This window comes from Aeromonas sp. QDB30, assembly GCF_027707645.1.
In the GTDB taxonomy this organism is placed as follows: domain Bacteria; phylum Pseudomonadota; class Gammaproteobacteria; order Enterobacterales; family Aeromonadaceae; genus Aeromonas; species Aeromonas caviae.
Genome location: NZ_JAPCIY010000012.1, coordinates 1 through 56,719 on the forward strand (window position 1 = coordinate 1; position 56,719 = coordinate 56,719).

A 56,719-nucleotide genomic window follows, 5' to 3' on the forward strand; every position below is an offset into this window, starting at 1 on the left:
AGGGCGTGCATCGAGAAGACAGATTATCCCATCCCGGCAGAACTGATGCCGTCAACCCCGTCCTGGTGAATAGATACATTGTGTCTGTCTTCCACCAGTTGTGGCGGGGTGCCGTCACCGTGGGAGATGACCGCATCCATCTGCACCCGGGCACCCAGCGGCAGGGCAGAGGCCGCGATCACGCTGCGGGCCGGCAGATAGGCGACGGCACGGGCAATGGCGGAGTCCGGGAAGAAGGTGGTGTAGACCTCGTTGACGGCGTCGAGATCCGCCAGATTGGTCAGATAGACGGTCACCTTGACGATGTCGTCGAAGGGCACGTCGATGCTCTCCAGCACGGTTTTGATATTGCGCAGACACTGGGTCGCCTGCTCGCGAATGCCACCGTCAACCAGGGCGCTGGAGGCGGGGTCGAGGGGCAGCTGGGCACCGATATTGTTGTAATGAGAGAAGGCGACGCTCTGGCTGGAGAGCGGATCCTGCGGGGCGTGGTCGCTGTTTCGGGAGATCTTGAGCAGCGGGCAGGGGGCCTGGGGGAAGGTGCCTTCCCCGTTGGAGAGCAGGGCGTCCATCTGCACCCTGGCGCCGAGCGGCAGACTGGCGACGGCGAGCACTGTGCGGGTCGGCAGCGAGTGGGGGAAGAATTCCCGATAGACGGCGTTGACGGCATCGAGGTCGGCGATGTCCGCGAGGAACAGGGTCACCTTCACCATGTCCTCCATGCCGTGGCCAATGCTCTGGACGATGGCCTGGATATTGGTGAGGCACTGTCTGGCCTGGGCCTGGATATCCCCTGCGACCAGTGCGCCCGTTTTCGGATCGACCGGGAGCTGGGCGGCAATATTGTTGTAGTGGGAGAAGGCCACGCTCTGGGTATAGGGCCCCAGATCCTGAGGCGCATTGGGGGTATTTCTGGCGGATTTGATGATGGTACCACTCATGGCGATACTCCTTTTTCGTTTTTGATGTAGGGTCCGGGCCGCATTGTTCTTCCCTGGCCGAATGCGGCACGCTGATGACTCGTGATATTGCGGCAACAGTTGCCCGTTCCCGCCGCAGGGCGACGGAGAAAAGGAGAACGATCATCACAGTGTCGAGCCCTGTTTCGATGCAGACAGCGCGTGCAACAGACAAGGGAGAGAAGTTGGCCTGGTGATTCAGACGGGAGAATTCTAGGGGGCGGTTATCCCGGGATGCAAACCGGGATCCTGTTTCTATGAGGTGGCTCAACAGAGTGAAATATATTCATTTTGCGATTCAATTCATGACGGACATGGCAAATAAAGGTGATGATGATCCCGCTTTACCATGAAAGTGGAACCAGATAGCGCCATATTGTCGCGCATCAGGGTTACAGCCTGTGAATCCTCCGTTAATACTTTTGGCGACATTGCAGCTTATTCTCCCGATTTTGCATAGCTATCTATTTATCGCTCTCTCGACGCCCTGTTCAGCGCCGCCAAAATATGCTGCGGTGAGCACACTGAAATAACATTCACCCTCTTTGCATGGCAACAGGTCATGACATAAATACGGGAGAAAGAGAGGGCGCTTTTTAGCCCCTGCTGCGGAGGCTGACATGGGCGGGTCGCCACATCGCCTATGCCATATCTTTTCAGCGGCGCGAACACAGCCCGCCAGCAGGGCTCATAAGCAAGGGGAGGGGGCCTTCCCCTTGCCGCCCCCCGATGCATATCACTCCTGTCATGACCTTTCCTGTGAGGGGGCCCCGGAGTTCGCCCTGCTTTGCCGCCCTGACGTATCCCGCACTCCTTGCGATGCAGCCGGCTCATCTTCACCGCACCATTCTTATTTGTGTTCTTTGTCATCAACTGCCGTTATTGCGACCTGGGTCGGGGTTTGGGTGGATTATTAACTGTATGATTAATAATGAAATCAGGGACCCTGCCGACGAGCAGCACGGATCGGCACTCATCTGCCCGGGAGTGGCACATGCGATCGCATCGCGATCCCCGTCATCTGACTTCGGAGGTTTTATGCTTGGATTCATTCTGGGTGACATGTACAGCCACACCAGCGGGTTTCGGCCACCCCCCCGCCTAGGCAAGCACTTCCCCCTCGCCCCCGACTATCAACTGCGCGGTCACACCGGCGCCGCCATCCTGACCATGGAGACCCTGCTCGATACCCCCTATCCCCAGAAGAAGTTCAGGGCCCTGATCTATGGCGCCTTTATCGAGCGCCAGCGTCGCCTCTTTGCCGAGCAGGTGGTCATTGGCCGGATGGAGGAGGGCCAGGACCTGGCGATCGCCATTGACCTCGCCTTTATCAGCACGGCGGTGCCCATCGGTCTGCTCGCCATCTCGGAGGAGATCGCGCTGCTGACCACCCCCCGTCCCACCCAGACCCATCCTCATCAGGAGGCCTTGAGCCAGGCGCTCGACTGCACCGCCATGCTGATGTTCTATGCCAAGGTCATTCGCCAGCGCAATGCGGTGCTTGAGCACATCGGCCACCAGTTCGGCTACAGACCGCAGGCCGGGTTGGTGGTCAGGGTGGGCCACGGCGGGGAAGATGACTATGCCGCCTTCATGGTCAATGTGATGACCTGCATCGCCCATTCGGGCTCCTTCAAGGAGGCGCTGGAGAATGGCGTCAGGATGGGCATACGCGATCCCGCCTTTTTCTGTATCGTCGGCGCCCTGGCCTCGACCCTGTGGGGAGTGCCCAAACCCTGGGCCCATGAGATCTCCCGTTTCATCCAGCGCCAGCACCCCCACTATCTCCAGATCCTGCTGCGGGGCGAAGCCAGGGTGGGCCGCAGACAGATCAACCTGGATCCTCCCAAACCGCCGCTCTGTGCACCGGTCAAGCGCCAGGTAAACCGCTTCCTGAAGTGGGCCTTCTAGGGCCATGGGAGTGCTCTCGAGGGGCGGGCCCATGGCGCCATCCCATCGGCCCGCCCCTCCTGAGGGTCATCACGGGGCTGTTATCTCACTGACCCCTGCTCCCCGGCTACCTTGCCCAAGAGGGGATGGCCAGAAAAGCCAACGGCTGCACGGGGGACAAGGGGCGGGTAGAAGGTGATCCACCTCGCCTTTTGATGTGAACGTCTTTTGATGTTTGGCGCCATACGCATACCATGCGCATCGTGTGTTCCTGTTGGGGGGAGGCGCTGCCTATTGCCCCCGTGGCTGGCCGCTGGTCCCGTCATGCCCTCGGGATGCACGACCCGGGGCCGCCACGGCAACCCCTTATCGCCATAGCCAACAGAACGGAGTATCAGGATGGCCATTGCCATTGAGCAGTCGGACAACACACTGAGGGTCAACAAGGATTGCTACGATCTGGGCCGCATCGTCGGCGTGCAGGTAAAAGCACTCGGCTGGATGGATCGGCTCAAGAAGACCTTGTTGCTGGGAGTGGTCACCTCCAGTGTGCTCTTTTACTTCACCCCTTCCTACGAGCAGGCGGGCAACTGGCTCATCGTGCTCTTCCTGCCCCTGGTGGGTTTTCTGTCTGGCGCCCTGATGGGGCTGCTCTCCAGCGCGAAATATGAGTTTTGCATCGAGTTTTCCCACGCCGACGAGACGGGCGTGCAGTGGATTACCGCCGCCAGGAGCCGGCATGTCGCCGATTATGAGACCTTCAAGGCGCAGGCGGCCAGGTTGAAAGAGCGGCTCGGGTAGGGAGCACAGAGTGACGGGTCTGCGCCATCTGGCGCCAGGCATAACAACAAGCCCGATCAGGTGCACCTGTTCGGGCTTGTTCCATTAGGGGGAGGGCGCTCGGGGAGCGGCTCAGGCGGGATAGAGGGCGCCCAGTACCGCCGGGCGGCTCGCGCCGGTCACCGCAGGCAGGTTGCCCGGCTTTCGCTGGATAAAGCGTTGTGCCAGCCAGGCAAAGGCGGCCCCTTCCACCCAGTCCGGTGCAAGGCCGAGCTGGGCGGTGCTGGTCAGATGCCAGTCGGGCAGCAGGGCAGCAAGCTCCGCCAGCAGCGGGGCGTTGTGGGCGCCGCCGCCGCAGACAAACAGCTCGGGCCGGGTTGGCGCGTCACTGTGGGCGGGCAACTGGCGGGCGATGCTGTGGCAGGTCAGGGATTGCAGGGTACGCTGCACATCTGCGGGGGCGTATGCGCTGCCGTCCAGCTCGCCGTCGAGCCAGTCGAGGGTGAACATCTCACGCCCCGTGCTCTTGGGGGCGGGGGCGGCGAAGTAGGGGTGAGCCAGCAACTGCTCCAGCAGCGCAGGGATAGGCTTGCCGCTGGCGGCCCACTGGCCACCGGCATCATAGCTGTCACCGTGTGGATGGTGGCGGCGATACCAGCCGTCGAGCAGGGTGTTGGCGGGGCCGGTATCGAAGCCATATACCCCTGAACCAGCCCCCCCGTCGGCCTGGCCGGGCAGCACCGAGATATTGGCAATGCCGCCGAGGTTCAGCACCACCCGAAGGGCGCCGGAACGGGCAAAGAGCGCCTGATGGAAGGCGGGCACCAGGGGCGCCCCCTGGCCGCCGAGGGCCATGTCCATGGTGCGAAAATCGGCCACCACATCGATGCCGGTCAGGGCCGCCAGCAGGGCCGCGTTGCCAATTTGCAGGGTAAAGCCGAGGGCAGGGCGGTGGCGTATGGTCTGGCCGTGACTGCCGATGGCGCGAATCTCCTTGGGAGTCAGCGCCGCCTTGGCGAGCAGGGCCTGGGTGGCGGCGGCAAATTCGCGGGCCACCAGGTTGTCGGCGACCCCCATGCGGTCGATTTCGTTCTCCCCCGGGGTGCAAAGCTCATGCAGGGTGCGAGCCGTATCGGCAGGCCAGGGATGGCAGAGGGCCGCCTCGACCCGCAGTGCATCCCCCTCGAGCTGCACCAGCACTGCGTCGATACCATCCATGCTGGTACCGGACATCAAGCCTATATAGCGTTCCGTCATGACAACCCCCTTTCAATGATGCAGAGGAACGGTCTGATACCGTGTTCCACCTTGGTCGACAGCGCTCAGCTGTCGTCACCGTTGCCCTTGTTTCTGGCCAGTTGCAGCTCGGGGCTGTCCAGCTTGGCCAGCTGGGGCATGGCCTGGGCCTTGAAGCTGGCCAGCGCCCGCCCGCTGAGAGACTCCGCCTGGGGCAGGTTGAGGGTGCGCGGGTTCTTGTGCACGCCGCCCACCACGAATTCATAGTGCAGGTGCGGCCCGGTGACCCGGCCGGTGCCACCGAGCAGGCCGATGGTCTGCCCCTGCTTCACTCGCTGCCCCTTGTTGACGGTGCGCTTGGAGAGGTGCAGGTACTTGGTCACGTAGTTGCCCGCGTGCTTGATGAAGACGTAGTTGCCGTTGAACTGGTTGTAGCCTGCGGCCACCACGCTGCCGCCGCCCGCCGCCATGATGGGGGTCCCCACCGGCGCCACGTAGTCGATGCCGTTGTGGGGACGCACCTTGCCGGTGACCGGGTGAAGGCGGCGCGGATTGAAGTTGGAGCTGATGTATTTGAAGTTGACCGGCGCGCGCAGGAAGCTCTTGCGCATCGCCTTGCCGTCCGGGGTGTAGTAGTTGCCATCCGTGTTCAGCACGGCGCGGTAGATGGCCCCCTGGTTGACGAACTCGGCGGCCAGGATGTCGCCGGAGGCAACCCGCTCGTCATCCTGGTATTTGTCCTGGTAGACCACCCGGAAGCTGTCCCCCGGCTGCAGGTCCTGGGCAAAGTCGATGTCCCAGCCGAAGATGGCGGCGAGATCCATGATCTGGTCTTCCGTCATGCCCGCTTCGACGGCGGCGCCCCAGAAGCTGGAGCGGATTTCCCCCTGGGCCACCTGTTCGCGGGTGTCGAGCTCGATCTTCACCGGCCTGGCCACGAAGCCGTCATCCCGGCGGTTCACCTTGAGCGCCTGCTCCAGGCTGTGGGGGTAATAGAGGCTGTGCAGCTCGCCGCCCTTGGTGAGCTTGAAGGTGAGCTCCTGACCGGGCTTGAGCAGGCGCAGGGTATCCGTGCCCTCGAGCTGGTCGATGAGGTGCAGATCCGTGGTACTGAGGCCCAGACGCTGGAAGATGACCCCCATGTTGTCGCCGCTGCGCACCTTCACCTGTCTGGTGACATAGCGCGGTTTGGGCGGGGTGACGGGCTCGGCCCGTGCCAGCTGCGCCTCCTCGTCGACCTGCTGCTCGACGGCCAGTTCGTTGTCGTTGACATCGACCCGGGTGGCGACTGCCTGTTCGCTCGGCCAGGCCGCCAGCATCATCACCATGATGCTCAGGATAAGCACCATCTTGCGGTGCCAGTGAGGGAGAGAGTTGAAGGCGTGCCAAAGGACCATGAGAAGCAGACAAAGTTGAACCCGGAAGAAGGTCGGAGTTTACCGCCTTTCCAATTGGCCCGCCATTCCAGTAATATGTCTGGCCCTGTGGAATCGTGATTGGAGAGTCAAAAAATGTCCCAGCTCGAGGTGGCGCTAGCCGAGATCAAGCGCGGAGCGGAAGAAATTCTGGTTGAAGAAGAACTGATCGCCAAGTTGAAGGAAGGGCGCCCCCTGCGCATCAAGCTGGGGATGGACCCGACCGCGCCGGACATCCACCTGGGTCATACCGTGATCCTCAACAAGCTGAAGACCTTCCAGGATCTGGGCCATGAAGTGATCCTGCTGATCGGTGACTTCACCGCCATGGTGGGTGACCCCTCCGGCAAGAACGCCACCCGTCCGCCGCTCTCCGAAGAGGCCATCAAGCACAACGCCCTCACCTATGCCGAGCAGGCGTTCAAGATCCTCGACCCGGCCAAGACCCGCATCGAGTACAACTCCACTTGGCTGAGTGAGCTGGGCGCGACCGGCATGATCAAGCTGGCGGCCAAGCAGACCGTGGCCCGCATGATGGAGCGCGACGACTTCAAGAAGCGCTACAGCAACGGCCAGTCCATCGCCATTCACGAATTCCTCTATCCGCTGCTGCAAGGCTATGACTCGGTCGCGCTGAAGGCGGACGTCGAGCTCGGCGGTACCGATCAGAAGTTCAACCTGCTGATGGGTCGCGAGCTGCAAAAAGATGCGGGCATGGCGACCCAGTGCGTGCTGATGATGCCGCTCTTGGTAGGCCTGGACGGTGTCAAGAAGATGTCCAAGTCCGCTGCCAACTACATCGGCGTGCACGATGCCCCGGGGGAGATGTTCGGCAAGATCATGTCCATCACCGACGATCTGATGTGGAACTACTACGAGCTGCTCTCCTTCCGTCCGCTCGCCGAGATTGAAGAGTTCAAGGCAGGCATTGCCGCCGGCACCCTCAACCCGCGCGACGTGAAGATCTGGCTGGCCAAAGAGATCATCGCCCGTTATCACTATGAAGCGGCGGCCGAAGCGGCCCACGAAGACTTCACCCAGCGCTTCTCCAAGAACGCCATTCCGGACGACATGCCGGAAGTCGAACTGGCACTGGAAGGGGAAGGGCTGGCCATCGCCAACCTGCTCAAAGACGCCGATCTGGTGGCCACCACCTCCGAAGCGCTGCGGATGATCAAGCAGGGCGCGGTGAAGGTGGATGGCGAGAAGCTGGACGATGGCAAGGCACTCATCGGTGCCGGCACCGCCGTCTACCAGGTCGGCAAGCGCAAGTTTGCCCGGGTGACCGTCAAGTAAGTCGTTTGCCCCTGGCGCTGCCATAAGAAAGGCCTCCCTTGCGGAGGCCTTTTTGTTGGCTCATTGCTGCAAAGAGGGATCAGCCCTCTGTTTTCAGGAAGTTGCGATATAGCATGTAGAGGTGGGCCGAGCTCCAGCTGAAGTTGCTGGCCCCCTGCATGGCGCCGGTCTCCGGGTTGTAGTTCTCGCGGATGGGGCCGCTGCCCGCCAGCCCCTCGGCGTTAGCAAACAGCTTGTTGACGAGCGTCTGGGCATCGCTGCGATAGCCGTAGTTCTCCAGCCCCTTCACCCCGAAGTAGAACTGATCCAGCCAGACCCTGCCGCGCCAGTAGATGTCGGGGTCGTAGGCCGGGTTGGTCAGCGCCGCCGTGCCCAGCGGCACCTTGGTGTTGAACTCCTGGGCATTGAGCATCACCTCGCGTACCCGCGCCGCCTTCTCCTGGTCCGCCACCTCGGCCCAGAGCGGGCTCCACCCTTCCGGGCCACGGCCGCGGGCGGTCAACAGCTTGCCGACGCAGCCGTTGGCGTCGGGCAGATCCCCCTGGGCTATCTGGCGGTCGTAATAGAAGCCGGAGGCCTCATCGAACAGGCAGCTGTTGATATAGCCGGCCAGCTGGCTGGCCCCTTCGCGGTAGCGGCTCGCCTCGTCCGGCTTGCCGAGCAGCTCGGCCATGTCGGCCAGGATGCGTTTCTCCTTGGCGAGGAAGGCGTTGAGCTCCACCGACTCCTGATCGATGGAGAAGCCGATGAGGCTGCCGTCGTTCTGATGGTTCTCGAAGAAGAAGACGTTCCAGTCCTGGCGCGCCCTGGCCAGGTCGCCGCCATAAGTCTTGTCGGCATAGCGCTTGAGCTGATCCGGCTCGATAAAGCCGAAGCGGGCGGCATTGTCCATGCCGGACTCCCAGCCCGCGCCGTGCTGGGCGCCGATATCCATGTCGGCGTAGCCACCGACGCTCAACACCTGCTGGTAGAGCGCCATGCCGGCGCAGCCATACCAGCCATCCCCCTCATTGGTACAGCTCGACAGATCCAGCCCGGCCGGTACCCCCGTCGGGTACTGCACCTTGAAGGTGATGTTGCCGAACTCGTCGTTGTGCTCGACGTGGCGGGTGGCGCCATATTCGATGATGCCGTTGCGGTTGTTGTCCCGCGCCCGATACCACCAGTCGTGATAGGCCTGGATCTTCGGATACATCTCGGCGATGAAGGCCTTGTCCTGGGTGGCGCTGTAGATCTCCCAGATGGCCCAGGCGGAGAGGGGTGGCTTGGTGTCGCGCTCGTTCCAGTTGCCGCCGTCGCCACCGCGATCGGCGAGCTTGTTGTAGAAGACGGCGTCGATCACCATGCCGGCATCCTGTGGCCGGACCGGGTCATCGGCCTGGATCTGGTAGTCATACATGGCGCGCACGTTGTTCTTGGCTACCTCTGGGTTGAAGTGGGCCATGGCATAGGCGTGCTTCCAGCTGTCCCAGGCCCAGACCCCGTCGAACCAGCGGGCGGTGTTGGAGGGGATCACCCCGTCGTGCAGGATGGCGCCGGCTGGGGAACGCCAGTTGCCATTGAGGGTCTCCATCGCCTTGACCGCGATGCGCCGCTCCGATTCCGGGATCCCCTGATTGGAGAGGCCGCGCGCCAGGTAATCCTCCCAGCGGCGGATGGAGTCATCGAAATGGCTGGCGGGGTCGGCCAGCAGCGCCTGGCGGCTCTGCTCGAAGCGACTCGCCTCATCGCTGGAGTGCACATAGCTCTGCAGGGTGTAGATATCCTGCTGCCCCTTGGCGGCCAGGGTGAGGCTGGCCTCGCTCACGTAGCCGAGCCCCCGCTCGTCGAGGGTGGTGCGGCTCGGCAGGGTGCGATCGATGCGGTAGCTGGCGCTGCCGCTTTGCATGATGTTCCAGGTGCTGCGCAGTTTGCCGAACTTGAATGCCACGCCGCGCTCGGTCTGGCTGATGGTGCGGGTCCAGGCGGGGTACTGCTCGGCGACCGTCTTGTTGGCATCCCACTGGTTGAGCAGCTCCCCCTGCCAGTTGAGCTTGAGGGTGAGGGGGGCGCCAGTGTGGTTGATGAGGCGGGTGCGAACCAGCGCAGTGCGGGCATCGCCGTAGCGCAGTTCCAGTTCCAGAGTGAAGGGTTCGAATTCGAAGCGCTGCACCAGCGCCCCCGGGATGGCGTACAGCGCCTGCTTGCTGGCGCTGGTGAGCGGGAAGGCGCGGCCGCTCTCGTCGCTCAGGGTCAGCTTGTCCAGCTCGCTGGCGAAGAACAGGCTGTACTCCTCGGCGATGACCATGGGGCCGGTAAAGCCACCCCATTCGCTGTCGCTGGCGGGCAGCAGGAAGCCGTGCCAGGCGCCGAGATCGAGCAGCGGGTTGTATTTGAGGTTGGAGTAGCTGTCAAAGTCACGGAACTGGCGCGGGGTGCCGCTGCGGTCGATCACGTTCTGATACTGGTTCGCCAGGGTGGCGCTGGGGGCGGCCGGGCTGCTGGAGTCATTGCCGTTGCAGGCAGTAAGGCCGAACAGGGCAACGCTCAGGGTGACGGATAGTAAATTTTTACGAGACATCTCTCGCTCCAATGACAGTTTTTGTAGGTTAAGGAAGGTGTTTTTTAGTATTTGTTTTAGTGAAAGCGTTTGCGAGAGCCATTATAGGGCGATTTTGACGGGATTATTGGCGCTGTGTCACAGTGCAGGAGGGACGAGTGTGAGCCGGATCACCCGGTTACACGAGGTTACATAGTCTTATATTTTAGTAATTATTTACTTTTGTGGTGGCAGTCAGCGAGAGAGAGGAGGGGCAGGTACGCAGGTATTGGTGGGGGGTCAGGCCGAACTCCTCCTTGAAGCGCGCGGCAAAGCGGCCGGGGGAGTCGTAGCCACAGGCGAGGGCGGTCTGAAGCGGCGTGAGCCCCTGTTGCAGCAGGGTGAGGGCGTGCCCCAGGCGTACCTGGGTCAGCACCTGGCGAAAGCTGCGCCCCTCGGCGGCCAGTTTGCGGACCAGGGAGGCGCGGCTCATGGCGAAGTGGGTCGCTACCGTCTCCAGCCGGTGATCAAGACCAGGCTCCACGCTGAGGTAACGGGCCAGCCGCTCCCCCAGGGTCATGGTGGTGGCAGGAAAGAGCAGGCCAAGGCCCCCCGCTTCCCTGAGCTCGCCATAAAACCCTTGCAGCAGCTGGGCCTGGGTGGCCTCATGGAGCCGCCGATCCGCCATGGAGCAGACCAGCTCGAAACAGAAGGCCAGGGCCGGACTGACCGCGAGGCGCGGCTCCCTGAGCGGGCCGGCCTGGGCGGCGCTGAGCCAGTCGACGGGGGGCGGGGTCAGCAGGGTCAGCGCACGGGAGCGAAACTTGCCCTGCTCCGGCTGGTTGACGAAGGTGAGCTGGTGACCGGCCGGGATCAGCAGCCAGCTCCCCTGATCGAACGCCAGGCGCTTCTCCTGCCACCACAACTGCTTGTGACCCTGCTCCACCCAGATGATGGTGGGGGCATAGATGAGCACCCGGTGCAGCGGCTGCTGGCGGATCCCGAGATAGTGGTGCAGTTGCAGCAGTGGCGTGCTCATCCGGCGGACTCCTAGGGGGTGACGAAGGTGGCGGTCAGGGTGGCCTTGCCAAGGGCCATGCTGTTGAGCATGTAGCCTACCATGGCGGGCGGGGTGTCTGCCTTCACCTCCAGGGCCTGGGGCAGGGCCCAGGCGGTAAACTGGTAGCGGTGCATGCCGTGGCCGGCGGGCGGGCAGGGGCCGCCGTAGCCCTGGCTGCCGAAGTCGGTCTGAAGCTCCAGTCCCTGCTTGAGCTTGCCGGAGGCATTGCTCGGCAGCTCGTTTTGACTGGCCGGCAGGTTCACCACCAGCCAGTGCCACCAGCCGCTGCCGGTGGGGGCATCTGGATCATAAGCCGTGATGGCGACGCTCTTGGTGCCAGCCGGCAGATCCTGCCAGCTCAGCTGGGGCGAGCGGTTGTCACCGCTGCAGCCAAAGCCGTTGAAGCTGAAGACCTTGTCCATGGGTTCACCCTCGCGGATGTCGGTACTCTTGAGGGTCATGGCGCTGGCGGGCAGGGCCGCGAGGCAGAACAGGGGCAGCAGCGGGATAATGGGGGATCTCATGATGGGCACTCCTTTGTGTGAATATGGCATTCACTCTAAGGGGGCTGGCTCAAAACAGAGTGCCCGTATGGCTCAAATTATGCCATGGAGGTGGCTTTTGTGAGCTGTTCGGGGCTTTTGAGGGGCATAAAAAAACCGGCATCCTGGGATGCCGGTTTTTGGGAGAGGCGAGGGGCCTTAGCGCAGGATCATCTCGTCACGGCCCGGGCCGACGGAGACCATGGGCACCGGCACGCCCAGCAGGGCTTCGATGCGCAGCACATAGTCCTGGGCAGCCTTGGGCAGCTCGGCGAAGGTGCGGCAGGCGCTGATGTCTTCGCTCCAGCTCTCCATCTTCTCGTAGACGGGGGTGAGGGCGGCGGTCTGCGGCCAGATCGGGTTCTCGGTGTGGGCACCTTCGTAGGCCACGCAGATCTTCAGATCCGGCAGACCGGTCAGGCAGTCCAGCTTGGTCAGGGCCACTTCGGTGGCAGCCTGCAGCTCGACGCCGTTCTTGGTGGCAACGGCATCGAAGTAACCCACGTCACGAGGACGGCCGGTGGTGGCGCCGAACTCGTTGGTGATCTTGCGGAACTCGTCCTGGTTCTCCATGGCGGTCAGCAGGGTGCCGGTACCGACGGAGGAGCTGAATGCCTTGGCCACGGCGATGACGCGCTCCGGGCGCAGGCCCGGCAGACCGCCACCGATGCCGGCGTAGGCGCCGGAAACGTGGGAGGAGGTGACCCAGGGGTATTCGCCGTAGATGAGATCACGGCCGGCGCCCAGCTGGGCTTCGAACAGCAGGGTCTTGCCTTCGGCTTGCAGTGCCTTGAGGGGCATGCTGACGTTGCAGACGGCGTCCAGCCAGGGAGCGGACACTTCCAGCAGCCAGTCGGCCATCTCCTGGGCGGTCTGGGTGAATTCGAAGTCCGGATAGAGAGCCTTCATCTGCGGCAGTTTCCAGTCCAGCATGAACTGGATGCGCTCGACCAGCACGTCCGGCTGTTTCAGCCAGCCCACCAGGATCGCCTTTTTCATGACCCGATCACCGTAAGCCGGGGCGATGCCCTGACGGGTGGAGCCGTAGGCGCCGTCACCCAGGCGTTGCTCTTCCAGGGTGTCTTCCAGCGCGTGCAGCGGCAGGCAGAGGGTGGCACGGTCAGAGATGGCGAGCTTGGGAATGACGCCGGAGGCCTTGACCTCTTCCAGCTCGACGGTGAGCTTCTCGGGGCTGATCACCATGCCGGGGCCCAGCACGACCAGGCAATCCGGGTTGAAGACGCCGCTCGGCACCTGGTGCAGCTTGAAGGTGCCCAGATCGTTGACCACGGTGTGGCCGGCGTTGTTGCCGCCCTGGAAACGAATACTGGCGCCAGCCTGGCCTGCCAGATAATCGACGATGCGGCCTTTGCCTTCATCACCCCAGTTAGCACCTACGACTACGATAGACGACATGACTCTTTCTCCTAAGACGTTAGGCGTCCATCCTAGGAGCCCCGTGAGGATTAGAAAAATTAATTATCTTTATAATTCCGATAAGGAAGCCATATAATTCCGGTGCAATTATCGACACCGCGCTCCCTTTCGTGGTGCCCGTGCCCTGGCGGCGCTGGCCCTGCCATCGACCCGGGAGAAGAGGAACCCCATGCTGGACATTCACTGGCTGCACACCTTCGTCACCCTGGCCCGGTTGCAGCACTTCGGCCAGACGGCCACCGAACTGCACATGACGCAACCCAATGTGAGCCTGCACCTCAAGAACCTGGAGCAGGCGACCCGGGTCAAGCTGGTGGAGCGCAGCCCGTTTCGCCTGACCCAGGCGGGGGAGCGGCTGCTGCAAAGCGCCGAGCGCGCCATCAACGAGCTGCAACTCTGCCAGTCCGATCTCAATGCCCTGAGCCAGTTGAGCCAGGGTACGCTCGCCATCGCCGCCAGCGACATCATCTCGCGCCTGCTGCTCATCCAGCCGTTCCAGCGCTTCAAGCAGGCCTTCCCCGGCATCGACCTCACCCTGTTCAACACCACCTCGGATCAGGCGGCGGATCTGGTGCGGGCGGGCAAGGCGGATCTGGGCTTCGTGATGGCACAAAAGCGCAGCGAGCCGCTCTTCTACACCGAGTTGCAGCAGGTGACCTGGTGTGCCCTGGGGCACGGCCTGGCCCGCTGGCAGGCGCGGGCCAGCTCGGGAGAGAGCGATCCTCTGGACGAGCCCACCCTGATCCTGCTGGGGCACGACACCCGGACCCGGGCATTGATCGATCCCTCCCTGCCCCTGCTCGGCCTGCCGAGCTGCCGCATCATGGAAGTGGGGAGCGTGGATGCCCAGCTCGACTGGGCCGAGGCGGGCTTTGGCGTCGCCATCGTGCCGGATTTCTCCCTTCACCCCAGGCTCAAGCTGACCGCCCCGGTGACCCGGCTCACCGATTTTCCCGGTACCAGCCTGGGGTACGTGGTGCGCCAGAACCAGGTGCTGTCGCGGGCCATCAAGCAACTGCTGCACTGGGTGGAGGAGGAGATCCAGAATCCGGCGCTGCTGCTGGCGCCGTGACAGGCCAGGCGCCCGTTCCCGATAACCAAGAGGCCACCCCTGGGGTGGCCTCTTGGTTGGTGTTCATTGCCCGGCGGGGACTGTGGTCCCCACCGCGTGGCTGGGCGGGCTGGCCGGCATGGCCTGCGGTGATGGCGCCTCCAGCGGCGTTGCCGACGAGGCGGGCGCCTCAGGCGGGGTCAGGGGATGGCCTGGTGCCAGGGTTGCGCTGCCCGGTGTGGGCGGCTCGGTCAGTGCCGGGGCCTGGTTGGTGGAGGCCGCCCCCGAACTGGTTGAGAGGGTCGCGGCGGCCGGCTGCTCCGACAAGGTGTCGGACCCCTCCAGTGGCGCGGTGCCTTCCAGGGGGCCTGTCCCATCGGTCGGTGTGGCCGCGCTGCTCGCCGGGGACAAGGTCGGCAAGGCACCCGAGGTCGCCCCGGCACCGGATGCCGTGAGGGTGTCCGCCGGGAGGGTGGGCACGGCATCCAGCATGCCGGGATGGAGCAGGGCGATGCTGCCCGCCTGCATGCCTTCCCAGGTGAGGGTGGTCAGTGCCGGATGCAGCCGGGTGAACTGCTTGAGCCGCTCGTTCAGCACGTCCCGCAGGGTGCGCACCTCGCTCTCGGGCAGACTGGCCAGCGCCACCAGTTCGGCGGTGACGGCGAAGGTATTGACGCCGCTTGTCTGCCCCGGATAGAGGTTGGCGCCGATGCGGCTGCGATCGTAGTAGGGGTGCTGCTTGAGCAGCTTGTCCACCTGTTCCCCCTCGATGGGAATGAGGCGGGCCTGACAGCGGCCGGTGAGATCGCCGATGGCCTGATTGGGGTGACCGGCGACCACGAAGGCGGCATCCAGGGTGCCGTCACAGAGCCCCTCCAGCCGGTTGCCCGGGGAGATCACGGGCGGGCGGCTGAAGTCGGCGATCCGCCACCCCATGGCATCGAGCAGGGCCCGGCTGGTGACTCTGTCCCCGGAGTTGGGGGCGCCGACATCGACCCGCTTGCCCTTGATGTCGGCCAGGGTGGTGATGTTGCTGGTGGCGCTGGCAATCAGGGTCAGGGACTCCTTGTGGAGCCGCAAGAGGCTGCGCAGCTGATCGTCCGGGGCCTGGCCCGCGAAGGGGCCGGTGCCATGCACCGCATGGTAGAGCACATCCGACTGCATCAGGGCGAGCTGTACCTCCCCCTTGGCGAGGGCCGCCAGATTGGCGATGGAGCCCGAGGTACTCTGCACCGTGCAGTGCAGGCCGTGGCGGGCACTCTCCTCGTTGAGCAGGCGGCAGATGGCGCCCCCTGTGGGGTAGTAGACGCCGTTGAGGGCTCCCGTACCGATGGTGACATAGGCGGGGGAGGCGAAGAGGGAGGGCGCCAGCACGGCCGCAAGCCAGGGCAGGGCGGTACGTGACAGACGCAACAGGGCAGAGAAGGCGAATGGGCGCATAGTGGACCGAAACCGTGGCTGAACATGAGGAGGAGGCGGGCTCATCCGGTGATGAGCCTCATCTTATCCGTATCAGACGGGAAGCTGAACGGATTTTACCGCTTTTGCGCGCACCGGGCGGCCTGGGGCCGCCGCCCGGGACGGTTCGCTAGCGGGTCTGGAGAATGGCTTTCTCCATGCGGGCCAGGGCCTCGGTGAGACGGGCCCGGGTGCAACCAAAGTTGAGGCGCACGAACTGGCCGTTGCCGAACTGGGCTCCGGGGGAGAGACCCACGCCCGCCTGTTCGAAGAAGGCGACGGGATCGTCCAGGCCCAGGGCGCTCATGTCGATCCAGGCGAGGTAGGTGGCCTGGTTGCGGGCCAGCTTGACGCCGGGCCAGCGGGCCACGGCCTGCTCGATCAGGGCCAGGTTGCCGGCCAGATAGTCGAGCTGTTCATTCAGCCACTGCTCGCCCCCCTCATAGGCCGCCTCGGCTGCCACGAACCCCAGCAGATTGACGTCGGCGCTGATGCCGCGCATCGCCTGTTGCAGCTTGAGCCGCAGGCGGGCATTGGGGATCACGGCGAAGGAGCAGCACAGCCCTGCGATGTTGAAGGTCTTGCTCGGCGCCATCATGACGGCGGAGCGTTCGGCCGCCTCCGGGCTCAGGGCACCATAGGGGATGTGGCGGGCATCTTTGTCCAGCAGCAGGTCGCAGTGGATTTCGTCGGAGCAGATCACCAGGTTGTGGCGCTCGGCGATGGCGTCGATGGCCAGCAGCTCTTCCCGGGTGAAGACGGTGCCACCCGGGTTGTGGGGGTTGCACAGCAGCAGCAGATCCGCCGAGGGGGCCTGACGCTCAAGCTCTTCGAGATCCAGCACCCAGCGGCCTTCTTCCTCCACCACGGGGACGGTGAGCAGAGGGCGGTCATTGAAGCCCGGCGCCTGCAGGAAGGGGTAGTAGACCGGCTTGGGGGTGATGATGCCGCGCCCGTGCTGGCTCCAGGCCTTGCAGGCGAGATTGAGGCCCGGCACCACCCCGGGCAGGAAGACGAGCCATTCGGGCTGGATGGTCCAGCCATAGCGGCTGGCCAGACGCGATACGATCAGTTCGATGAGCCGGGGAGAGGGGCGCGAATAGCCGAAGATGCCGTGGGCGACACGCTGGGTGAGGGCCTCCAGTACGGCGGGGGGAGAGACGAAGTCGGTGTCTGCGACCCACATGGGCAGGACATCCTGACCCTTGTATTTGTCCCATTTCAGGCTCATGGTACCGCTGCGATCTATTTCCCGGTCAAAATCAAACATGTTAAATCCTTGTACTGGCGCTGGATGGGCTTCCAATGTACGGACTTGGACGCCCCCCCGCAACCCTTGAGGTGGCTGTTGATAATGACATAAAATAGCCGCCGCCATACGCCAAGCCCGCCCGCATCTGGCTCCTTTTTTTCTTCCATATCAATGGTATCTCTATGAGTTTGCTGTCTGTTGCCCGCAAGAGGCCGGATCCCGTCTCTCTCTCGTTTCTCGCCGTGACCTTCATGACCGGGGTGGCGGTGGCGCTGCAGGTGCCGACCTTGAGCCTGTTTCTGGCCGAGGAGGTGCAGGTGCGTCCCTTCCTGGTGGGGCTCTTCTACACGGTGAACGCGGTGATCGGCATCCTCATCAGCCAGTGGCTCGGCCACCGCTCCGACAACAAGGGGGATCGCAAGCAGCTGATCCTGCGCTGCTGCTTCGCCGGCATCGTGCTCTCCCTGCTGTTTGCCTGGAACCGGCAGTACTGGTTGCTGGTGAGCCTGGGGGTGCTGCTGGCGAGCCTGACCGCCACCGCCAGCCCGCAGCTGTTCGCCCTGGCGCGGGAATACGCCGACAGCCGCAACAAACAGGCCGACATGTTCAGCTCGGTGCTGCGGGCCCAGTTCTCCCTGGCCTGGGTGATAGGGCCGCCCATCGCCTTCGCGCTCGCCATCGGCTACGGCTTCAAGGTGATGTATCTGGCCTCGGCGCTGGCCTATGTCATCTGCGCCTTCGTGGTGTGGCGCTGGCTTCCCTCCCTGCCGCTGCCGGTGATGGACAGCGAGGTGGAGCGGGTGAGCAGCTGGCGGGATCCGTCGGTGCGGGCGCTCTTCATCGCCTCCACCCTGATGTGGACCTGCAACAGCATGTACCTCATCAACATGCCCCTCTACATCACCCGCGAGCTGGGGCTGGAGGAGAAGCTGGCCGGTTTGCTGATGGGCACGGCGGCGGCCCTGGAGATCCCCTTCATGCTGCTGGCGGGCTACTACACCCGGCGCTTCGGCAAGCGGCCCATGATGCTGCTGGCGGTGCTGGCCGGGGTCGGTTTCTATGGCGGTCTCGTGACCCTGTCGAGCCAGCATGCCCTCATTGCGCTGCAACTGCTCAATGCCATCTTCATCGGCATCGTGGCCGGCATCGGCATGTCCTATTTCCAGGACTTGATGCCGGGGCGCGCCGGGGTGGCGACCACGCTCTTTTCCAACAGCATCCGCACCGGCTCCATCATGGCGGGGGCCATCGCGGGGACGGTGGCGGAGCTCTGGAGCTTCCACGGGGTCTTCATGGTGGCAGCGGCCCTGGCGCTGATGGCGCTGGCCGCCTGCTGGCGGGTCCCCAACGTATAGGGGATGCAAAGGGGAGCCGATGCCCGGATGTGCCGGCACCAGTGCCCCGGTCGTGCGGGGAAGAAGCGACCTTACCTGGGGTTGTCTCCCTGGTATTCGATGCGCAGGCAGCGCAGCAGCAGCTCGGCCGCCGGCCCCAGCGCTTCCACCGAGGGGGTGAGCAGGTAGGTGTAGAGATAGCGCTCGCTGCCGCCGGTGAGATCCAGCTGCACCAGCGAGCCCTCGGCGAGCTCCTCCTGCACCAGGTGGCGGGGCACCCAGGCGTAACCCATGCCAAGGCGCACCATGTTGAGCACCTCATGATAGTGGGTCGCCTTCCAGCCGGTGTCGTCCGCATCGTTCCAGTCCACCGAGCGGTGGATGGGGGGATGCAGGCTTATCTGGTTGTGGCTGGCCAGCACCTCGGCGGTGATGGGCTCTCCCTGCTCCGCAAGGGGGTGGCCCGCTGCGCACAGAGGAAGCAGACAGACTTCGTCCAGCGGCAGGCCGGTGCGATCCTGGGGCAGGTGCTCGGAGAGCATCAGATCTCCCGCCTGCAGCGCATTGAAGTGGCAGTGGATCCGCTCATGCAGGTTGATGCGGCATCCGCGGCTGCGGGGATAGAAGTGGGCCAGCGCCCGGTAGAGGCGCTCCCGCGGCTGCACCACGGACACATAGAGGTTGATCTGCGGCTCCCACTGCCGCTCCAGGTTGTTGGCCAGGTTCTCCAGCTCTTCCACCTGCTGGCTGAGCTGGCGCGCCCGCTTGAGGAAGATCTCCCCCGCCGGCGTCAGCACCGCCTTGCGTCCCCGCACCTCCAGCAGGGCCACCCCCAGACTCTGTTGCAGCTTGGCAACCGCATGATTGAGGGAGGATTGGCTCTTGTTCAGCGCCTCGGCAGCCTGGGCATAACCGCCGCAGTCCACCACTGCCTGAAAGATCCGCCATTGCTCAAACGTGCTTTTGGGACGAAACATAGTGCAACCTGTCTGGGGCCGATGGGATTCAACAGGGCGCGCCTTGGCACCCCCTCTTCACTGTAATCCCATCCGGTTGATTTGTTGATTTATTTGGGCTGGGCCACGAAGGTCTTGCCGCTCTGGCCCTGACTGTCACGCCCCATCAGGTAGAGATAGAGGGGCATCAGATCGGCCGGGGTCTTGAGGGTTTGCGGATCTTCCGCCGGGAAGGCGCTGGCCCGCATCCTGGTGCGGGTGCCGCCCGGGTTCAGGGTGTTGACCCGCACACCGGTATTTTCCAGCTCGTCCGCCAGCACCTCCATCATCCCCTCGATGGCGAACTTGGAAATGGCATAGGTGCCCCAGTAGGCGCGCCCCTTGCGGCCCACGCTGGAGGAGGTGTAGACGATGGACGCCTCGCCGTGCTCCTTGGCGGTCTGGCGAATGAGGGGCAGCAGCGCCTGGGTCAGCAGGAATTCGGATTTGACGTTGACCTGCATCACCTCGTCCCACTCCTGCTCCTGAATGTGTTCGAACGGCGACAGGGTGCCGAGCAGCCCGGCGTTGAACAGCACGCCATCGAGGCGGCCGAACTGCTGGGCGAAGGTCTCCGCCATACCGCGGTAGTGGGCGGCAGTAGCCCCTTTCAAGTCCACTGGCACGATGGCGGGCAGGGGGTGACCGGCCGCTTCAATCTGGTCGTAGACCGCCTCCAGCTTGGCACTGGTACGCCCGAGCAGGATCACGGTGGCACCGTGGGCCGCATAGGTGAGGGCCGCTTCGCGGCCGATGCCGTCACCGGCACCCGTCACCAGAATGACCTTGTCCTTGAGCAGATCACGGGGGGCCTGATAGTCGAGCATGTGGACTCCTGTTAACAATGCCTGGCGGCTTGGCGCAACGAATCGAGTGGGCAAGTGTACTGATCCGGCCCGGCAGTTGACCAGTATGAGACGGCAAAAATGTGAATAAAACAGGGCGATAGCGTCGATCCCTCCGCCCTTGGCACGGAAGATGGCAGAGTTTTTGCGCGAGGGGGGCAAACTCCTTACTATGTGACAAAACCGGACATTGAGCGGAGCATCAAGTGGCATTTTTGACCGAATACGGCCTGTTTCTGGCCAAGACCCTCACCTTCCTGCTGGCCATCGGCGCCGTCATCCTGATGGTGGCGAGCAGCCGCCAGCCCAAATCCCGCAAGGGGGAGCTGGTGGTGACCGATCTCTCCGGCGAGCTGGAGCAGGGGCGCCATCAACTGCAGGCAGCCCTGGCGGGCAAGGCCGAGCGCAAGCAGATGGAGAAGACCCGCAAGGCCGAGCACAAGGCCAAAGCCAAGGGGGAGGATGAGCGCAGCCGGCTGTTCGTCATCGACTTCAACGGCAGCATGGATGCCAAGGAAGTGGCCTCCCTGCGGGAAGAGGTGAGTGCCGTGATAGGCGTGGCCCGGCCCGGGGACGAAGTGCTGCTGCGTCTCGAATCCGGCGGCGGCGTGGTGCATGGTTACGGCCTGGCCGCCTCCCAGTTGCAGCGGCTGCGGGACAAGGACATCACGCTGACCGTGGCCATCGACAAGGTGGCGGCGAGCGGTGGCTACATGATGGCCTGCGTCGCGGACAAGATCCTGGCGGCGCCGTTCGCCATCGTCGGCTCCATCGGTGTCATTGCCCAGATGCCGAACTTCAACAAGCTGCTCAAGAAGCACGACATCGAATTCGAGATGCACACCGCAGGCCAGTACAAGCGCACCATCACCATGTTCGGCGAGAACGACGATCAGGGGCGGGAGAAGTTTCGCGAGGAGCTGGGGGCCATCCACGAACAGTTCAAGGCCTTCGTGGCCGAGCACAGACCCGGTCTCGACATCGACAAGGTGACCACCGGCGAGCATTGGCTGGCGAGCCAGGCCAAGCAGCTCGGACTGGTGGATGCGCTTTGCACCAGCGATGACTACCTGCTGGCCCAGGCCAGCCATCACAAGGTGGTCGGCATCCGCTACAGCAAACCCAGGAGCCTGACCCAGAAGCTTGGCAAGCAGGCGGCACTGGGGCTGGAGGGGGCCCTCGGCCGCCTGTGGCAGCAGAGCCCCTGGCGCTGAGAACCTGTTTCGAGCTTACTGCGAGGTCGTGATCAAGGCTCATGTGCTGCTCGGAATCCTCATGTGTATCTACACACTCCGGTTCCTGCGCAGCTCTTCACCTTGCTGACGATCTCTCGCTACAGCTCGTGAACAGGTTTTATAGCTCAGTGCAAAGGACTAAAAAGAGAGCCGGGCATTGCCCGGCTCTCTTTTTTTATTGCGTCGGCTCTGCAGGCCGATGGCGCACCTCAGCGTTGGAAGGGATAGACGGAACCCAGTTTCAGGATCTGGGTCAGCTCGTCCAGGGCGGTGCGGGTCTCCAGCACCAGGGAGGGGTCGCGCAGATCGTCCAGCGCCAGGCTGTCGCGATAGTGCTTCTCGACCCACTGATCTAGGCGGGCAAACTGGCTGTCGGTGATGAGGCAGGCCGGGTTGACCGCGGCGAGCTCGGTGTCGTTCATGGCGACCCGCAGGCGCAGACAGGCGGGGCCGCCGCCGTTTCTCATGCTCTGCTTCACGTCCATGTAGTGGACGTCCTTGATGGGGGTGCCCAGGGTCACCAGCCTGGCCAGATAGGCGGACACAGCCGGGTTGTCGCGGCATTCGGTGGGGGCGATGATCGCCATCTCGCCGGATGGCAGGGTGAGGATCTGGGTGTTGAACAGGTAGGATTTCACCGCATCCTGCACCGACACTTCGCTGGTCGGCACTTCGATGAAGTGCAGCTCACCGTCGCCGAACTTGGTACGCACCTCGGCCAGCGCAGCGTCGGTATTGAGGAACGCCTGCTGGTGGAAGAAGAGCACGTTCTGGTTGCCCACCGCGATGACGTCGTTGTGGAACACCCCCTGATCGATCACGTCCGGGTTCTGCTGAATGAAGACCGCGCTCTCATCCCCAAGGCCATGCAGGCGGGCGATGGCCTGGCTCGCTTCCAGGGTCTGGCGGGCCGGGTAGCGTTTGGGGGCGGGCTGGGAGACGTCGAAGGCGCTGCGGCCATAGACGAACAGCTCGACCCCCGCTTCGCCATAGGCGCGGCACAGCCGGGTGTGGTTGGCGGCGCCTTCGTCACCGAAGTGGTCGTTCTCCGGCAGATGCTGGTGATGATAGAAGTGGCGATCGTTGTTGAACACGGCCCGCAGGATGCGCCCGGTCACCTCGGGCTCCAGGGAGCGGTGGAACTTGTTGGTCAGGTTGGCGGGGGTAAAGTGAATGCGGCCATCCTGGGTGTCGGCGCTCGGGGAGACGGTGGCGGCGTTGGCGGTCCACATGCTGGAGGCGGAGTAGCAGGCGGCCAGCACGGCGGGGGCCTGTCTGGCCGCCTGGGCCAGGACGCTGGCATCGTTGCCGGTGAAGCCCAGGCGGCGCAGGGTCGCGAGATCCGGCCTCTCCTGGGGGGCCAGCACGCCCTGTACCATGCCGAGGTCGGTCAGCGCCTTCATCTTGCGCAGCCCCTGCTTGGCCGCTTCCTTGGGGTTGGAGGCCTCTTTGGCGTTGCTCTGGGAGGCGACGTTGCCATAGGAGAGGCCGGCATAGTTGTGGGTGGGGCCGACCAGGCCGTCGAAGTTGACCTCGAAGTGCTTCATGATCACATCCTTTCGATTTTTATATGGGGAGCGGTTCCTTCCGCGCACAAAGCTGCGGTGTGCGGCCATTATAAAGAGATTTCATCCTTTGTAACAAGCTGATAACCAGAATGGGTTTTTATGTCACAAGGGTGGCTGGATATGTCATTTCCAATCTAAAAAAGGGGGGGATATAGCATAAAAACAAAAAAGCGGTTGCTTCCCGCGCCCCGGCTTCGCATTAATAAATAAAGAAGCAGGGCGGTTCGGGCTGTCGGGCAAATTGACCCGCAAGATTGCTTTTTCCCGTCAAATCTCTTATACAGCCCCACAAAACCGCACGCCAACCCCGTCGGGTGCAATGAGGATAATAGTTACAGCATGGGCAAATCACTGGTCATCGTGGAGTCTCCGGCCAAGGCCAAGACCATCAACAAATATTTGGGCAAGGACTACGTGGTGAAATCCAGCGTAGGCCACGTGCGCGATCTGCCGACCAGCGGCAGCGCCAGCACCGAGCCCAAAAAACCTGTCATTCGCGGCATCAAGCTCAGCGAATCCGAGAAGGCGGCCAAGGATCGCAACGCCCTGTTCTCAAGGATGGGCATCAACCCGACCGCAGGCTGGCAGGCCAACTACCAGATTTTGCCCGGCAAGGAAAAAGTGGTCAGCGAGTTGCAAAGTCTGGCCGCCAAGGCTGACACCATCTATCTCGCAACCGACTTGGATAGAGAGGGGGAAGCGATCGCCTGGCACCTGCGCGAGATCATCGGTGGCGACGACAGCCGCTACAAGCGCGTGGTGTTCAACGAGATCACCAAGAGCGCCATCCAGGAGGCGTTCGCCCAGCCGTCCGAGTTGAACATTCATCGCGTCAACGCCCAGCAGGCCCGTCGTTTCCTCGACCGGGTGGTGGGCTACATGGTCTCCCCGCTCTTGTGGAAGAAGCTGGCCCGCGGCCTCTCCGCCGGTCGGGTGCAATCCGTCGCGGTGCGCCTCATCGTCGACAAGGAGCGCGAGATCAAGGCGTTCGTGCCGGTGGAGTTCTGGGATCTCAACGCCGACCTGCTCACCGCCGAGAAGAGCGAGCTGCGCATGGAGGTGGTCAGCCGCAACGGAGCCGACTTCAAGCCGGTGACCCAGGCCGAGACCTTCGCCGCCGTGGCGGCCCTGGAAGGGGTCGACTACAAGGTGGTGAACCGGGAAGACAAGCCGACCGGCTCCAAGCCGTCCGCTCCCTTTATCACGTCCACCCTGCAGCAGGCGGCTTCTACCCGTCTGAGCTTCGGGGTCAAGAAGACCATGATGATGGCCCAGCGTCTCTATGAAGCGGGTTACATCACTTATATGCGTACCGACTCCACCAACCTCAGCAAAGAGGCGGTGGACGCGGTGCGGGAATACATCGGCGAGCAGTATGGTGCCGCCTACCTGCCGAGCGAGCCGAACCTCTACGGCGCCAAGGCCAATGCCCAGGAGGCCCACGAGGCGATCCGCCCTTCCAGCGTCCAGGTGACTGCCGAGATGCTGGAAGGGATGGAGCCCGATGCCATGCGGCTCTATGACCTCATCTGGCGCCAGTTTGTCGCCTGCCAGATGACCCCGGCCCAGTACGACTCCTCCACCCTGACCGTCAAGGCAGGGGAGTTCGAGCTCAAGGCCCGTGGCCGCACCCTGCGCTTCGCCGGCTGGACCAAGGCCCTGCCGCCCATGGGCCGCAAGGGTGAAGACAGCCAGCTGCCGGCGGTGACCGTCGGCGAGGTGCTGAAACTGGTCAAGCTGGATCCGCGCCAGCATTTCACCAAGCCGCCCGCCCGCTTCACCGAAGCGGCCCTGGTACGCGAGCTGGAAAAGCGCGGCATCGGCCGTCCGTCCACCTATGCCTCCATCATCTCCACCATCGTCGACCGTGGGTATGTGCGGGTCGAGAGCCGCCGCTTCTTCGCCGAGAAGATGGGGGAAATCGTCACCGACCGCCTGGTGGAGAACTTCGTCGAGCTGATGAACTACGAGTTCACCGCCAAGATGGAAGACAAGCTCGACGGCATCGCCGAGGGGAGCCTGGAGTGGAAGAAGGTGCTCGACGCCTTCTACGCCGAGTTCACCCAGGAGCTGGAGCAGGCCGACAAGCCCCACGAAGAGGGAGGCATGCGTGCCAACCAGATGGTGCTGACCGACATCGACTGCCCGGATTGTGGCCGCAAGATGGGTATCCGTACCGCCACCACCGGCGTCTTCCTCGGCTGCTCCGGCTATGCCCTGCCGCCCAAGGAGCGCTGCAAGAAGACCATCAACCTGGTCAGTGCGGACGAGTTCGTCTCCGCCACCGACGGGGACGAGGCGGAAACCGATGCGCTGCGTGCCAAGCATCGCTGCGGGATCTGCGGCACCGCCATGGACGCCTACATCATCGACGACAGCCGCAAGCTGCACGTCTGCGGTCGCAACCCGGATTGCGATGGCTACGAGGTGGAGCAGGGGCAGTTCAAGCTCAAGGGCTACGAAGGGCCGAGCATCGAGTGCGATCGCTGCGGCTCCGAGATGCAGCTCAAGAACGGCCGTTTCGGCAAATACATGGGTTGCACCAACGAGAGCTGCAAGAACACCCGCAAGATCCTGAAAAATGGCGACATTGCGCCGCCGAAAGAGGATCCGGTACCCCTGCCCGAGCTGAAATGCACCCAGTCCGACGCCCACTTCGTGCTGCGGGACGGCGCCGCCGGCCTCTTCCTGGCCGCCAGCAACTTCCCCAAATCCCGCGAGACCCGTGCGCCCCTGGTGGAGGAGCTCAAGCGCTTCCGCGATCGCCTCTCCCCCAAGCACCAGTACCTGGCGGACGCCCCGGCGTCAGATCCTGACGGAAACGCCTCCGTGGTGCGCTTCAGCCGCAAGACCAAGGAGCAGTACGTGATGACCGAGGTCAACGGCAAGGCGACCGGCTGGACAGCCCATTACGACAACGGAAAATGGCAGGAGAGCCTGCCCAAGGCGAAGAAAGCCTGATGGCGACGCCGCTCACGGCATGATGAAAGAGGCCCCTTGCGAGGGGCTTCTTTGTTGGTGGATGGCGATATACTGGAATGGCTGCATGGATGGCAGCGCAAGACAGGGAGTTGTCATGGAGATACATGAAATACGGCCGGGCATGACCTGCCTGACCCGTGAAGGGACAGCCTATGTGCTGGAGGTGGACAGACAGAGTCTGTTGGTGCTCTTGCAACGGGAGGATGAGACCATCCCGGTACAGGTGCGCAGCGATGACATTCTGGGGCCCATTGCCGGCGACTAGGGAAGAGAACATGACGGAGGGCGACCACAGAGGCCCTCCCTTTGTTGCAAGAACGCCCATCCCTTCGGGACGTGCCAGCCTCGTCAGAAGGGAACCAGAAAGAGCAGCTCGGCCAGGTCGGGCTGCCACTGCCACTCCCGCATCCTGACCCGCCCGCCAATCACGGGCACCCCCTCCTCCTGCAGCAGCCCCGCTTGCTTGTCAAAGCCTGCGGATCCTTTTGGCAGCGAAATGGTGCCTGCCGCCCCCAGCACCCGATGCCAGGGCAGCACCTTGTCGGTCTCCCGCAACACCTTGCCCACCAGTCGTGCTCGTCCGGGCAGGCCCGCGAGATCCGCCACCTGGCCGTAGCTCACCACGCGGCCGGGGGGGATCAGGGCCAGGATCGCCTCGATGCGGGCCGTCTTGTCCAGGGGGGGCGCGTTCGTTCTCATGATGATGGCTCGTCAAAAACAGCAGAAGCGCCATTGTGGCGCTTCTGTCATGGGGCTTGCAATCTGTCAGCCGAAGGTCTGGCTCAGTCCCCTGAGCTCGCGGGCCCGCCTGAGCAGCTCCTGGCTGGAGTCGTCCACCGCCTGGATCTTCTGGCTGTTGGCGCGGGAGTATTCGGAGATCTGGTGGATGTTGCGGCTGATCTCCTCCACCACCACCTGCTGCTGCTCCGCGGCGGCGGCGATCTGGGTGGAGAATTCGGTCACCTGATCGATTTCACCCAGCACCAAGTGCAGGTTGCCTGATCCCTGGCGGGTCATCTCGACGCATTCCCGGGTCTGGGCCAGGTTGTCCTGCATCATGCCCTGCCAGCGCTCCAGGGTGTGCTGGATCTGGCTGATGCTGCCCTGGATCTGCTCGGTCGCCTTGTGGGTACGGGTCGACAGGGTGCGCACCTCGTCCGCCACCACTGCAAAGCCGCGCCCCTGCTCGCCGGCACGGGCGGCCTCGATGGCGGCGTTGAGGGCCAGCAGGTTGGTCTGCTCGGCGATGCCCTGGATTTCACCCATCACGCTGCCAATGCGCTCCGACTCGCTGGCGAGCTCCACCGCGGAGTGGAAGGCCTGCTCCGCCTGGCTGGCCAGCCTGGTCATCTGCTGCTGGGTCTGATCCAGCTGTTCCACCGTGCTCTGGCAACTGCTGCGTGCCTCGGTCACCTGGCCGTTGGTGTCCTGGATGTTGCGGGCGATTTCGTGGGCGGTGCTGGCCATCTGGGTCATGGCGGCCGCCATCTGCTGGGTCTGGGCATCCTGCTCGTTGATGTCGAGGAAGGCGCGGTGTGAGGAGTCTTGCAGATCGGTTGCCAGGGCCTGAAGCGGATGGGTGGCATCGTCGACCCGCCCCAGCACGGTGCGGATCCGGGCCTGCAGCATCTTCAGGTGAAAATCGGCGATGGCACCCGGGGCATCCCCCGAATAGACCAGCCGGGTCAGGCTGTCATATTGCTGACCGAGCTGCCTGAGATAGCGGGGCAAGGCGATGAGCTCGCGCCAATAGGCGCCCGCAATGGCGAGGGGGGGAAGCAGCATCAGCAGCGCGGTGAGGGGGCCCTGGGTGAGGGCGGCCCAGACCAGCAGCGCCAGCAGCGGCAGGCCGAGCATCAGCGGCCTGAAACGGCGCAGCGAGGGCTGGGCCGGGGTGCCCCGTTGCTCGGCCGAAAGCAGGGCCCGATAGGCCTGGGCGGCAGCCTGCTTGAGCTGGGGGTCGGGCTTGCAGCGCACCGACTGGTAGCCGCTTATCTTGCCGTGCTCGTAGATGGGGGTGACGTAGGCGTCGACCCAGTAATAGCAGCCATCCTTGCAGCGGTTTTTCACCACTCCCCGCCAGGGGTTGCCCTCCTTGAGGCGATCCCAGAGGTCGGCGAAGGCGGCCTTGGGCATGTCGGGGTGGCGAACCAGGTTGTGGTTGTGGCCGACCAGTTCATCGACCTGGTAACCGGCGATGCGGCAGAAGGCGGGGTTGGCGTAGGTAATGACGCCGCGCAGATCCGTGGTGGAAACGAGTTGCACGTCGGCGGGAAATTCCACTTCACTGTCCACGACCTGGGCGTGTTTGCGGGCCATAAGGGTAAGCTCCGATCTGTTTGCTGATTGTTATTGTGGCGGAACCGCAGGGAGGTGCATCCCCTGTCTGGTTTCATCGGGGGCCTTATTTTGCCAACAAAGGCAGATGAAAAGTAGGGGCTAGGTTGGGTTTTTGTTGTTGATGGGTAAAAAAACGGCGACCAAAAGGTCGCCGAAAAGAAAAAGATAACACTACCTCTGTGGCACCCGGTAACGCACTTGCAACTGGTCGAGGATGTGCAGCTGGCCGGGCAGACGGGCGACGAAGTGCTCCCACACCTTGCGGGCGGGAGTGCTCCAGGCCACCTCTGCCGTGGCCAGCATGCGCGGGAATAACATGTAGTCGAGACGATCGCGAGAGGTGATCAGTTCCGACCACAAGGGGCTCAGCACCCCCAGGATGTTATCGTTGGCATGGAAATCGGCCGGGGCAGGATCGCATGCATGCACCTGCGCCAGGTTGAGGGTACCCGCCCAGTAGAGTCCCGGCTCGTGGATGTCCTGACTCCAGGCGAGATCCAGATAGAGGTGCTGGGCAGGCGCCATCACCACGGGGTAACCGGATGCGGCGGCGTCCAGGCCGGCCTGGAAGCTGGTCCAGGCGAAGACGGTGGCCTCCCGGCTCACCTTGTCACCGTGCAGTATCTCTTCCCACCCCAGCATCTGTTTGCCCTTGCCAGCCAGGTAGTGCTGGCAGTGGCGCAGCAGGTGGCCCTGCAGCTCGCGGCAATCCTGATACCCTTGCTCGGCCATCAGCTGCTGGCAGGCGGGACTGTCGGTCCAGACGCCGGTGGGCACTTCGTCCCCCCCCATGTGAACCTGACTCCCTGGGAAGAGATCGCACACCTCGTCCATCACGGCGTCCAGGAACCGGTAGGTGCCGGGCAGGGCCGGGTTGAGCACGTTGTCGTCGAAATATTGCACCGAGAGGTAGCGGGAGCGGTCTGCCTCTTCCACCAGCAGCTCGGGCAGCGCCTTGATGGCGGCGTGACAGTGCCCCGGGATGTCTATTTCCGGAATGATGGTGATGCCAAGCCCGGCGGCGTAGGCGACCAGCTCGCGCACCTCGCTCTGGGTGTAGTAACCGCCATAAGGGTCGGGGCCGCCGCTCAGCTGGGGCCCCACCGCCAGGCCATGGCCGCGCCAGGCACCCACGGCGGTCAGCTGGGGGAAGGCCTTGATCTCAAGGCGCCACCCCTCGTCATCGGTGAGGTGCCAGTGGAAGCGGTTGAACTTGTAGAGGCTCATCTGCTTGAGCAGGCGCTTGAGGGTGGCGATGGAGTGGAAGTGGCGGGCACAGTCGAGGAAGATGCCGCGAAAACCGAAGCGCGGTGCATCCCGCACCGTCAGGCAGGGCAGGCTCTCTCCGTGTTGCAGCGCCCACTGGGCCAGGCTCACCAGCCCGTGGCGCCAGCCCGCCTCGCCGGCGGCCCGGATGACGATCTCCTCAGGGGTGATGGTGAGCTCATACCCCTCGGGGGGAAGTGTCGCCTCGACGAGGTGGATCTCCGCATCGTGATCCTGGGTCAGGGCCAGGCCTGTCAGCTCGTTGAAATGGGCTAGCAGGGAGGCGAGGGGAACGGGGCCGTCGACGTGGGCCCGCTCGGCCAGCCGGAAGTTGCCTTCTGTATAAATCAGGTGGGCGGGCTGGGGCACGAGGCCGTTGACGGCCTCCACCGGTGGCAGGTCGGGGCCCGGGGAGGGCGGGTTGGTCAGGCCAAGGTCTTCCCCCTCCAGCACCAGGGGTTGCAGCTGTCCCTTGCTCTCCAGGCTCAGGAAGAAACCCTTGGGCATATCGGAGTCATGCTTGAGCGGGGTGTTGCGACAACAGAAGAGCAGCTCGCTCACCCCCTCATGGGGCACCATGACCTTGTAACTGCCGCTCTGACGCTCCAGGGTGCCCCCTTCGATCGAGTGGGGATCGATCTGGCGGGCGAGGCAGAAGTGGAGTTTCCAGGGGGCTGCTGGCAGTTGGCTCAGGGTGAAGCGAAACCAGACATCGTCACCGTCACGGTGATCGACCCGGGTGTGGATCAGGGGTGCGGACATGGGAATTCCTCTGATGGGGTGAAGGAAACGGGAGCCTGTCCCGCAGGTGTTGTCGGCCCGGCAAGGCTCAGGGATGCAGACATGGCAGCGCCTCCGTCCTGGCAAACAGGATGGCCCCCTCCAGCGCGTCGCGCTTGGGGGCGACCAGATGGAAGTGGCCCAGACGGGGGGCGAGGCGCGTGCCGATGCCGCCCAGCAGGGCGATCCGGTCTGCCCCGAGCTGGGTCATGCCCTCCAGCAGCATGCCGAGCTGGGCACAGGTCTCATCCAGCAGGGCGGTGGCGAGATCGTCCCCGTCGCTCGCGGCATCGAACACCCAGGGGGCGAAGCGGCCATAGTCGGCCGGGATGGCGCGCGCAGCCCAGCGCACCACCTCGGCCTGATCCCGCTTGAAGTGATCCATCAGGCGCACCGCCAGGGTGCTGGGGGGCAGGATGCCGTCGTGGCAGAGCAGGGATTGCTGGATGGCGCGCAGCCCCAGCCAGGCGCCGCTGCCGATATCCGAGACGGGGAATCCGCGACCCGAGCAGGTGCGAAGGTGTCCCTCCCGGTAGATGAGCCCCGCCGAGCCGGTGCCCGCGATCAGGATGGCCCCCTCCTGGCCGTCGAAGGCGCCGAGGCAGGCACCAAAGGCATCGGAGGTGAGCTTCACCCGCGCAAACGGGAAGGGCATGGTCAGCATGGCGTGGTAGCAGTCGGCGAGCTCGGCGGAGGCGAGTGCGAGCCCGACTCCCATCCGCTGTTCGCTCTCTCTGGGCAGACCCGCGTCGATGCGGGCCTGATCGATGGCAGCCAGCACATGACCGTGGGCGAGGGCGATGCCCAGCTCCAGATTGGAGCCGGCGGCGCGCCCCTCGCCGAGCAGCTTGCCTGCGTTGTTGCGAATGCGGGCCCGGGTGTGGGTGCCGCCGCCGTCCACCCCGACCCAGAATTCAATCATGGGGGCCTCCCTGCGCGCTTTGCCAGGTGATGGCCAGGGTAAACCTGGCTGGCGGTATGGAGGATCCAGGGCTCTCCCCGGTGCCAGTGATGTGTGAACCGCTCTCAATCATGGTGGCCTCCTTGTGCGCTCTGCCAAGTGATGGCCAGGGCGAACCAGGCGGCGTGCGGGATCCATTGCTCCCCCCAGCGCCAGTTCTGATCCAGCCGATCCTTGTACGCCTCTGGAATAAAGGCCACGTCATTTTCGTCATCGAAGCCGGCGGTGATGCCGTTGCAGATCCCCCCCTGCGCATTGGGGTAGCCGGCGGTGTATTCCGGGTTGTTGATGCCCTGACCCGCCAGCATGCAGGCGTTGAAGGGGTTTCTCCCCAGGATCCAGTCGAGCTGCTGCTGGCCGAAGGTGCGCAGCAGTGCGCTCTGCCCGGGCAGGTGCTGCGCGGCAGCAAACGCCATGGTGGCGAGCGATGCCAGCCGGGCGTTCTCCCCCTGCCACCAGTAACCCGACTCGTTGTGATGGGGCATAAAGAAGCTCACCCGGGGCGCCTCATCGACCCCTTTCACATACTGGCGGGCGAGGGCGAACGGGTTGCCTGCCCGGGCCGCGAGGGCCAGCTCGGTCGCCAGGGCCTGCTCGGCGACGGTCCGGGCCGCCCACTGGCGCGCCGGATCCGGCTCGATGGCGAGATACTCCAGCAGCGCCAGTACCGGCAGGCCCGCCTCGGCGGCGTGGTAGTAGGGGCGAGAGCCATCGTCGTTGGCGGCCCAATGGTGGCCGAGATCGGGATGGGCGCGCTGGCGGGCGCACAGCCGGCCAGCCCGATCCCGCGCCTCGGAGAGCCACTCGGCGCTCAGCGTTCTGGTGAGCTCGACCGCCGCCAGCAGGGCGCAATAGTCGTCGATGATGTTCTCGACCCCGTCGTCCAGGTAGGCGAGGTTGTGCTCGCGCAGGTGCAGGTAGCCGCGTCTGGCCGCTTCGGCGTACTGGCTTGTGTCAAGGTCGCCGCCACTCGGTTCCCGGGCGGCGCGGGCCAGGGCGGCGATGGTCATGCCGCCCCCCTGGCGAAAACCCGCCTGCCAGCGGGCGGACTTGATCCCCTGCTGGGTCGCATAGGCGCACAGCTCCCGCTGTTCGGGATCCTTGCTCCACTTGTCGAACAGGGTCATGTAGAAGAAGCCGCTCTCGTCCTGCATCCGGCAGAGAAAATCCGCCCCGTGCAACCCCTCGTCATTGAGCCGTTTGCACAGGTTCATCCCGTCGATGTCGCGACGTGTCGCCAGGAGTTCCCGGCACTTGAGCAGGGACCAGACCACCATGGGGGTCTGCTGGGGATTGAGGTAGTTGGCGTAGGAGAGGTGACTCAGGTACTTGCTCATGTCGCCGCTGGCGTCGAACCAGCCGCCATGTACGTCCCGGCGCTGATCGGTGCCAAAGAGGCGTGCCCTGCGGTCTGCCCGGTCGAAGGTGCCGCTGGCGCGTTGTCCCTTGAAGTAGTGGATGACATCGGAGAGGCAGCGGCGCGCCAGCAGCCCCCGGCCGATGGCAAAGGGGGTGGAGCGCACCAGGCGCTTCTGTGCTCCCGTGGTCACGACGGCCTCCAGCCGGTAGTGGCCGGGCTCGGTGAAGGCGGAGAAATCGGCCCGCCAGTAGTGGCGCCCCTGCCAGCCGGGGACGCTCCCCGCCGCCACCAGCGGCGTCTCCAGCAGGAGGCGGTCGTCCTCCTGGCGAAGCAACCTGACGTGGCCGCGGATATCGAGGTCGGCGCCGCACTGCAGCAGGGCGCTCTTCTCCCCGTCACATTCGTAACCCACCTGGTTGATCAAAAGTTCCATCAAGGTCTTACTCCGAAGGCTCGCCCCTGGCGGGCGAGGCTCATTGCGGGGCCTTGCGGCCCCGACGCGAGGCATGGCCGGGCGACGGCGCCCGGCCGCGGGCCTGCTTACCCCTGTTCGTGGAGGTAGCAGCGCACGAAGTGGTTGTCGGCGAGCCGGGTCACCGGCGGCAGGCTCTCCTTGCAGCGGGGCATGGCCTGGTGGCAGCGCCCGGCAAAGGGGCAGCCGCGGGATTCCGGGGTCCAGAGCGGTATCTCCCCCTTGCGGCCTCCCTCCAGCTCGGCGTGGATGCTCTTCTCGGGATCGGGCACCGCCGAGATGAGCAACTGGGTGTAGGGGTGCTGGGGGTGGTGCAGGATCTCGTCCACCTCTCCCCACTCCACCATGTGCCCCACGTACATGACCGCCAGATCTTCCGCCACGTAGCGGGCGGTGGCGATGTCGTGGGTGATGTAGAGCATGGAGACGCCGAGCTCGTTCTTCATCTGCTCCATCAGGTTGAGGATGCCGATGCGAATGGAGACGTCGAGCATGGAGGTGGGTTCGTCCGCCAGCACCACTTCCGCCTCCACCGCCAGGTTGCGGGCGATGTTGACCCGCTGCCGCTGGCCGCCGGAGAGCTGGTGAGGGTACTTGGCCGCGGTCGCCTTGGCGGGGGTCAGCCCCACCTTTTCAAGGAGGCCATAGACCATGTCGGGCAGATCCCGCTTGTCGCTCACCTTGCTGTGCAGCAGCAGGGGGCGGGCGATGTGGTGGTAGATGGTGTGGGTCGGATTCAATGAACCGAACGGATCCTGCCACACCATCTGTACGCTCTGGCGATAGTCCAGCAGGGCGGTGCCCTTGTTGAACTCCTCCAGGTCGCGGCCACGGTAGAGGATGCGGCCGTTGGAGAGCTTGTACATCTTGGCGATGATCTTGGCGATGGTGCTCTTGCCGGAGCCGGATTCCCCCACCACTGCCAGGGCCCGGCCCCGGTGCAGGTTGAAGGTGATGTCGGACAGTGCCCGCATCTTGCCGCTCTTGATGGCGTTGGAGTTGACGGCGAAGTCCTTGTAGAGGTGCTGGACCTCGATGATGGGCGCGTCGGTTTGGGCGATTTGCATGACAGACATCCTTAACAGCCAGCGGCCTTGTCCAGATGGATCGGAAGATCCGGTTGTTCCTCTGCTGCCTCATGAAGGTGGCAGGCAGCCTGTTGGCCGGGCAGGATCTCGGCCAGCCGGGTGTATTCCTGGCGGCAGCGCTCGTGCACCTTGCTGCAGCGTGCCTGGAAGCGGCAGCCCACCGGCACCTCCAGCAGATTGAGTGGGCTGCCCGGTATCCCCTCCAGCACGGTCTTGGGCCCGTGCAGGGGGGGGAAGGAATTGCCAAGGCCCCGGGTGTAGGGGTGCAGCGGTGCGGTCAGGATCGCCTTGGCCGGCGCCACCTCCACCAGTTCTCCCGCGTACATGATGCCGATGCGATCGCAGAACTCGACCATCAAGGAGAGGTCGTGGGTGATGAAGAGGATGGAGAAGTTGAACTTCTCTTTCAGTGCATAGACCTTCTGCAGGATCTCCCGCTGCACCACCACGTCCAGCGCCGTGGTGGGCTCGTCCATGATCAGCAGCTCGGGGTTGAGGGCCATGGCGATGGCGATCACCAGCCGCTGGCGCATGCCGCCGGAGAACTGGTGCGGGTAGTCCTTGAGCCGGCTCGGGTGGATGTCGACTATCTCCAGCAGCTCCTGAGCACGCTTGATCGCCTCATAGCGGGTCATGCCGGGGTTGTGGGCCAAGAGCACGTCGCAGAACTGCTCCTCCATGCGCAGCACTGGGTTGAGCGCATTCATGGCGGACTGGAACACCACGCTCGCCTGGCGCCAGCGGTAGCTGCGCAGTCGCTCGTCGTCGAAGGCGAGGATGTTCTCTCCCTTGAACAGGATCTCGCCGCCGCTGATGTAGGCGGGCGGTTTGTGCAGGCGCGCCACCGAGAAGGCGACCGTGGACTTGCCGCAGCCGGACTCGCCGGCGAGGCCGAACACCTCACCCGGCATGATGTCAAAACTGACCGAATTGACGGCGCGCACGTCGCCGCTCTCGGTGATGTAGTCGACGCAGAGCTGGCGCACCGACAGCAGGGGTTGTTGCGGCTTCATGCTGTCTTCTCCTGAGCAGTGATGGGAGTGGCAAGCTGCTTCCAGCGACGCAGGCCCTTGTGGGAACGAAGCTGCGGGTTGGCGATCTCGTCGATGGCGAAGTTGAGCATGGCGAGGCCCGCCCCCAGGGTGGCGATGGCAAAGCAGGGGGCCAGGATCTCCCACCAGGCGCCCACCAGGATGGCGCTCGAGGTCTGGGCGTTGTAGAGCATGATGCCCCAGCTGACCACGGTCGGGTCGCCGAGCCCCAGGAACTCCAGGGTCGCCTCGGTGACGATGGCGTAGATGATGGACCCGATGAAGCTCACCCCGATGATGGAGATGAGGTTCGGCAGTATCTCCACCAGGATGATGCGCCAGGCCGGTTCACCCAGCACCTCGGCGGCGATGACGAACTCCTTTTCCCGCAGGGCCAGGGTCTGGGCGCGGATGACCCGGGCACCATAGGCCCAGGAGGTCAACCCTATGATGAGGGCGATCACCATGGGGGAGGCCTCTCCGATGAAGCTTGCCAGCACCAGCAACAGGGGGAGGTTCGGGATCACCAGCACCACGTTCATCAGGAAGGTGAGGCACTCGTCCACCACGCCGCCGAAGTAGCCGGCGGTGATGCCCACCGTGATGGCCAGGGCGCACACCAGCAGGCCTGCCCCGAAGCCCACCATCAGGGAGATGCGGGCGCCGTTGGTGAACTGGGCCCAGAGATCGTGGCCCATGCGGTTGGAACCCATCACCAGCTCCACGCTGGGGGGCTGGTGGGGGCGGGCGACCCGCTTGGTGGGTTCGTTGCTGGCGAGCAGCGGGGCGAACAGTGCCATCAGCACGAAGGTGACCACGATGGCGAGGCCGAAGGCGGCCTTCTTGTTACCCAGCAGGATTTTCAAGATAGTCGGCATACGCATCTTATTTGCCTCCTGTACGCAGACGGGGATCCAGGAAGACGTAGAGCACGTCCGCCAGGAAATTGAAGCTGAGCATGGTGATGGTCATGATGAGCAGTTGCCCCTGGATGAGGGGGTAGTCACGGGCCAGGATGCCCTGATAGAGGGTCAGTCCCAGGCCGGGGTAGTTGAAGATCACTTCGGTGATGAGGGATCCGCCGATGACGAAACCGAGCGCCATGGAGAGGGCGGTGACGCTGGGCAGCACGGCGTTGCGCGCGCCGTAGTTGAAGATCACCCGGTTGCTGGAGAGCCCCTTGGCCTTGGCCATGGTGATGTAGTCCTCGCCCAGGAGGTTGATCATGTTGTTGCGCATGGTGATGAGAAAGCCCCCTACCTGCACCGCGGCCAGGGTGCCCACCGGCATGATGGCGTGCAGCAGGATGCTCTTGATGTGTTCCCAGCCAAAATCGGCGGGGATCTCGGGGCTGTAGGCGTAGCCGATGGGCAGCCAGCCGAGGCTCACTCCGAACAGGAAGAGGGCGAGCAGGGAGACCACCACGGGGGGGATGGCCTGCATCACCAGGGTTAGCGGGGAGAGGATGCTGTCCATGCGTCCGCCCCGGTACCAGGCGGCGAAGATGCCGACGATGGAGCCGATGGAGAAGCTCAGAATGGTGGAGGTGCCCACCAGGAACAGGGTCCAGCCGATGGCGCGGCCGAGGACGTCGGCAACCGGTTGGGGGTAGTAGCGCACCGAGGTGCCGAGATCCCAGGTGAAGACGCTCTTCACATAGGTGAGAAACTGGGTGCCGATGGGGCCGTCCACGAAACCGAAGGTGGCTTTGAGGGCTTCCAGCGCGGCGGGTTCCATCATGGCGCCGGCCCGGGCAAACATGACGGAGACGGGGTCCCCCGGCATGGCTCTGGGTAGCAGGAAGTTGATGGTGGCGGCCACCAGGAAGGCGACCAGATAGAAGGAGAAGCGTCTAAGTATAAATCCCATGGTGATACCTTTTACTGCAAGCCTGCCCCGCGCCGGGCAAAGCTCCCCCAACCCCGGCAAAGACGGGGGATGGAAGACATGGCGGGGAAGAGGGCCCCCCGCAGGGGGCCGGGGTGATTAGCTGTTTGGCTTGAGTGACAGCACGTGCAGCAGACGCTCCGGGGTGTCCGGGTGAACCTGCGGCTTGGCGACCGGGTTGTCGGCACTGAACCAGCCGTTGAAGCGCTTGGTGCTGTATTCGTACCAGGTCGGGTTGTTGAACACCGGGATGATGGTCTGGTTGGCCCCGACACGCTCCTGGATGGCGAACATGATCTCCTTCTGCTTGGCCGCATCGGCGGTCTGGGTGAAGTCGTCGATCAGCTTGTCGAGCTCGGGATCCTTGTAGCGGGGCGCCGCGAAGCGGTTGCCGCGCTCACCCATGTTGCGGGAGTGGAAGGCGGTCTCGAAGTACTTGTGCGGGTTGGCACCGGCAAAGTAACCCTGCAGGGCGACGTCGAAGTCACCGGTGATCAGGGACTCGGTCCAGACGGTGGCTTCCGGGGTGGCGGTCTTGGCGTTCAGGCCCAGGGCCTGCAGGCCTTCGACCCCGATCTGGACGGTGTTGACCCAGTCGGTCCAGCCGTTCGGTACCAGCACCTTGAACTCGATCTTCTTGCAGCTCGGGGTGTCGAGGAACTTGTCGCCGTCACAGTCCTTGTAGCCCGCCTGTTTCAGCAGGGCCTTGGCCCCTTCCAGGTCGAACTTGTTGTACTTGCCGTACTTCTTCTCGACGTCCGGGTTGTCCCAGGAAGCGAATGCCTTGCCAAGCCCTGACGGGTACTCGTTGACGGTGGGGTAGCCGTAGCCCGCGATGTCCACCATGGACTGGCGGTCCATGGCCATGGAGAAGGCGCGGCGGAAGTTGATGTCGTTGAAGGCTTCGTGGTTGCCCGGGTTCTTGCTCTGGAAGTTGACGTTGAACGCCACTGTGCCGGAGGCGGGGAACCAGTACTTGTTGTTCTTCGGATCGTTGCCGACGTAGAGACGCTCGATGTCCGGCACGAAGGAGCCGAACCAGTCCACGTCACCCTTCATCACGGCGGCCAGAACCTGGTCGTTGGTGGCCATCTGCGGCATGCGCAGGCAGTCGATGGAGAGGCTGGCGTTGTCCCAGTAGTGCGGGTTGCGGCACTGGGTGTAGAGCTGGGCGGAGAAGTTGTCCACTTCGGTGAAGGGACCGGTCCCGACCGGCTTGTCGTTGGTGAAGGCCACCGGGTCTTTCACCGACTTCCACTGATGCTCCGGCACGATGGGCACCAGCACCAGGTCGTTCACCACGTTGGTGTTGATCTCGGCCAGGTCGAATTTGACCTTGTGGTCACCCAGCTTCTCGACACCCTTGATCTGAGTCCAGATGGAGCGCTCGTCCAGCGCCTTGTTGGCCTTGACCAGGTTGAAGGAGAAGAGGATGTCGTCGGCGGTGAAGGCTTCACCATCGGACCACTTGACCCCTTCGCGCAGGTCGAAGGTGACGGATTTCAGATCATCGCTGAAGGCGTAGTGGGTGGCCAGACGATAGACGGGTTTGCCACCCTGCATATCGTTGAAGATCACCAGCGGCTCATAGATGAAGTGACGGGTGGTGTGGAGCAGACCCGCTTGCAGGAAGGGGTTGAAGTTCTTGACCCATGCGGTTTCCTGCTGGGCAACCAGGGTCAGCACCGTCTTGTTGTCGGCGGCCATGGCTGTGCCGGTGGCACCGGCGAGCAGAGTTCCCAGCATGACTGAGGTTGCGATTTTGGATACTTTGGCAAGCATATTTTTTCCTTTCTTATTGGTCTTCCATGGTTTTGGAATGGAGCACCGACATCGCATGCTTGGATACCGGCCCTCGCTGTTGGTCAGGTTTTGCACCCTTGTAGTTGTGTCGTCCAACGCCCTTAGAAAAGCAGAATTAACAGGAAAACAACAACCCTTCATTTCGTCGATATCGTAAAAATTGCACGGCGTACGTCATTATCGTCAAAATGCATTTTAAATCCTTTTAAATTATAAAGTTGCGTTAATTCTCACAAAGTAAAAAGTCTCCTTGCCACTCCCTGTGGCAACGATAATGTGAGCTGGATCGTGCTCGTTTTTTCCCCGTTGACACGGCTTATTTTTGTGCAGGAAACAAGCGGCTCATGTGGCAGGAGAGAAGTGTGCGCTGGTTCACGGGCGCGTGCGAAAAGAGGGAGGGGAGGGAGACCGGTGATGAGGGGTGGGACAGGGGATGACATGGGGGCATGCAAGAGCCTGACGGGCGGCGGACATTAAAAAAGCCAGTCGGTGAGACCGACTGGCTTTGAGGGGGAGTGGCGTGATTATTCCACCAGGCTGGCCCAGAGGTCGTACTCGTCCGCTTCGTCGATGCGGACCTTGACCATGTCGCCGGGCTTGAGGCCGGTTTCACCGTTCAGGTAGACCAGGCCGTCGATCTCGGGGGCATCGGCGGCGGAGCGGCCGGTGGCGCCCTCTTCGTCCACCTCGTCGATCAGCACCAGCATCTCTTTGCCCACTTTACGGGCCAGCTTGCGGATGGAGACCTGCTGTTGCAGCTCCATGAAGCGCTGGAAGCGTTCTTCCTGCACCTCGGCTGGCACCGGATCCGGCAGCTCGTTGGCCTTGGCCCCCTCGACCGGGCTGTATTTGAAGCAGCCAACCCTGTCCAGCTCCGCCTTGTCGATGAAGTCCAGCAGCATCTGGAACTCTTCTTCGGTCTCGCCGGGGAAGCCGACGATGAAGGTGGAGCGCAGGGTGATCTCGGGGCAGATCTCGCGCCACTTCTGGATGCGCTCCAGGGTGCGCTCGACGGAGCCGGGGCGCTTCATCAATTTGAGGATGCGCGGGCTGGCGTGCTGCAGCGGGATGTCGAGGTAGGGGAGGATTTTGCCGTCGCGCATCAGGGGGATGACGTCATCCACGTGCGGGTACGGGTAGACGTAGTGCAGGCGCACCCACATGCCGAGCTTGGCCAGCTCTTCGCACAGGGCCACCATGCTGGTCTTGACCGGCATGCCGTCGTAGAAACCGGTGCGGTGCTTGACGTCCACGCCGTAGGCGGAGGTGTCCTGGGAGATCACCAGGATCTCCTTCACGCCGGCCTCTTTCAGGCGCTTGGCCTCGGCTAGTACTTCGCCGATGGGGCGGCTCACCAGATCCCCGCGCATGGAGGGAATGATGCAGAAGGTGCAGCGGTGGTTGCAGCCTTCGGAAATCTTGAGATAGGCGTAGTGGCGCGGGGTCAGCTTGACGCCCTGGGCCGGCACCAGGCTGGTGAAGGGGTTGTGGGTGGGTTTTTCCACGTATTTGTGGACGTGGCCCAGCACCTCTTCATAGGCGTGGGGACCGGTGATCTCGAGCACCTTGGGGTGGATCTCGCGGATCTGGTTCTCTTTGGCGCCGAGGCAGCCGGTGACGATCACCTTGCCGTTCTCGGCCAGGGCTTCACCGATGGCTTCCAGGGACTCCTGCACCGCGCTGTCGATGAAGCCGCAGGTGTTGACCACCACCAGCTCCGCATCGTCATAGCTGGGCACCACGTCGTACCCTTCGGTACGCAGCTGGGTCAGGATGCGTTCGGAATCGACCAGGTTTTTGGGGCAACCCAAGGAGACGAATCCTACTTTGGGGGCCTGTTTTGTGTTGGACATCGCTCAATCACTCTTAGGTGGCTCTTATTCAAGGGCGCGGATTTTACCGGAATGGCTAACCAAAAACTATACAGCCGACACGTCGGAAGCGAACAATCTCTTTGCCCGGGGAAGCGGGGTGGGGCGGGCGTGACATGACCACGGGCAGGGAGGGGGCCGTCGCCGGTGCGGGCGGGATCACGATCCCTGTGCGCCGTCACCATTTGGCAGGAGGGGCAAAACGGGTGTCACTATACTCCCAACAGGCCTATCAGAAGGATGTGCGGGATGGAGAGTTCATTTGGTGAGAAAGTGCAGAATGTGCACGCCACCCTCAGGCAGCGGTTTGACAAGTTGAGCCGGGTGGCGATCGCCATCTACGACCCGCAGACGGACCAGCTCAAGACCTTTGCCCACAGCACGGACGGGGGCTCGCCGCTGTTGCAGTACGAGGTCAGGCTGAGCGAGGTGCCTTCCCTGCGCTACCTGGCCGAGCACCAGCAGCCCAGGGTGCTCGACACCCTGGATTCCCTGCTGGGCTCCCCCTCCGAGCACAGCCGCAAAGTGCTGGCTGCCGGGTACGCGTCGAGCTATACCGAGCCGCTGCTGCTCAACAGTCGCTTGTTCGGCTTTCTGTTTTGCGATGCCAAAGAGCCCGGTTACTTCGATGGCGCCATTTGCGGTGAGCTGGCGGCCTATGCCCAGATCCTGGCGGCCATCATCGCGGTGGAGTTCTTCTCCATCCAGACCCTGAACGGGGCCCTGACCACGGTGCGGGAGTTCAGCCGCTACCGGGACGAGGAGACCGCCAATCACCTGCACCGGATGTCGGCCTATTCGCGGCTCATCGCCCGGGAGGTGGCGGCCCATTACCCCTTTAGTGACGAGGAGGTGGAGTTCATTCACCTCTTCTCCGAGCTGCACGATATCGGCAAGATTGCGGTGCCCGACGCCATCCTGCTCAAGCCGGGCAAGCTCACGGCCGAGGAGTACGGGGTGATGAAGACCCACCCCTTCAAGGGGCGGGAGATGATCGCCCTGATGATCCGCGAGTTCGGCCTCGACGGCATCCATCACACCGACATGCTGAAGAACATCATCGCCTACCACCACTAGCGTTTCGACGGTCAGGGCTACCCGGAAGGCCTAGCGGGGGAGGCGATCCCCCTGGAAGCCCGCATCGTCGCGGTGGCGGATGTGTTTGACGCCCTCACCAGCGAGCGCCCCTACAAGCAGGCCTGGCCCCTCGAAACGGCCTTCGAATACCTCAAGACCCATGCCGGCAGCCAGTTCGACCCTGTCTGCGTCGCGGCGGCGCTGCAAAGCCGGGAGGCGTTTTGTGCCATCCATCGGCAATATCGGGATCCCGTGATCACCTGATTGCGCCTCTCTCTCCTCCCCGGCTTCCCCCGGATTCCCCAGACCCCGTCATCTGATGGCGGGGCCTGGGGCCATTTCTCGTTTCATCGTCTTGAGGCGCATCCGGCGCCGGGGGGCTCTGCGGCTTTGGGCGGGGCAGGGCGCCGCGGTGGGCGGGGCGGCCAACGGGAGGATTATCCGGGGTAAGGTCATAAGAGTGCCTTATAAAGAGAGGCCAGATATTAGCCGTATGACTGACATGAGGCCGCTAGTGGGCACGACATGGCCGGGGCGGCGCCTCTGGCGACCCGTCCCGTCGCGATGTCGGCTCGGTGGTGACGCTTTGATCATTTCAATAATTCTTGTATAGTTGAAATGAAGCATCCAAGGGGGGAGACCCATGAACAAAGAGACGGCCACCAAGGTCTTTGAATCGCTGGCATCCGGGATCCGGCTCGAGGTGTGGCGGCTGCTGGTCAAGGCCGGGCTGGAGGGGCGGGTCGCGGGGGAGCTGGCCGGCGAGCTCGACATCGCCCCCAATACCCTCTCGTTTCACCTCAAGGGGATGCTCAACGCCGGGTTGCTGTCAGTGGAGCAGGAGGGGCGTTTTCTGCGCTATCGCGCCAACATCCCCCTGATGCTGGGGGTGATCGCCTACCTCACCGAGGAGTGCTGCGCCGGTCATCCCGAGGCGTGCGGCCTGCTGCCCGCCGGGCCCGGCAGCGCTTCCCGCGCCGAGGGGTCGTCGCCCTGCTGCGGCGAGTCGTAACAGGCCATGCCGGGCTGTCGATGCCCATGTGCCGTGTCATTCATCTATTCAACCTGGGGTGCGAGCGTGGATCGCACCGGGAGTCATCATGTCTGCAAGCTGTGAGGCCAAGGCAGCCCCTGCCATCGGCTTTTTTGAACGTTATCTGACCGCCTGGGTCGCCCTCTGCATCCTGGTGGGCATTGGTCTGGGGCAGGGGTTGCCGAGTCTCTTCAAGGCCATCGGCGCCATGGAGGTGGCCAGGGTCAACCTGCCGGTGGGGCTGCTTATCTGGGTGATGATCATCCCCATGCTGCTCAAGATCGACTTTGGCGCCCTGCACCAGGTGAAGGGGCACCTCAAGGGAATCGGGGTCACCCTCTTCATCAACTGGCTGGTCAAGCCATTCTCCATGGCTTTCCTCGGCTGGCTCTTCATCCGCGTGCTGTTTGCCGACTGGCTGCCGGCGGATCAGCTCGACAGCTACGTGGCGGGCCTCATCTTGCTGGCGGCGGCCCCCTGCACCGCCATGGTGTTTGTCTGGAGTCGCCTCACCAACGGCGATCCCTACTTCACCCTGTCGCAGGTGGCGGTGAACGACCTCATCATGGTGTTTGCCTTTGCCCCGCTGGTGGCGCTGCTGCTCGGGGTCTCCAGCATAGTCGTGCCCTGGGATACCCTGCTTACCTCGGTGGTGCTCTACATCGTCATCCCCGTCATCCTCGCCCAGTTGCTGCGCAAGGCCTTGCTGAGAAAGGGGCAGGCCCATTTTGACGGCGTCATGACGTGCATCCAGCCCTGGTCGGTGGCGGCCCTGCTGCTCACCCTGGTGCTGCTGTTCGCCTTCCAGGGCAACGCCATCATGGAGCAGCCGCTGGTCATCGCCCTCCTGGCGGTGCCCATCCTGATCCAGGTGCTGTTCAACTCCGGGCTCGCCTACTGGCTCAACCGCAAGGTGGGGGAGAAGCACTCGGTGGCCTGCCCTTCCGCCCTGATCGGGGCCTCCAACTTCTTCGAGCTGGCGGTGGCCGCCGCCATCAGCCTGTTCGGCTTTCATTCCGGCGCGGCGCTCGCCACCGTGGTCGGGGTGCTCATCGAGGTACCGGTCATGCTGCTGGTGGTGCGCGTGGTCAACGCCAGCAAACCCTGGTACGAGGCGGGGCCAAATCGCTAACGGATGGCCGCTAACCCATTTCTATTCACTTGAGTCATGAGAGACAGGCAAATGAGTGCAATCACCCTCTATCACAACCCGGAGTGCGGCACCTCCCGCAACACCCTGGAGCTTATTCGCAACAGCGGCGTGGAGCCCACCATCATCCACTATCTGGAGACGCCCCCCTCCCGCGACGAGCTGGTGGCCCTGATCGCCGCCATGGGCATGCCGGTGCGCGATCTGCTGCGCAAGAACGTGCCCCCCTACGAGGCGCTGGGGCTGGCGGAAGAGCGTTTCAGCGACGATGAGCTTATCGACGCCATGCTGGCCCATCCCATCCTCATCAACCGGCCCATCGTGGTCACCCCCCTCGGCACCCGGCTGTGCCGCCCGTCGGAGGTGGTGCTCGATATCCTGCCCGACCCGCAGCAAGGGGCCTTTGCCAAGGAGGATGGCGAGCAGGTGGTGGACGGTCAGGGCAAACGGCTTCGTTGAGCCCCTGCGCGTCAGCGTCTGACCCGCGCCGGGGGGATGCCCTTAACGGGCAGGCGCCAGATCTGCTACTGTGACCTTCGACTCATCACAGAGGGTGGAAACAATGAAGATTCGATTCCTGGTGATAGCCACGGCACTGGCGCTGGCCTCAACCCCCGGTCTGGCCGACTGGGCAAAGCTGAAGGAGGCCGCCTCCGAACTCGGTACCGCGGTGAGCGATACCAGCAAGGAGGCGTGGAAGGGGATCACCGATTTTTCCAAGGAGACCTGGGAGTCGGTGTCCAGCTGGGGGGCCGAGGCCTACAACAAGGCGGGGGCCTGGACGGCAGAGAGCGCGGCCACCGGCAAGGAGTGGCTGACCGCCGCCGACAAGAAGCTCGACACCATGCTCGAGCCCAAGACCCCGGAGGAGGCGAGAACCGCCCTCGATACCATGGCCGATACCGCCCTGGTGCGGCTGTTCAACGAGCAGCCCTCGGCCAAGTTGCTGTTTGACAAGGCTTATGGCTATGCGGTGTTCGACTCGCGCAAGTTCTCCCTGATGATCCACACCAATCAGGGGGCCGGGGTCGCCGTCAATCGCACCAGTGGCAAGCACACCTACATGAAGATGTTCGGTGCCGGTCTTGCGGCCGGGATCGGCGGCAAGTTCTACCAGCAGGTGATCCTGTTCGAAGACAGGGCGAGGTTCGATGCCTTCGTCAGCAAGGGGTGGGAAGCCACCTCCGAGGTGGGCGCCGTGGCGGGCAAGGAGAGCGCCGAGCTCACCGCCAAATACAATGGGGGCATGGCCATCTATCAGATTGGCGAGAAGGGACTGTTGCTTGACGCCAACATCTCGGGCTCCAAGTACTGGCTGGATGATGACCTGAACAAGTAACCCCTGCCAATCTGACCCGGTCTTTCATGGATGGCTAGAGATGCGTGAATTCAGATAATAAGTGCAATGCCCATGGTGCATAGGAGAGAGGCGGTCAACTACCAGTTAGGGTACGCTTCTTCTCGCCAAAGAAACAAAGCGATACACCATGAAATACCAGCAGTTGACCGAGGGGCTACGATACCAGATTGCCTGCCTCCGTGACCATGGCCTGTCACAGGCCCGCATTGCCAAACAGCTCGGGGTTCATCCATCGACTATCAGTCGTGAGCTTCGTCGTAATTGTGCTGGGCAGGCCTATCAGCCGCAGCAGGCTCACCAACTTGCCACGGCACGACGGCTGACGAGTCAGAAGCGTACTGTCCCGTCTGATACCATCGACTTTGTTTGCATGGCGCTGGTCGCGGACTGGAGTCCCGAGCAAATCAGTGGCGTTGGAGACATGATTAACTGCCCGGTTAGCCACGAGTGGATATACCGCTATGTGGCACGCGACAAGGCCAACGGTGGCACGCTATACCGGCATCTGCGTCAGGGTCACAAACGCTATCGCAAGGGTAAGAACAGCAAACGCAGTGTCATTCCCAATCCGGTATCGATTGATGAACGCCCTGCGATAGTCAATGAGCGGAGCCGTGTGGGAGATTGGGAAGTCGATACCGTGTTGGGTAAGCAAGGCAGCGGTGCAATAGTGAGTCTGTTGGAGCGTAAGAGCCGGCTCTACCTGGTTCAATACGTTCCCAGCAAAACAGCCAGCGCGGTGGCGGACACCATTATCAGCATGCTGAAACCCTACCAGGCACATGTCCATACCATCACAGCTGACAATGGTAGCGAGTTTGTCGAACATGAACGTGTTGCAGCAGAGCTGGAAGCGCAGGTGTACTTTGCGCATCCATACAGTGCATGGGAACGGGGACAGAATGAGAATAGCAATGGTCTGCTGCGGCAATATGTGCCCAAAGGCAGTGATTTGAGTGTGGTGACAGCAGAGGCACTGTCAGCCGTCGAAAAGCGGCTGAACTTCAGGCCGCGCAAATGCTTGGGATTTAAACAGCCACAGGTGGTTTTTGACGAACTTCTGAAAGCAGCCTGATTTTTAATCGGGAATTGCACTTCGAAGTTGAATTCGCGATCAAGAAGATGACAGAGAAGCGCAATATTGCACAGAATCTGGCCGAAGACGAAGTGCTGCAGTGGGTGACCTTCCAGTTGGAAAACGAGACCTATGGCATCAACGTGATGCAGGTTCAGGAAGTGTTGCGCTACACCGAGATCGCTCCGGTCCCGGGTGCACCTGACTACGTGCTGGGTATCATCAACCTGCGTGGCAACGTGGTGACCGTCATCGATACCCGCTCCCGTTTCGGCCTGCCGGCCGGGGACGTGAGCGAGAACTCCCGTATCGTCATCATCGAGGCGGAGAAGCAGGTAATCGGCATCATGGTGGACAGCGTGGCCGAGGTGGTCTATCTGCGTTCCTCCGAGATCGATGCCGCCCCGGCGGTGGGCACCGAGGAGAGCGCCAAGTTCATCCAGGGCGTCAGCAACCGTGACGGCCAACTGCTGATCCTGGTGGATCTCAACAAGCTGCTCTCCGACGAAGAGTGGGAAGACATTGGTTCCCTGTAACAGGGACGGGAACGTGCGGACGGGGGCGATGGCACCTGTCTGCCTCCCTGTGACGGTAAGGTGATGGTTTGATGATTGAATTTGCAGCCTTGGGGTTGTCCTTGCTCGCACTGGTGCTGGCCCTTTACGGGATCCTGGGGCACCGTCGTCGCCAGCGAGAGTCCGAGGCCAGGGTGGAAGCGCTGCAGGGGCAGCTCGAGAGTCTGCGCAAGCAGATGATGGAGTTGCACACGGGTGCCATCGGCATGGGTCAGCGTCTGCAAGCCGCAGAAGGGGCCATGCAGAAGATCCACGACAGCCAGCAGGAGCTGACGTTGCAGGATCCGGAGCGCCGCCTCTACAGCCGCGCCGCCAAGATGGTGGAGCTTGGTGCCGATCTGGACGAGGTGATGAGCGAGTGCGAGTTGCCCCAGGCGGAAGCGGAGCTGCTTATTTCCCTGCGAAAGGGGCGCAGCTGACGTATGTGTCGCGGGGAGGCCGGTGCCTCCCCGCTTTCTGTTCGGCCCGTGGCCACCTCTTTCTTGATGCCGGGACGGTGGATAATCCTTTGGCATCAATCTCTTTGGTGGGGGCGCGATCTTCCCCACAAATCTTGTTGATTATCGGCATCTTTGAAAAGACGCCTCCGGATCCTGTGTTAATATGCAGGCCGCCTCATTTTCAACGATTAGATCCCCATGCTGCTTCAAGCGAACAATCTGAGCTGCGTACGTGAAGATCGCACCCTGTTTGAACATCTCTCCTTCGCGGTGCGCTCGGGGGATCTGATGCAGATTGAAGGGCCCAACGGGGTGGGCAAGACCAGCCTGCTGCGCCTGCTGACCGGTCTCTCCCAGCCCTTCGCGGGGGAGGTGTGCTGGAACGGGGAGGACATCCGCCGCTGCCGGGACGAGTACCATGCCAGCCTGCTCTACCTGGGCCATCAGCCCGGCGTCAAGGCGACCCTGACCCCCCTCGAGAACCTCTCCTTCTACCAGAAGCTTCATGGCCCAGCCGGGGGCGAGGTGGATCTGTGGCGGGTGCTGGCCCAGGTCGGCCTCGCCGGTTTCGAGGACTATCCCGCGGGCCAGCTCTCGGCGGGGCAGCAGCGGCGCGTGGCCCTGGCCAGGCTCTGGCTGAGCGACCGGCCGGCGCTCTGGATCCTGGACGAGCCCTTCACCGCCATCGACAAGCAGGGGGTCCGGGTGCTGGAGCAGTTGTTTCTGACCCATGCGGACCGGGGGGGCATGGTGGTGCTCACCACCCACCAGGATCTGACCCTGATGCAGGGGCGTCTCAAGACCCTCTCCCTGTCCTCGCTGTTGCAGGAGTAGCCCATGCTGCGTGCCGTCTTCCACCTTATTCACCGCGAACTGCTGATGGCCCTGCGCCAGCGGGCCGACATCTTCAATCCGCTCTGGTTCTTCCTCATCGTCATTACCCTGTTCCCGCTCGGCATCGGGCCCGAGCCCCAGCTGCTGGCCCGCATCGCCCCCGGCATCATCTGGGTGGCGGCCCTGCTGGCGGCCATGCTCTCCCTGGAGCGGCTGTTTCGCGATGACTTCAGCGACGGCGCCCTGGAGCAGATGATGCTGATGCCCCATCCGCTCGGGCTGCTGGCCCTGGCCAAAGTGATCGCTCACTGGTTGCTGACCGGCCTGCCGCTGCTGCTCATCTCCCCGCTGCTGGCCATCCTGCTCTCCCTGGACATGAAGACCTATCTGGCCGTGGTGGCCACCCTGGCCCTCGGCACCCCTGTGCTGAGCCTGCTCGGGGCGGTCGGGGTGGCGCTGACGGCGGGGCTGCGCAAGGGGGGCGTGCTGCTCAGCCTGCTGCTGCTGCCGCTCTATATTCCGGTGCTGATCTTCGCCACCTCCGCCATCGACGCGGCGAGCATGGGGTTGCCCTATGCCGGACAGCTCGCCATCCTGGGGGCCATGCTGGTGGGGGCCGTCACCTTGACCCCCCTGGCCATCTCGGCGGCGCTGCGGGTCAGCGTCAACTGATTAATTTGGTGGGACGTCCTTTTTTGAGGCCGTTTTTTTGGCGATATTGTTGAGATAGATCAAGGGGATGGCGGCTTACTGCTTTCGGGGGATATGATGTTTCCCCCCCGTGGGTATGGTAGGCCTCGCCACTTAAGAATTAATAACTGAAAGGTTCTGTGAGCTATGTGGAAATGGTTGCACCCTTATGCCAAACCCGAGCGTGCCTATGGGCTGGCCGGCACCCTGTTGCCCTGGTTTGCCGTGACAAGCCTGCTCGCCTTCATCATAGGCACTGTCTGGGGGCTGGCTTTTGCCCCCGCTGACTACCAGCAGGGGGACTCTTTTCGGATCATCTATATCCACGTGCCCTCCGCCATCCTCTCCATGGGGGCCTACTCCACCATGGCGGTGGCGGCCTTCATCGGCCTGGTGTGGCAGCTGCGCATGGCGGACATGACGGTGGCGGCCATCGCTCCGGTGGGCGCCGTCTTCACCTTCATCGCCCTCTTTACCGGCGCCGCCTGGGGCAAGCCCATGTGGGGCACCTGGTGGGTGTGGGATGCCCGGCTCACCTCCGAGCTCATCCTGCTGTTCCTCTATCTGGGTGTCATCGCCCTCTACAACGCCTTCAGCGACAAGGTGGTGGCGGGCCGCGCCGCCGGCATCCTGGCGCTGGTCGGGGTGATCAACCTGCCCATCATCCACTACTCGGTGGAGTGGTGGAACACCCTGCACCAGGGGGCCACCATCACCAAGTTTGACAAACCCTCCATCTCCCCCGAGATGCTGTGGCCGCTGCTCATCATGATCCTGGCGTTCGCCGCGTTTCTCGGTGCCCTGACCCTGATGCGTTTTCGCAATGAGCTGCTGATGCGGGAGTGGCACCGCCCCTGGGTCGCCGACATCGCCAGGCAGGAGAAGTAAGCATGCACTTTGCCTCGTTCAGTGATTTCATGGCCATGGGAGGCTATGCCTTCTACGTCTGGCTCTCCTTCGGTCTGACCCTGCTCTGCCTGGTCGGCATCGTCATTTCCACCCGATTGAAGACCCGCAGCCTGCTCGGCGAACTGCGCAACAAGCAGGCTCGGGAGGCACGCCGCAAGGCGGCCCAGCAGATGGAGAACACCCTATGAACCCGCGCCGCAAGAAACGCCTCACCATCATCCTGGCCATCAGCCTGGGCCTTGTCAGCGTGACTGGCCTGGTGCTCTATGCCCTGAGCCAGAACATCGACCTCTTCTACACCCCGAGCGAGCTGGTGGAAGGGAAGGGGCCGGAGAAGATCAAGCCCGAGGAGGGGCAGCGCCTGCGCATCGGTGGCCTGGTGGTGCCGGGATCTGTGGTGCGGGATCCCCAGAGCCTCAAGGTAGCCTTCAAGCTGGTGGACAACGGCGGCCATCTGGTGACGGTGGAGTTTGACGGCATCCTGCCGGACCTGTTCCGCGAGGGGCAGGGGATCGTCGCCCAGGGCACCCTCAAGGATGCCACCACGGTCGCCGCCTTCGAGGTGCTGGCCAAGCACGACGAGAACTACATGCCGCCGGAAGTGGCCGACGCCACCAACGGCATGCACTTCAAGCCCGAATACACAGAGGCGCAGTTGCAGGGAGCCAAGCAATGATGCCGGTATGCGCCAAGAATTCACTTCTTTATACCGCCAAATCGGCAGGTTTATCCGTGCAATCGAGAGGGAATAGTCAATGATCCCGGAATTAGGGCAGTTCTCACTGATCCTGGCCTTCGCCACCGCCCTGCTGCTGGGCAGTTACCCGCTGATCGGGGCCCATCTCGGTCGTCTTGGCATGATGTCGGCGGCCCGCCCGCTCGCCTACAGCCAGTTCCTGCTGCTGCTGCTGTCGTTTCTGTGCCTCACCTGGGCCTTTATCGACAACGACTTCACCGTGCAGTACGTGGCCACCAACTCCAACAGCCTGCTGCCCCTGCAATACCGCATCTCGGCGGTGTGGGGAGCCCATGAAGGCTCGCTGCTGCTCTGGGTGCTGACCCTGGGAGGCTGGACGGCGGCGGTAGCCCTCTTCAGCCGCCGCCTGCCGCTCGATGCAGTGGCGCGGGTACTCGGGGTGCTCGGCCTTATCTCGGTGGGCTTCACCGCCTTCGTGCTGTTCACCTCGGATCCTTTCACCCGCACCCTGCCATATTTCCCGGTGGACGGGCGGGATCTCAATCCGCTGCTGCAGGATCCCGGTCTCATCTTCCACCCCCCCATGCTCTACATGGGCTACGTGGGCTTCTCGGTGGCCTTCGCCTTCGCCATCGCTTCCCTGATGACGGGGCGTCTGGACGCCACCTGGGCGCGCTGGTCCCGTCCCTGGACCATGGCGGCCTGGGTCTTCCTGACGCTGGGCATCGTGCTCGGTTCCTGGTGGGCCTATTATGAACTCGGCTGGGGCGGCTGGTGGTTCTGGGACCCGGTGGAAAACGCCTCCTTCATGCCCTGGCTGGCGGGCACGGCCCTGCTCCACTCCCTCGCGGTGAGCGAGAAGCGCGCCACCTTCAAGGCCTGGACCGTGCTGCTGGCGCTCTCGGCCTTCTCCCTGAGCCTGCTCGGCACCTTCCTGGTGCGTTCCGGCGTGCTGGTGTCGGTCCATGCGTTTGCCTCGGACCCGACCCGGGGTCTGTTCATCCTGGGCTTCCTGCTGGCGGTGATAGGCAGCTCCCTGCTGCTGTTCGCCTTCAAGGGCTCCCAGGTGAAGAGCCACGGCAAGCATGAGCTGTGGAGCCGCGAGACCCTGCTCCTTGGCAACAACATCCTGCTGGTGGCGGGCCTGCTCACCGTGCTGCTCGGCACCCTGTTGCCCCTGGTGCACAAGGAGCTGGGGCTTGGCAGCATCTCCATCGGCACCCCCTTCTTCAACCACATCTACAGCTGGCTCATCATCCCCTTCGCCCTGCTGCTGGGGGTGGGCCCCCTGTTCCGCTGGCGCCGCCAGGATCTCGGTGAGCTCAAGGGCAAGGTGATGCTCGCCCTGGTGCTGAGCCTGGCCGCGGCTCTGCTGTTGCCCAAACTCTTTGCCGAGGCGTTCAAACCCTGGGCTGCGCTCGGTATCGGGCTTGGCGTCTGGATCATCGTCACCAGCGTGCAGGAGACCTGGGCGCGGGCCACCCACAAACACGGTTTTGCCACCGGCGTGCGCAAGCTTGGCAACAGCCACTGGGCCATGATCCTGGGGCACGTGGGGCTCGCGGTCAGCATCATCGGCATCGCCTGCACCCAGAACTACAGCATCGAGAAGGACCTGCGGATGCAGGCCGGCGATCGCGTCCAGTTCGCCGATTACGAGTTCGTCTTCACCGGCATCAAGGAGAAGAACGGCCCCAACTACGACGGTTTCAAGGGCGTGCTGGAAGTGCACCGGGATGGCAAGCAGGTAGCCCTGCTCAAACCCGAGAAGCGGATGTACACCGTGAGCCGCATGCCGATGACCGAGGCGGCCATCGATGCGGGTGTTACCCGGGATCTCTATGCGGCGCTCGGCGAGCAGCTCGACAACGGCGCCTGGGCGGTACGGATCTACTACAAGCCCTTCGTGCGCTGGATCTGGTTCGGCGGCGTCTTCATGGCCCTCGGCGGCGTGCTGGCCATGCTGGACAAGCGCTACCGCTTCGGACGTCGTGACGAGGAGGCCAAGGCATGAGCAAGAAGACCTGGCTCTATCTGCTGCCCTTCATCATCTTTCTGATGGGGGCCGTGTTTCTGTTCAAGGGGCTCTACTCCGATCCCACCAAGCTCGAATCCGTGATGGTGGACAAGGAGGTGCCCGTGTTCACCCTGCAGGACATCTATGACCTGGGCAAGCAGCACGACAGGAGCATCCTCAAGGGGCGCCCCATGCTGCTCAACGTCTGGGCCACCTGGTGCCCGACCTGTTACGGGGAACACACCTACCTCAAGGAGCTGGCGGGGCAGGGGATCTACATCGTCGGCATGAACTACAAGGACGAGCGTGACAAGGCCATCAAGTGGCTGGCGGAGCTTGGCAATCCCTACCAGGTCAACCTCTACGATCCGGACGGCATGCTGGGGCTGGATCTCGGTGTCTATGGCGCGCCCGAGACCTTCTTCATCGACAGCCAGGGCATCATCCGCTATCGCCACGTGGGGGACATCAACCCAGACGTCTGGGCCAGTACCCTCAAACCCATCTTCGATGCCATGAAGTGAGGCCTCCCCGATGAAAACACTGATTGCATCCCTGTTGCTGCTGGCCGGTCTCGTCTGCGCCGGACAGGCCCGCGCCGCCATCGATGTCTACACCTTCGACAACGACGCCCAGGAGCAGACCTTTCGCGAGCTGACTAAGGAGCTGCGCTGCCCCAAGTGCCAGAACCAGGACATCGCGGACTCCAACGCCGGGCTCGCCAAGGATCTGCGGGACAAGACCTACCAGATGGTGCGCGAGGGCAAGGAGAAGCAGGAAGTGGTGGACTACATGGTGGCCCGCTACGGCAACTTCATTCTCTATGATCCCCCCCTGATGGCCTCGACCCTGATCCTCTGGCTTGGCCCCTTGCTGGTCATCGTGATTGGCGTCGTCACCGTGGTGGTGCGAAGCCGCCGCCATGCCCCTGCTCCCTTGCAACAGCCTGAAGGTACCCTGAGTGCAGAAGAGCAGGCCAGGCTGTCCGCCCTGCTCAAAGAGGAAGAGAAACCATGACCCCATTCTGGATACTGGGTGCGGCCCTGCTGGTGCTGGCGAGCCTGGCGCTGATCGTGCCGCTGTGGCGCGGTGAGGGCAGGCAGAGCATCAGTCGCTCGGCCCTCAACAAGCAGCTCTATCGCCAGCGCCTGCTGGAGATAGGGGAAGAGCGGGAGCAGGGGATACTGGCGGAGGAGCCGGAATCCCTGGTGGAGCTGCAGCGCAGCCTCCTGGACGACATTCCCGACGTGGAGCAGACCGCCCGTGGCGGCAAGAGCCTGATCTGGATCCCCGGTGTGCTGGTGCTGGCGGTGGTGAGCATCGGCCTCTACGCCAAGCTCGGCGCCTGGCAGGAGGTGAGCCGCTGGCAGGATGCCAGCAGCCGGTTGGGGGAGCTCAGCAACCGCATCCTGGTGGAGCGCGACGCCCGGGTGACCGAGCAGGATCTGCTGGACTTCACCCTGGCCCTGCGAACCCGGCTGAAAGAAGAACCGAACGACTATCGCGGCTGGCTGCTGCTGGGGCGCCTGACCCTGGATGGCAATGATCCCGAGATGGCCCGCGAGGCGCTGGAGCGTGCCTACGCCCTCGCGCCCCAGAAGGCCATGGTGGCGGTGCCCTATGCCCAGGCCCTGATGATGACGGGGGAGGAAGCCCGTGCGGATCAGCTGTTGCAGGCGGTCATTGCCGAGGACCCGGCCAACATCGAGGCTCGCTCCGTCTACGCCTTCATGGCCCTGCAAAAAGAGGATTTCCAGACCGCCCTCGACCGCTGGCAGGGGATGTTGCCGCTGCTGGAGCCGGGCTCGGCCCGCTACACCATGGTGGAGCGCTCCATGGAGTACGCCAGGCAGCAGCTTGGCCAGCGTGGCATCGCCGTGACCACCCCGTCTGCCGAAGGCCAGGCACAAGCCGAGGTGCTGGCGGTGAAAGAGGGGGAGTTCCCCCTGCACATCACCCTGGCGCCGGGCATCAAGATGCCGGAAGATGCCCATCTGTTCGTCTTTGCGGTGATCCCCAACGGTCCGCCCATGCCCATCGCGGTCAAGCGCATTGCAGGCCCGCATCTCCCGCTCACCCTCTCCCTGGGGGACGGGGATGCCATGATGGAGGGGAGCAGGCTGGCGGCCCATGCCGAGCTGCAGTTCAAGGCGCGCCTCTCCCGGGGCGGCAACGTCATGAACAAGGAAGGCGCCTTTGAAGGGGTTTCGGTCACCGTGCCGACCAGCACCATCCCCACAGCGCCGATTGACATCCGCATCGATCACGCCCTCTAATACGCTTTTGGCCCACCCCTTGGGGTGGGCCCCCTGTATAATTCATATCAATACCCAAAAAAATCTTAGGACTTTCATATGTATCTGCGTTTAGGAGCATTGGCGGTGGCATTGCTGCTCGCGGGCTGTGCGGGCGGCCCTCCCAAGCCGGGCCCGGAGAGCCTGGATCTCGGCGAGACCCCGAGCCGCCCCGGGGCATCCAGCACGGCCAGCGATCCTCGCGACCCCTTCCAGGGGCCCAACCGTGCCATGTGGGCCGTCAACTATGACGTGCTGGAGCCCTATGTGGCGCGCCCCGTGGTACACGGCTATGCCCGCTATGTCCCGCAAGGGGTGAGGGACAGCATCGAGAATTTCGTGGACAACTTCGACGAGCCGAGCAGCATGGTAAACCACCTGCTGGTGGGTGATCTGAAAGGGGCCGGTACCAACCTGGGCCGCTTCACCCTCAACACCACTGTGGGCCTGCTCGGTCTGTTCGACGTGGCCAAGCATGCGGGCCTGGCTCGCAACACGCTGGAGATGGATACCGTGCTCGGCAAGGCCGACATCGGGGATGGCGCCTATCTGATGGTGCCGGTCTACGGTCCCACTACCACCCGGCAACTGGTGGGGGATACCATCGATACCATCTACTTCCCCTATGCCCTGCTGACCTTCCCGCTGAAGGTGGTGCACTGGGCGCTGGATGGCCTCGGTACCCGCTCCAAGCTGATCGATCAGGAGCGCATCATCGACAACGCGCTGGATCCTTACGCCCTGACCAAGGACTTCTACTTGCAGTACAACGATGGCAAGGTGACGGGCCGCAAACCCGATCTTCAGGAGCAGAAGCCAGAGGCGGCGGATGATGGCAACCTCGACGATTACATGGACGAGATAGACCAGTAAGCACGGTCATCTTCCACAAGGCGCCTGCGGGCGCCTTTGTTGTCGATGGCAGGTATTCGACCATAAAAAAACGCCCCGCAAGTGCGGGGCGTTTTGGCAAGAAAGGCTTATCAGGCAGCCAGGTTCTTGGCCACGAATTCCCAGTTGACCAGGGCCCAGAAGGTTTCCATGTACTTCGGACGCAGGTTGCGGAAATCGATGTAGTAGGCGTGTTCCCACAGGTCGACGGTCAGCAGCGGGGTGGTACCGGCTTCGGTCAGCGGGCAACCGGCGTTGGAGGTGTTGACGATGGCCAGGGAGCCGTCAGCCTTTTTCACCAGCCAGGTCCAGCTGGAGCCGAAGTTGCCGATGGCAGACTTGGTGAACGCATCCTTGAACTCGGCGAAGGAGCCGAAGGCCTTGGTGATGGCATCGGCCAGGGCGCCAGTGGGCTCGCCACCGCCGTTCGGGGAGAGGCAGTGCCAGTAGAAGGTGTGGTTCCAGATCTGGGCAGCGTTGTTGAAGACGCCACCAGTGGAGGTCTTGATGATCTCTTCCAGAGACTTGCCTTCAAACTCGGTACCCGGCACCAGGTTGTTCAGGTTGACCACGTAGGTGTTGTGGTGCTTGCCATGGTGGTATTCCAGGGTTTCCTGGGAGATGTGCGGTTCCAGAGCATTGATTGCATAGGGCAGAGCGGGAAGTTCGAAAGCCATTTTCTACTCTCCATTGGCTGGTCCGTGCGAAGGCGACGGTTGCAAGACATTGCGTACTCTTTTCAATCTTGAAAAGAATTGTTCTTGAAATGAGGGGGCCAGACGGCCCAAAGCCCGTCGATTGTAGCAGTATCAAAGATGGGCGAACAACCCTTGATTCTTGCCATGATCCGGATCAAGCTGCGGCGTATTGATGCATGACTTCTTTCATTCGCAACGGTTTGCCAGTTTGTGGTCTGCCCGGATTGCAGTAGAATGGCCGCCGAAATCGCTCCAGTGAGGCATTTA

General features: G+C 63.3%; 49 protein-coding genes and 2 pseudogenes (1 of these 51 cut by a window edge). 27 read left to right on the top strand and 24 right to left on the bottom strand.

Going from position 1 to position 56,719, the window contains the following annotated elements:
- Positions 1–50 precede the first annotated feature (50 nt).
- Positions 51–941: pseudogene (locus tag PG896_RS05770) on the bottom strand (RidA family protein); the annotation flags it as partial.
- 1,056 nt (positions 942–1,997) lie between these two features.
- On the opposite strand from PG896_RS05770, the gene PG896_RS05775 reads away from it, so the two are divergent.
- Positions 1,998–2,870 (top strand): hypothetical protein, encoded by an 873-nt coding sequence (locus PG896_RS05775; RefSeq protein WP_270835509.1) that lies wholly within the window; start codon positions 1,998–2,000, stop codon positions 2,868–2,870.
- A gap of 378 nt (positions 2,871–3,248) precedes the next feature.
- Positions 3,249–3,650, top strand: coding sequence for a hypothetical protein (locus PG896_RS05780; RefSeq protein ID WP_234929074.1), 402 nt, complete (start codon positions 3,249–3,251; stop codon positions 3,648–3,650).
- A 111-nt stretch (positions 3,651–3,761) separates the two neighbouring features.
- Here PG896_RS05780 and PG896_RS05785 read toward each other — a convergent pair whose 3' ends face one another.
- A complete protein-coding gene (locus tag PG896_RS05785) occupies positions 3,762–4,886 on the bottom strand; it encodes an anhydro-N-acetylmuramic acid kinase (RefSeq protein ID WP_270835510.1) in 1,125 nt (374 codons plus the stop codon).
- A gap of 65 nt (positions 4,887–4,951) precedes the next feature.
- On the bottom strand, positions 4,952–6,262 hold the full coding sequence (locus PG896_RS05790; RefSeq protein ID WP_029314150.1) for a peptidoglycan DD-metalloendopeptidase family protein: 1,311 nt from the start codon (positions 6,260–6,262) through the stop codon (positions 4,952–4,954).
- A 114-nt stretch (positions 6,263–6,376) separates the two neighbouring features.
- On the opposite strand from PG896_RS05790, the gene tyrS reads away from it, so the two are divergent.
- Complete coding sequence (gene tyrS, locus PG896_RS05795) at positions 6,377–7,576, top strand: tyrosine--tRNA ligase (RefSeq protein WP_010673883.1); 1,200 nt, start codon at positions 6,377–6,379, stop codon at positions 7,574–7,576.
- A 79-nt stretch (positions 7,577–7,655) separates the two neighbouring features.
- Here the strand turns inward: tyrS and ygjK are convergent, their stop codons facing one another.
- From ygjK to PG896_RS05815, 4 genes are all read right to left on the bottom strand, one after another.
- Entirely contained in the window at positions 7,656–10,136 is a 2,481-nt protein-coding gene (ygjK, locus tag PG896_RS05800) for an alpha-glucosidase (protein ID WP_270835511.1), read from the bottom strand.
- Between the two features lie 184 nt (positions 10,137–10,320).
- Positions 10,321–11,133: a helix-turn-helix transcriptional regulator gene (locus PG896_RS05805; RefSeq protein ID WP_270835512.1), complete on the bottom strand. Its 813-nt coding sequence runs from the start codon at positions 11,131–11,133 to the stop codon at positions 10,321–10,323.
- Between the two features lie 11 nt (positions 11,134–11,144).
- Positions 11,145–11,678: a YbhB/YbcL family Raf kinase inhibitor-like protein gene (locus tag PG896_RS05810; protein WP_442866194.1), complete on the bottom strand. Its 534-nt coding sequence runs from the start codon at positions 11,676–11,678 to the stop codon at positions 11,145–11,147.
- A gap of 177 nt (positions 11,679–11,855) precedes the next feature.
- Complete coding sequence (locus tag PG896_RS05815) at positions 11,856–13,112, bottom strand: adenylosuccinate synthetase (RefSeq protein ID WP_042880306.1); 1,257 nt, start codon at positions 13,110–13,112, stop codon at positions 11,856–11,858.
- Between the two features lie 190 nt (positions 13,113–13,302).
- Between PG896_RS05815 and PG896_RS05820 the strand changes: the two genes are divergently transcribed.
- Positions 13,303–14,205, top strand: a complete 903-nt coding sequence (locus PG896_RS05820) for a LysR family transcriptional regulator (RefSeq protein ID WP_041212603.1) — start codon at positions 13,303–13,305, stop codon at positions 14,203–14,205.
- Between the two features lie 63 nt (positions 14,206–14,268).
- Here the strand turns inward: PG896_RS05820 and PG896_RS05825 are convergent, their stop codons facing one another.
- Together PG896_RS05825 and PG896_RS05830 are read right to left on the bottom strand one after the other, a co-directional pair.
- On the bottom strand, positions 14,269–15,624 hold the full coding sequence (locus PG896_RS05825) for a TAXI family TRAP transporter solute-binding subunit (protein ID WP_270835513.1): 1,356 nt from the start codon (positions 15,622–15,624) through the stop codon (positions 14,269–14,271).
- 148 nt (positions 15,625–15,772) lie between these two features.
- Positions 15,773–16,912: a MalY/PatB family protein gene (locus tag PG896_RS05830; RefSeq protein ID WP_114522586.1), complete on the bottom strand. Its 1,140-nt coding sequence runs from the start codon at positions 16,910–16,912 to the stop codon at positions 15,773–15,775.
- A gap of 164 nt (positions 16,913–17,076) precedes the next feature.
- On the opposite strand from PG896_RS05830, the gene PG896_RS05835 reads away from it, so the two are divergent.
- The gene (locus tag PG896_RS05835; RefSeq protein ID WP_069652864.1) at positions 17,077–18,249 is read left to right on the top strand and encodes an MFS transporter; all 1,173 of its coding nucleotides are present in this window, start codon (positions 17,077–17,079) and stop codon (positions 18,247–18,249) included.
- A 71-nt stretch (positions 18,250–18,320) separates the two neighbouring features.
- Here the strand turns inward: PG896_RS05835 and PG896_RS05840 are convergent, their stop codons facing one another.
- Both PG896_RS05840 and PG896_RS05845 read right to left on the bottom strand, forming a co-directional pair.
- Complete coding sequence (locus PG896_RS05840) at positions 18,321–19,205, bottom strand: LysR family transcriptional regulator (protein WP_049637266.1); 885 nt, start codon at positions 19,203–19,205, stop codon at positions 18,321–18,323.
- 89 nt (positions 19,206–19,294) lie between these two features.
- Complete coding sequence (locus tag PG896_RS05845; RefSeq protein WP_104455524.1) at positions 19,295–20,050, bottom strand: YciK family oxidoreductase; 756 nt, start codon at positions 20,048–20,050, stop codon at positions 19,295–19,297.
- Between the two features lie 224 nt (positions 20,051–20,274).
- Here PG896_RS05845 and sohB point away from each other — a divergent pair, with 224 nt between their 5' ends.
- The gene (gene sohB / locus PG896_RS05850; RefSeq protein ID WP_103243541.1) at positions 20,275–21,282 is read left to right on the top strand and encodes a protease SohB; all 1,008 of its coding nucleotides are present in this window, start codon (positions 20,275–20,277) and stop codon (positions 21,280–21,282) included.
- Positions 21,283–21,512: 230 nt separating this feature from the next.
- Here sohB and astB read toward each other — a convergent pair whose 3' ends face one another.
- Positions 21,513–22,850: an N-succinylarginine dihydrolase gene (astB, locus tag PG896_RS05855; protein WP_183148786.1), complete on the bottom strand. Its 1,338-nt coding sequence runs from the start codon at positions 22,848–22,850 to the stop codon at positions 21,513–21,515.
- 360 nt (positions 22,851–23,210) lie between these two features.
- Between astB and topA the strand changes: the two genes are divergently transcribed.
- Together topA and PG896_RS05865 are read left to right on the top strand one after the other, a co-directional pair.
- On the top strand, positions 23,211–25,832 hold the full coding sequence (gene topA / locus PG896_RS05860) for a type I DNA topoisomerase (RefSeq protein ID WP_010673895.1): 2,622 nt from the start codon (positions 23,211–23,213) through the stop codon (positions 25,830–25,832).
- A 115-nt stretch (positions 25,833–25,947) separates the two neighbouring features.
- Positions 25,948–26,118 carry a hypothetical protein gene (locus tag PG896_RS05865; protein ID WP_164882955.1) on the top strand — a complete coding sequence of 57 codons (171 nt, stop codon included), beginning with the start codon at positions 25,948–25,950 and terminating at the stop codon, positions 26,116–26,118.
- 83 nt (positions 26,119–26,201) lie between these two features.
- Here PG896_RS05865 and PG896_RS05870 read toward each other — a convergent pair whose 3' ends face one another.
- From PG896_RS05870 to rimO, 11 genes are all read right to left on the bottom strand, one after another.
- Positions 26,202–26,552: an MGMT family protein gene (locus tag PG896_RS05870; protein ID WP_039040524.1), complete on the bottom strand. Its 351-nt coding sequence runs from the start codon at positions 26,550–26,552 to the stop codon at positions 26,202–26,204.
- Between the two features lie 66 nt (positions 26,553–26,618).
- Positions 26,619–28,172, bottom strand: a complete 1,554-nt coding sequence (locus PG896_RS05875; RefSeq protein ID WP_119196879.1) for a methyl-accepting chemotaxis protein — start codon at positions 28,170–28,172, stop codon at positions 26,619–26,621.
- A 192-nt stretch (positions 28,173–28,364) separates the two neighbouring features.
- Complete coding sequence (locus tag PG896_RS05880; protein ID WP_201956088.1) at positions 28,365–30,221, bottom strand: beta-N-acetylhexosaminidase; 1,857 nt, start codon at positions 30,219–30,221, stop codon at positions 28,365–28,367.
- A gap of 67 nt (positions 30,222–30,288) precedes the next feature.
- Entirely contained in the window at positions 30,289–31,161 is an 873-nt protein-coding gene (locus PG896_RS05885; RefSeq protein WP_270835514.1) for a BadF/BadG/BcrA/BcrD ATPase family protein, read from the bottom strand.
- A 104-nt stretch (positions 31,162–31,265) separates the two neighbouring features.
- A complete protein-coding gene (locus PG896_RS05890; protein ID WP_270835521.1) occupies positions 31,266–32,993 on the bottom strand; it encodes a glycoside hydrolase family 9 protein in 1,728 nt (575 codons plus the stop codon).
- 107 nt (positions 32,994–33,100) lie between these two features.
- Positions 33,101–34,099: an ABC transporter ATP-binding protein gene (locus PG896_RS05895; protein ID WP_039040529.1), complete on the bottom strand. Its 999-nt coding sequence runs from the start codon at positions 34,097–34,099 to the stop codon at positions 33,101–33,103.
- An 11-nt stretch (positions 34,100–34,110) separates the two neighbouring features.
- A complete protein-coding gene (locus PG896_RS05900; protein ID WP_201872649.1) occupies positions 34,111–35,133 on the bottom strand; it encodes an ABC transporter ATP-binding protein in 1,023 nt (340 codons plus the stop codon).
- Positions 35,130–36,035 (bottom strand): ABC transporter permease, encoded by a 906-nt coding sequence (locus tag PG896_RS05905; RefSeq protein ID WP_010673904.1) that lies wholly within the window; start codon positions 36,033–36,035, stop codon positions 35,130–35,132. Before PG896_RS05905 ends, PG896_RS05900 begins: the two co-directional genes overlap by 4 nt.
- Before the next feature lies 1 nt (position 36,036).
- Complete coding sequence (locus PG896_RS05910; RefSeq protein ID WP_010673905.1) at positions 36,037–37,020, bottom strand: ABC transporter permease; 984 nt, start codon at positions 37,018–37,020, stop codon at positions 36,037–36,039.
- Positions 37,021–37,137: 117 nt separating this feature from the next.
- Positions 37,138–38,820 carry an ABC transporter substrate-binding protein gene (locus tag PG896_RS05915; RefSeq protein WP_010673906.1) on the bottom strand — a complete coding sequence of 561 codons (1,683 nt, stop codon included), beginning with the start codon at positions 38,818–38,820 and terminating at the stop codon, positions 37,138–37,140.
- 545 nt (positions 38,821–39,365) lie between these two features.
- Entirely contained in the window at positions 39,366–40,694 is a 1,329-nt protein-coding gene (gene rimO / locus PG896_RS05920; RefSeq protein ID WP_010673908.1) for a 30S ribosomal protein S12 methylthiotransferase RimO, read from the bottom strand.
- Between the two features lie 267 nt (positions 40,695–40,961).
- On the opposite strand from rimO, the pseudogene PG896_RS05925 reads away from it, so the two are divergent.
- The 18 genes and pseudogenes from PG896_RS05925 (at position 40,962) to PG896_RS06010 (ending at position 55,736) form a co-directional block, all read left to right on the top strand.
- Positions 40,962–42,053 (top strand): annotated as a pseudogene (locus PG896_RS05925) (HD domain-containing phosphohydrolase).
- A 379-nt stretch (positions 42,054–42,432) separates the two neighbouring features.
- On the top strand, positions 42,433–42,801 hold the full coding sequence (locus tag PG896_RS05930) for an ArsR/SmtB family transcription factor (protein ID WP_039039917.1): 369 nt from the start codon (positions 42,433–42,435) through the stop codon (positions 42,799–42,801).
- 88 nt (positions 42,802–42,889) lie between these two features.
- A complete protein-coding gene (gene arsB, locus PG896_RS05935; protein WP_244812436.1) occupies positions 42,890–43,954 on the top strand; it encodes an ACR3 family arsenite efflux transporter in 1,065 nt (354 codons plus the stop codon).
- Between the two features lie 51 nt (positions 43,955–44,005).
- Positions 44,006–44,431: a glutaredoxin-dependent arsenate reductase gene (gene arsC / locus PG896_RS05940; RefSeq protein WP_010673912.1), complete on the top strand. Its 426-nt coding sequence runs from the start codon at positions 44,006–44,008 to the stop codon at positions 44,429–44,431.
- Between the two features lie 103 nt (positions 44,432–44,534).
- Positions 44,535–45,311, top strand: a complete 777-nt coding sequence (gene befA / locus PG896_RS05945) for a beta cell expansion factor BefA (RefSeq protein ID WP_244812437.1) — start codon at positions 44,535–44,537, stop codon at positions 45,309–45,311.
- A 148-nt stretch (positions 45,312–45,459) separates the two neighbouring features.
- On the top strand, positions 45,460–46,407 hold the full coding sequence (locus PG896_RS05950; RefSeq protein ID WP_012564931.1) for an IS30-like element ISAeca1 family transposase: 948 nt from the start codon (positions 45,460–45,462) through the stop codon (positions 46,405–46,407).
- Positions 46,408–46,454: 47 nt separating this feature from the next.
- Complete coding sequence (locus tag PG896_RS05955) at positions 46,455–46,943, top strand: chemotaxis protein CheW (protein WP_010673942.1); 489 nt, start codon at positions 46,455–46,457, stop codon at positions 46,941–46,943.
- Positions 46,944–47,014: 71 nt separating this feature from the next.
- Positions 47,015–47,401: a DUF2802 domain-containing protein gene (locus PG896_RS05960; RefSeq protein WP_010673943.1), complete on the top strand. Its 387-nt coding sequence runs from the start codon at positions 47,015–47,017 to the stop codon at positions 47,399–47,401.
- Between the two features lie 219 nt (positions 47,402–47,620).
- The gene (gene ccmA / locus PG896_RS05965) at positions 47,621–48,256 is read left to right on the top strand and encodes a cytochrome c biogenesis heme-transporting ATPase CcmA (RefSeq protein ID WP_209793475.1); all 636 of its coding nucleotides are present in this window, start codon (positions 47,621–47,623) and stop codon (positions 48,254–48,256) included.
- A 3-nt stretch (positions 48,257–48,259) separates the two neighbouring features.
- Complete coding sequence (ccmB, locus tag PG896_RS05970) at positions 48,260–48,928, top strand: heme exporter protein CcmB (protein ID WP_042076860.1); 669 nt, start codon at positions 48,260–48,262, stop codon at positions 48,926–48,928.
- Between the two features lie 165 nt (positions 48,929–49,093).
- Positions 49,094–49,834: a heme ABC transporter permease gene (locus tag PG896_RS05975; protein WP_010673946.1), complete on the top strand. Its 741-nt coding sequence runs from the start codon at positions 49,094–49,096 to the stop codon at positions 49,832–49,834.
- A 2-nt stretch (positions 49,835–49,836) separates the two neighbouring features.
- On the top strand, positions 49,837–50,043 hold the full coding sequence (gene ccmD, locus PG896_RS05980) for a heme exporter protein CcmD (RefSeq protein ID WP_039039901.1): 207 nt from the start codon (positions 49,837–49,839) through the stop codon (positions 50,041–50,043).
- Positions 50,040–50,531 carry a cytochrome c maturation protein CcmE gene (gene ccmE, locus PG896_RS05985; RefSeq protein ID WP_052815847.1) on the top strand — a complete coding sequence of 164 codons (492 nt, stop codon included), beginning with the start codon at positions 50,040–50,042 and terminating at the stop codon, positions 50,529–50,531. The genes ccmD and ccmE overlap by 4 nt, the downstream gene beginning before the upstream one ends.
- Positions 50,532–50,610: 79 nt before the next feature.
- Entirely contained in the window at positions 50,611–52,566 is a 1,956-nt protein-coding gene (locus tag PG896_RS05990; RefSeq protein WP_041212639.1) for a heme lyase CcmF/NrfE family subunit, read from the top strand.
- A complete protein-coding gene (locus PG896_RS05995) occupies positions 52,563–53,093 on the top strand; it encodes a DsbE family thiol:disulfide interchange protein (protein ID WP_041215578.1) in 531 nt (176 codons plus the stop codon). The genes PG896_RS05990 and PG896_RS05995 overlap by 4 nt, the downstream gene beginning before the upstream one ends.
- Positions 53,094–53,103: 10 nt before the next feature.
- Entirely contained in the window at positions 53,104–53,586 is a 483-nt protein-coding gene (locus tag PG896_RS06000) for a cytochrome c-type biogenesis protein (RefSeq protein WP_201968714.1), read from the top strand.
- Positions 53,583–54,845, top strand: a complete 1,263-nt coding sequence (ccmI, locus tag PG896_RS06005) for a c-type cytochrome biogenesis protein CcmI (RefSeq protein WP_182721777.1) — start codon at positions 53,583–53,585, stop codon at positions 54,843–54,845. Before PG896_RS06000 ends, ccmI begins: the two co-directional genes overlap by 4 nt.
- Before the next feature lie 78 nt (positions 54,846–54,923).
- Entirely contained in the window at positions 54,924–55,736 is an 813-nt protein-coding gene (locus PG896_RS06010; RefSeq protein WP_270835515.1) for an MlaA family lipoprotein, read from the top strand.
- A gap of 110 nt (positions 55,737–55,846) precedes the next feature.
- Here the strand turns inward: PG896_RS06010 and sodB are convergent, their stop codons facing one another.
- Entirely contained in the window at positions 55,847–56,431 is a 585-nt protein-coding gene (gene sodB / locus PG896_RS06015) for a superoxide dismutase [Fe] (protein WP_010673954.1), read from the bottom strand.
- A gap of 287 nt (positions 56,432–56,718) precedes the next feature.
- Between sodB and PG896_RS06020 the strand changes: the two genes are divergently transcribed.
- On the top strand, position 56,719 holds a 1-nt sliver of the coding sequence (locus PG896_RS06020) for a Grx4 family monothiol glutaredoxin (protein WP_010673955.1). 344 nt of this gene lie beyond the right edge of the window; a 1-nt sliver of its 345-nt coding sequence is all that appears in the window; its start codon straddles the right edge of the window (only 1 of its three bases is visible, at position 56,719); its stop codon lies beyond the right edge, outside the window.

Bases quoted from the DNA above. Each gene is read 5' to 3' on its own strand.
- PG896_RS05775 (WP_270835509.1), top strand. From the start codon at position 1,998: ATGCTTGGATTCATTCTGGGTGACATGTACAGCCACACCAGCGGGTTT.
- PG896_RS05780 (WP_234929074.1), top strand. From the start codon at position 3,249: ATGGCCATTGCCATTGAGCAGTCGGACAACACACTGAGGGTCAACAAG.
- PG896_RS05785 (WP_270835510.1), bottom strand. From the start codon at position 4,886: ATGACGGAACGCTATATAGGCTTGATGTCCGGTACCAGCATGGATGGT.
- PG896_RS05790 (WP_029314150.1), bottom strand. From the start codon at position 6,262: ATGGTCCTTTGGCACGCCTTCAACTCTCTCCCTCACTGGCACCGCAAG.
- tyrS (WP_010673883.1), top strand. From the start codon at position 6,377: ATGTCCCAGCTCGAGGTGGCGCTAGCCGAGATCAAGCGCGGAGCGGAA.
- ygjK (WP_270835511.1), bottom strand. From the start codon at position 10,136: ATGTCTCGTAAAAATTTACTATCCGTCACCCTGAGCGTTGCCCTGTTC.
- PG896_RS05805 (WP_270835512.1), bottom strand. From the start codon at position 11,133: ATGAGCACGCCACTGCTGCAACTGCACCACTATCTCGGGATCCGCCAG.
- PG896_RS05810 (WP_442866194.1), bottom strand. From the start codon at position 11,678: ATGAGATCCCCCATTATCCCGCTGCTGCCCCTGTTCTGCCTCGCGGCC.
- PG896_RS05815 (WP_042880306.1), bottom strand. From the start codon at position 13,112: ATGTCGTCTATCGTAGTCGTAGGTGCTAACTGGGGTGATGAAGGCAAA.
- PG896_RS05820 (WP_041212603.1), top strand. From the start codon at position 13,303: ATGCTGGACATTCACTGGCTGCACACCTTCGTCACCCTGGCCCGGTTG.
- PG896_RS05825 (WP_270835513.1), bottom strand. From the start codon at position 15,624: ATGCGCCCATTCGCCTTCTCTGCCCTGTTGCGTCTGTCACGTACCGCC.
- PG896_RS05830 (WP_114522586.1), bottom strand. From the start codon at position 16,912: ATGTTTGATTTTGACCGGGAAATAGATCGCAGCGGTACCATGAGCCTG.
- PG896_RS05835 (WP_069652864.1), top strand. From the start codon at position 17,077: ATGAGTTTGCTGTCTGTTGCCCGCAAGAGGCCGGATCCCGTCTCTCTC.
- PG896_RS05840 (WP_049637266.1), bottom strand. From the start codon at position 19,205: ATGTTTCGTCCCAAAAGCACGTTTGAGCAATGGCGGATCTTTCAGGCA.
- PG896_RS05845 (WP_104455524.1), bottom strand. From the start codon at position 20,050: ATGCTCGACTATCAGGCCCCCCGTGATCTGCTCAAGGACAAGGTCATT.
- astB (WP_183148786.1), bottom strand. From the start codon at position 22,850: ATGAAGCACTTCGAGGTCAACTTCGACGGCCTGGTCGGCCCCACCCAC.
- topA (WP_010673895.1), top strand. From the start codon at position 23,211: ATGGGCAAATCACTGGTCATCGTGGAGTCTCCGGCCAAGGCCAAGACC.
- PG896_RS05865 (WP_164882955.1), top strand. From the start codon at position 25,948: ATGGAGATACATGAAATACGGCCGGGCATGACCTGCCTGACCCGTGAA.
- PG896_RS05870 (WP_039040524.1), bottom strand. From the start codon at position 26,552: ATGAGAACGAACGCGCCCCCCCTGGACAAGACGGCCCGCATCGAGGCG.
- PG896_RS05875 (WP_119196879.1), bottom strand. From the start codon at position 28,172: ATGGCCCGCAAACACGCCCAGGTCGTGGACAGTGAAGTGGAATTTCCC.
- PG896_RS05880 (WP_201956088.1), bottom strand. From the start codon at position 30,221: ATGTCCGCACCCCTGATCCACACCCGGGTCGATCACCGTGACGGTGAC.
- PG896_RS05885 (WP_270835514.1), bottom strand. From the start codon at position 31,161: ATGATTGAATTCTGGGTCGGGGTGGACGGCGGCGGCACCCACACCCGG.
- PG896_RS05890 (WP_270835521.1), bottom strand. From the start codon at position 32,993: ATGGAACTTTTGATCAACCAGGTGGGTTACGAATGTGACGGGGAGAAG.
- PG896_RS05895 (WP_039040529.1), bottom strand. From the start codon at position 34,099: ATGCAAATCGCCCAAACCGACGCGCCCATCATCGAGGTCCAGCACCTC.
- PG896_RS05900 (WP_201872649.1), bottom strand. From the start codon at position 35,133: ATGAAGCCGCAACAACCCCTGCTGTCGGTGCGCCAGCTCTGCGTCGAC.
- PG896_RS05905 (WP_010673904.1), bottom strand. From the start codon at position 36,035: ATGCGTATGCCGACTATCTTGAAAATCCTGCTGGGTAACAAGAAGGCC.
- PG896_RS05910 (WP_010673905.1), bottom strand. From the start codon at position 37,020: ATGGGATTTATACTTAGACGCTTCTCCTTCTATCTGGTCGCCTTCCTG.
- PG896_RS05915 (WP_010673906.1), bottom strand. From the start codon at position 38,820: ATGCTTGCCAAAGTATCCAAAATCGCAACCTCAGTCATGCTGGGAACT.
- rimO (WP_010673908.1), bottom strand. From the start codon at position 40,694: ATGTCCAACACAAAACAGGCCCCCAAAGTAGGATTCGTCTCCTTGGGT.
- PG896_RS05930 (WP_039039917.1), top strand. From the start codon at position 42,433: ATGAACAAAGAGACGGCCACCAAGGTCTTTGAATCGCTGGCATCCGGG.
- arsB (WP_244812436.1), top strand. From the start codon at position 42,890: ATGTCTGCAAGCTGTGAGGCCAAGGCAGCCCCTGCCATCGGCTTTTTT.
- arsC (WP_010673912.1), top strand. From the start codon at position 44,006: ATGAGTGCAATCACCCTCTATCACAACCCGGAGTGCGGCACCTCCCGC.
- befA (WP_244812437.1), top strand. From the start codon at position 44,535: ATGAAGATTCGATTCCTGGTGATAGCCACGGCACTGGCGCTGGCCTCA.
- PG896_RS05950 (WP_012564931.1), top strand. From the start codon at position 45,460: ATGAAATACCAGCAGTTGACCGAGGGGCTACGATACCAGATTGCCTGC.
- PG896_RS05955 (WP_010673942.1), top strand. From the start codon at position 46,455: ATGACAGAGAAGCGCAATATTGCACAGAATCTGGCCGAAGACGAAGTG.
- PG896_RS05960 (WP_010673943.1), top strand. From the start codon at position 47,015: ATGATTGAATTTGCAGCCTTGGGGTTGTCCTTGCTCGCACTGGTGCTG.
- ccmA (WP_209793475.1), top strand. From the start codon at position 47,621: ATGCTGCTTCAAGCGAACAATCTGAGCTGCGTACGTGAAGATCGCACC.
- ccmB (WP_042076860.1), top strand. From the start codon at position 48,260: ATGCTGCGTGCCGTCTTCCACCTTATTCACCGCGAACTGCTGATGGCC.
- PG896_RS05975 (WP_010673946.1), top strand. From the start codon at position 49,094: ATGTGGAAATGGTTGCACCCTTATGCCAAACCCGAGCGTGCCTATGGG.
- ccmD (WP_039039901.1), top strand. From the start codon at position 49,837: ATGCACTTTGCCTCGTTCAGTGATTTCATGGCCATGGGAGGCTATGCC.
- ccmE (WP_052815847.1), top strand. From the start codon at position 50,040: ATGAACCCGCGCCGCAAGAAACGCCTCACCATCATCCTGGCCATCAGC.
- PG896_RS05990 (WP_041212639.1), top strand. From the start codon at position 50,611: ATGATCCCGGAATTAGGGCAGTTCTCACTGATCCTGGCCTTCGCCACC.
- PG896_RS05995 (WP_041215578.1), top strand. From the start codon at position 52,563: ATGAGCAAGAAGACCTGGCTCTATCTGCTGCCCTTCATCATCTTTCTG.
- PG896_RS06000 (WP_201968714.1), top strand. From the start codon at position 53,104: ATGAAAACACTGATTGCATCCCTGTTGCTGCTGGCCGGTCTCGTCTGC.
- ccmI (WP_182721777.1), top strand. From the start codon at position 53,583: ATGACCCCATTCTGGATACTGGGTGCGGCCCTGCTGGTGCTGGCGAGC.
- PG896_RS06010 (WP_270835515.1), top strand. From the start codon at position 54,924: ATGTATCTGCGTTTAGGAGCATTGGCGGTGGCATTGCTGCTCGCGGGC.
- sodB (WP_010673954.1), bottom strand. From the start codon at position 56,431: ATGGCTTTCGAACTTCCCGCTCTGCCCTATGCAATCAATGCTCTGGAA.